The organism is Novacetimonas hansenii JCM 7643, assembly GCF_000964405.1.
GTDB lineage: Bacteria > Pseudomonadota > Alphaproteobacteria > Acetobacterales > Acetobacteraceae > Novacetimonas > Novacetimonas hansenii.
In genome coordinates, this window is record NZ_BANE01000009.1 from 1 (window position 1) to 42206 (window position 42206).

A 42206-nucleotide genomic window follows, 5' to 3' on the forward strand; every position below is an offset into this window, starting at 1 on the left:
CACTTTGGGAATCCTATGATTCAAGCTATTCGCAGTGCGCTCTAAATAGTCTTCAAGAAAATTTCGATGAAATGGTGCGTTCTGATATGGTGGCATCAGCAGGCGCGCGCAGGGTAGGGATAACCACCATAAATATCTTGCTTGCGAGCAGGAAGGGAAAGAAACCTTCTGGTATTATTCTATTTCTTGCAGGATATTAAAGGGTATATTTTTCTCTGTTTGGTAACTGTCAGCACAAAACAGCTTGTACAGATTTCACCATATATCCTGATATTGTCATATGGCATGAGTATCCAGCGTATCTTGATGGCATGATTTTAAAAAATATACGCATGGGACAAAGAATTATAGGAAATGTAGCGCATTGTCAGGTTGCCCATTCCAGCACATATATAAAAATACTGGAATGGGATCGTAATGAAATGAAGGGTATTCTTCACGCCGCCCATATCAGAAGACGGTCCTGGCTTATGTGAAATATTTTGTTGGCAGGAATATAAGGTAAATTTCAGAATTCCATCCTGACTCCTCCACGATATGTGCGGCCCAGAAGGTTGCTGTAGGTGGTATCCGCCGCAAGTCCGCTTTCTGGAACTAGAAGTGGATGGGAATTCGCCAGGTTTGTGACGTTAAGGAACAATTGTACCTTTGCTGAGTTCTGGACTGGAAGTGTGTATGTGCCATTGAGATCAAAGTAAAAAAGACCAGCGACATGATTGTTGTTGATAGACGGATAGTCGGCATTATATGCGCCGCAGGATGTCGTGCATGTCACATAGCTGTTGGAGTAATGTCCTGAACTGATACCATGCGCGACTGCGGTAATGCTGTAGCGTGATGTAGTATAGGATGCTGAAAAGCGATAGATCCACCGTGGTGGCCCAGATGAAATGTCCCCCGACGTATCGACAGCATAACCCAGCCCGGAGGCAGAGACATATTTCAGATAGTTGGTGGCCTGCCCATGAATGACGAAATACCCGTTTGCATTCTTCAGGATACGGCGCAAAGGAAACCGGTAGGAGGCATCAATATCAATTCCGCTGGTTTCAAGTTTTGCAAAGTTGAAGGGTGACGCAGACATGAGAAGGTCGCGTGTTCCGGTCGGGTCCGGTTTGATCGCAGCGCAGAACTGGGTATAGCCTGAATAGCATTCGTCAATAATGGTCTGCGGATAGAACTGCTCGATCGCATCCTTGATCTTGGTATGAAACCAGTCAACAGAAATGGAAAGTCCCGGCGTATAACGTGGTGTAATCACGGCCCCGATTGTTGTTGTATTCGCCTTTTCAGGCTTTAATTTCGTGTTTCCTGTTGTTCTTGACAGTACGGTTTCTGTTGCACCGGTCACCGGGTTCAGAACGGATGTTGTCTGGGATGTTCCGGCGTTATACAATTCATCAATATTTGGCGCACGAATATCATGTGATTCCGTTGCGCGGAACAGGATATCCTGGATTGGTTGCCAGGTGCCGCCAATTTTCCATGTCGTGACATAACCCGATGTCGAATAATCGGTTGCGCGCACGGCGGCATTGACCGACAGGCCCTTTGCAAGGGGTACTGCACCTTCGACATAGGCTTCCTTGACATCATAATGACCAAATGTCGGCAGAAAATTACCTACGGACCAGCCGGATTGATACTGGGTTGGAACGTATCCGGACGCACGTTCATCACGATACTCTCCGCCAACGGCGATATTGGCGTCACCAGCCCAGGTCGCAAACGGAATCATCGACAGGTTTACGCCGGATACGATTTCCTGAAATCTTTCCTCACGCCATGGGTTGCCCAGAACATAATCCTTTGCCGCAGTCGATATGACGCCGGTGCCCAACCAGTCGATGGGCGAACATCCGTTCGATGGATCAGTCAGCGACGAGGCACAGACAATCTGCCCTGTTGACGAGCGCACGGCATTGGTTGCATTCGCAATTTTTGCCGTATTCATGACGTTGTAAATCTGTTCCTTTGAATGCATGACCCCATATTGGGCATAGGCATTCCACGATGCAGGTTTGCCAAACAGCGTAAAATTACCTTCGCCACCAAATGTGTAACGCTGTACCGATCGCCGGTTGTCAGTACGGCGATATGGCAGGTCGAGTGCCGTTGTCCCCAACGTTACGGACGAAACATTTTGCAATGCAGATGATCCCAGCGCATCAACAAGATACGGATTGGATCCACTTAGCTTGATGGCGCTCAGATATTGTGGCCCGGCGTTATAGATATATTCGCTCTGGTTGTATGAACCTTCACCATACAGCGTCATCCAGGGCGCGACGTCATAACTCAGGCGTCCATAAATATTCTTTCGATCGCTCATCGGTTCGAGGCCAATGTCCTTGCCATCATTGGCAAGTGCATGATCGCCTCCGACCGTAACGCTTGAGGTCGAAAGAGAACCGTAATTATAGTGGTTTACGCTGCCGCCCTGACCGAAATAGATGCCACGGAGCGAATTCGTCACGCCACCGGTCGAAGAATTGATGATCCCGCCCGGAAGGGCATAGTTCGTGCCTGCATTGCCAACCCTGATATAATACGGTTGCCCATTACCGCTTGCATATTCCGGGTTCGCAATAATGCGCTGGCCATTAAAATTCCAGGGGCGGTCAACGCTGTAGATGCCGTCCTGATGAGCGTAATCACCGCTCAGCAGGACATGGCCCTTGCCATGTGCAAAACCAAATCCGCCCGTCACCGCAGTATGGTAATTTATGCCGTCACCATAGTCTGAAATGCCTGAATCCCCGTCAATTTTCAGCCCTGTATAGGTCTTGTCGAGTACAAAATTGGTAACGCCCGCAACCGCGTCCGAACCATATTGTGCGGATGCGCCACCCGTCACGACATCAACACGTTTTACCAATTGCTGGGGGATCGTGTTGATATCGACAATGCCCGTAATGGCTGAAGGCGTTATACGTCGCCCATCAAGCAGCACGAGCGAGCGTTCCGCCCCAAGATTTCGCAGATTCAGGGCATTGATCCCGGCAAGTCCGCTACTCAGCGACAGTCTTGAATTCTGTGGTGTCGTGCTGCCGGCAAATTGCGGCATTTGGTTGACGAGATCAGCAAGGTTGTTGCTGGGGGCCTGGTTCTGGATTTCGCTCTGGCTCAGGGAACTGATGGGTGTTGGTGACTTGATGCGTGAATTGGCAATATGGGTTCCCGTCACCATGATAACTTCGCTGTTTGAAGGGATCTTTTCCTTCTTCTGTAAGTGTGAACCCTTGGCGGAAGCAGGGGGTGTTTGAGCAGAGATAGGCTGTCTTCTGCCTGTATCTGGCGTAACAGGTGGGGGCGATGCCGCATGACCCTGTTCCATGAAAAAGATCACTGCCCCAGAGGATATGACTGTAAAGGGCAATAAATGGATTTTTAAGCGCTTTCTTATCGTCATTGTCCTGCCACTCCTGAATACGAGCGTGAGCATATCCCTATGTTACGATTCCGAACTGAAGTGTGCGTTCTGATAAAGAAAAACGTCCATTTCGAAATTAAGCGTGGTAAATAGCTTTTGGTTATGTGGTGAGCACAGTAAGTGCGGATGGTGTGAAGTGGTGAAAAATTTCTATATATTTTAATGTGTTATATTGTTTGTTGTAAATTTCTAAAATAATCATCAAAAATTCGTTTGAAGTGCTGTATCTTACTGATGGATCAGATGAATAATGTACATTGGTTAGATCATATCCACGATTTTCGATGAGGTCATATCCGAAATATGAAGCGTGCGGGACAGAAGAACGCGCCATACGGTGTGTGAACGTTCAACGGATTGTGTTGCGTGGACCGTTACGCCCGTTATCGTGTCCGGTGACGCATGAAGATGCAATGAAACGAACCTGTCCTGTGTCTGGGTTGAAGAAAATCCATATCTTGGAATTGATTTCTGGAACTCTGGCGCGATTTCAGGTTGGGTTCATTAATAGTGACTTTTATTATCAAGAACTGAATTCAATCGTTATTGTATAATAAGAATTATTTTCGTTTATGAAATGGCTTGAGCATGATGGCTACTTTGCTGCATACAGTAACGCATGCGAAAGTTCTCGACATTGACGGATCAGGAAATCCTTGCCCTTGCCATTTCAAACGAGGAAGAGGATGGCCGCATCTATTCTGATTTTGCCTATGCCATGCGGGAGAAATTTCCCGACACCTCGAAAATTTTCACTGACATGGCGACAGAGGAGGATCAGCACCGCCGTGACCTGATCGACCTGTATGCCAGCCGCTTCGGCCAGCATATTCCCTTGATCCGGCGGCAGGATATCGCAGGTTTCCTGATCCGTAAGCCTGCATGGCAGATCCAGGGGCAGGGGATTGATGCGGTGCGTCGCCATGCCCGCCAGATGGAACTTGATGCGGCGCGGTTTTATCGTCAGGCGGCGACACGCACGACGGATATCGCAACGCGCAAGCTGCTGGGGGATCTGGCCCTGGCCGAAGACCGGCATGAACAGGCGGCAGGCGCCATCGAACTCGATCGCCTTCCTGCCTCCAAGCGCGAGGACGAGGACGAGGACGCCCGCCGCCGCTTTGTCCTGCAGATCATACAGCCCGGTCTTGTGGGGTTGATGGATGGCTCCGTCTCCACGCTTGCGCCGGTTTTTGCGGCCGCGTTTGCGACGCACCTGCCGTGGAATGCGTTTCTGGTGGGAATGGCTGCCTCTGTCGGGGCAGGGATTTCCATGGGCTTTGCAGAGGCATTGTCCGATGATGGCAAGCTGTCCGGCCGTGGTGCGCCGCTTTTGCGCGGATTGATCTGCGGGCTGATGACAACGGCGGGAGGAATCGGGCATACGCTGCCGTTCCTGATCGATAATTTCACCACGGCCCTGATGGCTGCCATCGCTGTGGTGGTGGTCGAACTGTTCGTCATTTCATGGATACGCTGGCGGTATCAGGATACGCCGTTTGGATCGGCAATCGTGCAGATTGTCATTGGTGGGGCGCTGGTATTTGCCGCAGGTGTTCTGATTGGCAGTACGGGCTGATCCGGTCGGGCCTGCCGTTTTGAGACTGTTTGAAAAGTCTGGATCGATAACGTGCTGAAATTATGAAGGTTTTTGGTGAAGGTTTTTTTAAACCTTCAGAAGACGCCGCCTTTTTCCCAAATAAGGCGGTACCCAAAAACTTTTCTTTTTTATCAATGATCTGTTTTCAAATACTCTCTTTGCCTTGATCTTGACGAAGTGATCGGGCAGGCACGTGCATGCGCTTTTCCTGGTTGGATCATTGCCCGATGAAACATCGTGACCGTTCTTCTCTGTTGCGCCTGCGCTGCATGCGCCCGTTCATGCTGGTGATGCCCTTGGTGCTTGGGCTTGGGGCCTATGCCCAGCCAGCATCGGCACAGGCGCAGATGGTCGTAGGCGCCTCGGATCAGGACCATGCCCTCATCAATCGAATCGAGGAACACCTTAACACCATCACGCTGCTGACCGCGCAGTTTCATCAGGTAGCATCGGATGGAAAGCAGTCCACCGGCACTGCGTGGCTGGACCGCAGGAATCGTCGCATGCGTTTCCAGTACGATCCACCCAGCCCGCTTCTGCTGGTTGCCAACCATGATCAGGTTGTCTTTAACGACAGCGAACTGGGTCAGACCACGACGATGCCAATGGACAAGACGCCGATCGGCCTCCTGCTGCGTCCGCATCTTGAACTGTCAGGCGATGTGCGGGTGACAGCCCTGATGCATGAGGGGCCGGAGATCGAAATTACATTGGTCCGTGCTGATTCGCCCGGCGATGGCAGCCTGACGCTCTTGTTCCAAGAGGATAAGGGGCTGCGCCTGCGGGGATGGATCGTTCAGGATGCGCAAGGGGAAAGCACGCGGGTGGACCTGCTGCATGCCACCGTGGGGGGGGCGGAACCGCCAGATCGCCTGTTCAACACGGATATTGGCGACAAATAGGGAAATATAATTTCCACACGCCTGGAAAACGCAAAGAGTTTGGAAAAGTCTTTTCCCAAAAGCATCATGGGGGCGATGCAATCTCGAAAAAAGATACCCCCAGGATGCATGATTCCCTGTCACTGTGCGTCGCGTGTCAGTTCCAGCGCACGGGCATAAACGGTGCGTCGGGGCAGGTTGACGATGCCTGCCACCAGTGACGCCGCATCCTTGAGCGAAAGCGATTTCAGGGCTTCGCGCAGATGGGTGTCCAGATTCTGTGGTCCCGTATCATCCGCCGGTGGCGGCCCAAGGATGACCGTGATTTCCCCCCGGGCCGCATGGTCCTGATAATAGTGTGCCAGTTCGCCTACCGGCCCACGCCTGACTTCCTCAAATCTTTTGGTCAGTTCGCGTGCGACGGCGGCCGGGCGATCCGGGCCAAACACCGCTGCAAGCGATGCCAGCATTTCCGCCAGGCGATGCGGTGCTTCGTGCCAGACCAGTGTTGCCGAAAGTCCCGCCTGTTCCGCCGCGCGCAGGACCGACAGGTTTTCACGGCGTGCGGCATCGCGTGGTGGCAGAAAACCGGAAAACATGAAGGGATGGGGGGGCAATCCCGACAGGGTCAGCGCCATGACGGCGGCATTGGCCCCCGGCACCGCCGTGACATGCCCGCCACCTGCGATAACGGCGCGCACCAGACGATATCCCGGGTCCGACATCAGGGGGGTGCCGGCATCGGAAATAACGGCGATCTTGCGCCCCTGCTGCAATTGTTCCAGCAGGCCGGGGATGCGGTCCTGCTCGTTATGGTCATGCAGGGGGCGTGTGCGTGTCTTGATGCCGTGCGCCTGCAGAAGCTTCGCACTGGTGCGCGTATCTTCGCACAGGATCAGGTCAGCTTCGTTCAGGCATTGAACGGCGCGTGCGGAAATATCGCCCATATTACCGATCGGCGTTGCCACCAGCGTCAATATGCCTGCATCATGCGACGATATGACATGCATATCCTCCATCCCCGCATGACGTGGCTTCGCATCTCCGCTATGGATCGTCGCGGATCGAGATTGCAAAGGCGAAAGAAATGAGTCGTCAGACATTGGTAACCCGCAAGCTTGGACAGGATACTGTTTCTGCCACTCAGGGATTTCCTTGCAAGGCCTTATTGCTGGCCGGGGTCGTTATGTCCACGCTCGCGGCATGCGCCGGTGGGGGAGAGGGGACGAAGACCCCTCATGCCGGGCGGAATGTTGGCGTGCTTCTGCCGCTGACGGGTAATAATGCGCGGCTGGGGCAGGAAATGCTCAGTGCCGCGCGTATGGCCATGAATACGCCAACGGCCCCCAAACTCGATATCCACGACACGGCCGCCCCCGGTGGTGCCACCGCTGCGGCACAGGCTGCGGTGCAGGCGGGCGACGGGATCATTCTTGGTCCGTTGACGGCAGGGGACGCAACACAGGCGGCGGCTGTCACGACGCAGGCAGAGCTGCCCATGCTGTCCTTTACATCCGATGTGTCGGTCGCACGTTCCGATGTCTGGATACTGGGTATCGCCCCCGAACAGCAGGTCCGTCGTATGGTCGGGGCCGCCATCCGTGAAAACCGGCAGCATTTCGCGGCCTTCCTGCCCAATACGGCGCTGGGGCACGCCATGGGCGATGCCCTTTTGCAAAGCTGTAGCGAACATGGCCTGCAATCGCCCCAGATCATGTATCATGGGACAACACCGGCTGAAATTACCGCACAGATAAAGACACTCTCTGCCTATGACAGTCGCGCCGCGAGTGCGGCGACACAGGCGGCGGCGGCTGCCCCGGTTGAGGCCCCACCCGCCGGTGTCGATCCCGCCAACCCTGAATCAACACCGGCAGACGCCGTACCGGCGCCCACATCACAGCCGGCAGATGCATCCACCCTGCCGCCACCGCCATTCGATGCGCTGCTGCTGGCGGATACGGGGCTGCAACTTGGCCATGTGATCGAAGGGCTACGGGTGGCGCAGGTTTCCCCATCCCAGATACGGATCATGGGACCGGGCCTGTGGGGGGCGTTCGCTGGCAAGCTGGCACAGTTGCATAATGCCTGGTACGCTGCGCCGGACCCGGCAAGCAGACAGCATTTCGTGCAGTTGTTTATGGCGCAGTACCACCATATGCCAACCCCGCTGGCGGATCTGTCCTATGACGCGGCGGCCCTGGTCAAGGCGCTGGATCAGGTGCCACCAGCCAGCGGCGCGCGGAATGGGTATTCGCTACCGGCACTGACCCGTAATGAAGGGTTTTCCGGGGTGGATGGCGTCTTTGGCTTTACAGCCAATGGCCGGACGCGCCGTGATCTGGCAATTTTCCAGATACTGCCCGAAGGAGGGAGCCAGATGGTCCAGGCCCCTTCGGGACGGCTGCAGAACGGCACGAACTAAGCATAAAAAGCACGGGCGGGAACTTTCCCCGCCCTATGGCGTCAGGCCTGTCAGGCTGCGGCGCTCATGCCGCAGCGGTCGCACCACAGGACAGCACGGGACGGATGGCGTAAAGCGCGGCTTCAAAGCTGCGATAGGACGACAGGCGGCGTTCGCGCAACTGGTCGATCAGGACCCAGCGCATGCCTTCGGGCTGGATCATGTAGGCCGGGTCAGCGTTTTCACGGACCCAGACAAGCACATGCTCGATGCCTTCGCCATCTTCGGCCGAAGCGACATCAACATCACACAGTCCCATGCAGGTGCCCGCTTCCAGCCAACGCATCAGATATTCGTAATGGCGGGGCAGGAACCCCTGTCGAAGCGGAATAACATTGGAGGCAGGAAACTGATGATTCATCATGCTCATGATGTCGGCCCTCTGACATATCCTATGCGTTAACAGCACGTCTCGACCGTAAGTCTTGCATGAGTGCTTGCCAAACTGAATCTGTCGCAGGAAGCCGAAGAATGAGGCAGAAATTGCCAAGCGTGACAAAAAAGCAATGCTTTGTTGCGCTTTAGAGTCGTTAATTGACCATTAATTGTTCAATTGCCTATTCCATCGGCGGTGCAGCCATAACCAGCTGCCCGGATGTTGGCGTATTTTTTGTTCAATGTAATCGTTGACCTGCTGCGTCAGTAGCAACTGATCCTGCTTGCGATCGCCCGTATCGGGCAGCGGCAGTGGCGGGGAAACATGAATGCGCAGGCGGGCCGGGCCTAGTCGTTCCACATATCCCGCAATGACCGGGCATTCCTGTCGCAGCGCCATTGCCGCCATCGCGCTGGCTGTCATTGCGGGCCTGCCAAAGAATCGGGCCTCGATTCCATCATTCATCTTCTGATCGACCAGCATCCCCAGATGGCCACCACGGATCAGGTGCGCCAGTGCCTGTCGCGCGCCGCGCGCACCCTTGGCAAACAGGGGTACGGCCTGTCCCATCGCCTCGTTACGCAGATCGCATAGCATCCGGTCCACATAGGGGTTGTTCGGCGCACGGTAGAAGGAAGAGAATACCAGCCCATAGCGTGCCACAGCAGGAGGCAGCATTTCCCAGTTGCCGATATGCCCCGATACGAACATGACCGGTTTGCCTGTATCGGCCTGTGCGCGCAGATGTTCGGCGCCAACAACGTCCCATCCGGGGCCGGATGCCGGATTTTGTGGAAGCTGTGCAATGTGGGGAAGTTCGCCGGCATTACGACCGATATTTTCCCACATGTCGCGGATGATTCGCGCCCGTGAACGACGGCCCAGATGTGGCATGACATAGCGCAGGTTGGCATCAGCCACTTTTGAAACCGGCAGCCACGGGCCAAGCATGCGGCAGGTCCGGCCCGCCACGTTGGATGCCTGTTCCGGCCGCATGCGCCGCAATATGGCAAGCAGGCCAGACAGTAGCGCCGCCTCTATCTTCATATGGCGCGGTGGCGGCCTGTCATGCGCCGGGGTCACTGCCCGGCCTTTCGCAACCAGGTATCCAGCAGGCGTTCGGGCACCTGTGGGTCGGTCCAGCAAAGTGAAACCCCGATGGCTGTGACCTTTGCCTGAAAATCGGGGGGCAGGCGGACAAAATCCTTGGGCGTCGTAACCAGTCGGGCGTTCATCGCGTGTGCGGTTTTCAATAATTGTGCCAGTTCGGCAGGGTGATAGGGGTGGTGGTCGGCAAAGGCGACGCTCTGTCGCATATCAAGGCCCAGGCGGCGTATCCCGTCGAAGAATTTGGAAGGCCGTCCGATTCCCGCGAATGCCACGACATGGCAGCCCGCAGGCAGATTGCTTCTTTCCTGCTGCAATGTCGCATGATGGCACGGCAGGTGGGGGGCAAGGTTGCCGAGCACGCCGGTCCGGTCCTCACCGATCAGCAGCACAGCCTGCGCGCGTGACAGGCCGGACGATACGGGTTCACGCAATGGTCCGGCCGGAAGCACGCGTCCATTGCCGAATCCCTGATGGCCATCCACCACCACGATGGAAAAATCACGCCGCAGGCCGGGATTTTGCAGCCCGTCATCCATAATCAGGCAATCAGCCCCGTCCGCGATCGCAAGGCGTGCGGTCTGTGTCCTGTCCGCCCCGACATAGCACGGGGCCACCTGTGCCAGCAGCATGGCTTCGTCGCCCACATCGCGTGCCGTATGCATCCCGGCCTGTACCCGCACGGAATGGCGTATGTCGCCCCCATATCCCCGTGTCAGGAATGCAACCCGGCGATGACGGGTAACAAGTCGGCGGCCAAGGTCCAGTGCCACTGTCGTCTTGCCGGTTCCCCCTACCGTCAGGTTGCCGCAACACAGGACGGGCACCGGTGCGCACCATGGGCGGCGGCGCTGACGCAGGGTGCCAATGGCGGCATAGAGCCATGACGCAGGGGAAAGCAGCCCTGCCGGAAAATCATGCCCCCCGGCCCGCCAGTCCCAAAAGCGTGGAGCGCGCATCAGTGATACACCGCCTTTATGATCCCTGTGGCGACACGTCGGGCGACCTGCGTATCATTGGCTGCCACGCACCGGCTTGCCCTGATGGCGTCGCGCAACCTGTCCTGGTGGGAAAGCATGTCCACCACCCAATGCGCCAGTTCATGCGCATTGGTCACATATGTCACGGCCGCGCCCAGCGTCATGAACGCCTGCCGGAAATTGGCGATCGACGGGCCACTTGCCAATGCGTTGCCAAGGCGTGCTGGCTCCATCGGGTTGTGGCCACCCCCCTGTGGGGCAGGCAGCAGGCTGTTCCCCATCAGGACCGGGCAATGCAGTGCGTAAAACAGGCCCATCTCCCCCATGGTGTCGCATATCCATATGCTGTCCTGTTCGCCGGGAACCTGCCCCAGGGCGCGACGCGGGATGTCTTGCCGCACCATTTGCATCACGGCTGCCCCGCGTTCGGGATGGCGTGGTATCAGGATCGTCAGCAGGTTTGTAACATGCTCGCGCGCCAGGGAGGCTGCATGCAGGATGATTTCCTCTTCACCTGGATGCGTGGAGGCCGCGATCCAGACGGGACGCTGGCCAATCTGGCGTCGCAGCAGTGCAAGGTCCGTGTCTGCCTGTGGGGGAGGGGCTGCGTCCTTGAGGTCGCCAAGCACCGTGATGGTGTCGCGTCCCAAGATATGGAAACGTTGTGCATCCTCTGCCGAACGGGCGCATGCCCATGTCAGCCTGCGTAACATGGCGCCGATCAGGCAGGGCAGGCGTCGCCACATGGCGAAGGATCGATCGGACATGCGCCCGTTTATCAGGAGTACGGGGACATGGTCATGCAGGCAGGCTGCTGTCATGTTCGGCCATAACTCGCTTTCCGTAAGTATTGCGGCATCGGGGTGCCAATGGCGTACGAACCGACGCATCCACGCGGGTACGTCCAGCGGTACGAACTGATGGATGACCCGTCCCCCATGGGGCAGTCCGCGCATGCGTTGGGACAGCAGGGCTGCTGACGTGGTGGTGGCCGTGGTGACAAGGAAATGCAGGTCCGGCCGGTCATGGTGCAATGCAGCGATGACGGGGAGTATGGAGAGGGTTTCACCCACGCTGACAGCATGCAGCCATAATAACGGCCCGTCAGGGCGCGGGAGGGTTGCGATCCCCTGCCGTTCGCCCACGCGCGCGGCGATTTCCTTGCCCCTGCGAACGCGCCGCGCAAGATGGATACGCAATATGGGGGCAAGCATCGTCGCCACCCCCGCCCACGCGGCGGATGACAGGTGGCCGCATATCCTGTCGCGGAATGTCAGGCTGCACGGTTGCGGTACATGCGTTTGCATGTTCTTGCGGTAGCATGGGGGATGCCGGGGCGAAAGTGCAAGCTGGTGTGCCCTTTACCCCGGCATTCCTTCAGGCATCAAGAAAGCGGCGCAGGCCAAATCCCTGTGACTTTTCGTTCAGGACGGAAGGCTGATACGCCACGGTGAAGCGTGTATGCGCCTTTTCCCATACGGAGGGGTCGGCATTTTCAGCGATTTCGACCGTAGTGATGCCACAGCGCAGCATAAATTCGTACTGGTCAGGCAGGGCATGCCCCGTTGCGCGGATTTCTTTGGTGAAGTGCAGATGCTCACGCAGGGCGCGGGCCTGGGTAAAGGCGCGTCCATCGCGAAAGCCCGGAAAGTCAACATTGACCAGCCCAAGGCGCGGCAGCACGGTGTTCAGGGTCACCACATCCGTGTCGGGATTCAGGCGTACGCCCACTGGTGCGGCACCTGGGCGCGCCAGTGCTTCTTCCACCCGGGCGAATGATACGATGACCGCCCGGTCGGTAGGACAGGGGGCATCATCAGGGACATGTACCCAGTCATCCGCGACGATCCGGCCATTTTCAAGCAGGGGCATAGACAGCATCCTTGAAGACGGCAGCGCCAAGCCGCCGATAGGTATCAACAAACCGTTCGCCGTCGTGTCGATGCACCAGATACGCATCAATCAGCGCCGCGATGGCGTCCACGGTTTCGTCCTCTGGCAGGGCCGGGCCGATGATCTGGCCAATGGCGGCATCATTTTCACCCGACCCGCCCAGCGTAAGCTGGAAATATTCCTCCCCGCGCTTGTCCACGCCAAGGATGCCGATATGGCCCGCATGGTGATGCCCGCAGGCATTGATGCAGCCGGAGATATTGATGCGCAATGCGCCGATGCGTTCCTGCAGGCCGGGATCGGCAAAGCGTGCGCTAAGCTTTTGCGCGATGGGAATGGAGCGCGCATTCGCCAGGGAGCAGTAATCCAGTCCCGGGCAGGCGATGATGTCCCCCACAAGGCCGATGTTCGGCGTTGCCAGTCCCGCCGATGCGAGTTCCTGCCACAGCGCCTGTAACTGGTCCTGCCGCACATGGCCCAGCACGACATTTTGCATGTGGGTAATGCGGATTTCGCCAAAGCTGTAACGTTCGGCAAGCCCGGCGATGATATCCATCTGATCCGCCGTGGCGTCACCGGGAATTCCGCCATCGGGTTTGAGCGAAATGACCGCAGAGATGAAACCGGCGACCCTGTGCGGATGCGTGTTGGTGCGCACCCAGCGGTCAAAGGCGGGAGTACTGGCACGACTGGCCTGCAATTTCTGTGCCGCATCGGCGGGGGCATGCAGGTCGGGCACGGCGAAACGTGCGCGAATGCCCGTGACAATGGCGGGGTCCAGCCGATAGCGCGCCCGGTCCATCCGTGCGAATTCGGCTTCGACCTCTTCACGAAAACGCTCGATCCCAAGGGCCTGTACAAGGATCTTTATGCGGGCCTTGTACATGTTATCCCGACGCCCGTGCGCGTTATAGACACGCACGATCGCCTCCAGCCATGCAAGGAGATCCTCTTCCGGCAGGCCATCATGCAGCAGGACGCCAATGACCGGCGTGCGTCCCAGCCCGCCACCGACATATACATCGAACACCGCGCGACCGTCATCGCCGGGGCGGGCGATCAGGCCGACATCGTGGAAACGTGCCGCCACCCGGTCATGGGGGCTGCCGGTGATGGCGAATTTGAACTTACGCGGCAGGAAGGAAAATTCCGGGTGCAGGGTGGACCACTGGCGCAGGATTTCCGCATGGATGCGCGGGTCCAGAACCTCGTCCGCCGCAGCCCCCGCGAATTCGTCGCATGTCACGTTACGGATGCAGTTGCCGCTGGTCTGGATGGCATGCATGTCCACAGCCGCCAGTCGGGCAAGGATATCGGGGGTATCCTCCAGACGTATCCAGTTGAACTGCAGGTTCTGCCGGGTGGTGAAATGCCCGTAATCCCGGTCATAGGTGCGCGCAATCTGCGCCAGTTCACGCATCTGCGCCGCACCAAGCATGCCATAAGGGATAGCCACACGCAGCATATAGGCGTGCAGTTGCAGGTACAGGCCGTTCATCAACCGCAATGGCTTGAACTGGTCCTCGGTCAGGTCGCCAGCGATACGGCGCGCCACCTGGTCGCGGAACTGCTCCACCCGTTCACGCAGGAACGTACGGTCCACCTGGTCATAGGCATAACGGCCAACGGCTGGGGCCAGGGCTGTGTCAGGCATGGGGGGTATCCTCATGTGAGGGGACGAAGTGTGGATGCACGGTGGGGCCAAAGGCGCGAATGCGTTCCCGCACCGTAAGCGGGGTGATCCCCGCCGCCTGATCCGCAAGCTGTACGCCGTAAACGCCCACGACGCCCTGATCCTGCTGGTGGCGGGCGGTATCGGCGATCACGGTTTCAATCCGGTCGTTCGGCCATGTCGCGGCGCAGGCAATATCCACGGACCATGTTCCCTGATCCGTCAGCCAGACGATCCGCCCATCAAGCAGGCGATTGGCCGTGATGACGCTTGAGCCTGCTGTTGTGCGGCGGTTGTTCCTGACATCCACTTCTGGTCAATCCCTTTCAGGCGAGGCAGGCGGCATATTCCACCCTTATGGATGGAGGCATGCTTAATTCATACAGTTATGTGTGTATATTTTATATTTACGCATAAATCCAGATATATCGACCGGCATGACCATGGTGACGGACCATCCCGCAAAGGGGCGGGCAGGGCGGTGGAAGGTGCCCATCCGCCCCGTCCGCCGCATCCCTCAGGCGTTGCCGGAAGTGGGCTGCGTCAGCGCGGTCGTCTGGGTGATGAACGTGACAAGGTCACGTGCGCTCTCGGACGGGTCGCGCTTTTCTGTCACCAGACGCAGTGCCGGTTTATCGGGGGCCTCATACGGGGCATCAATCCCGGTAAAGCCGGTAATCTTTCCCGCGCGGGCCGCTGCGTAAAGTCCCTTCGGATCACGTGTTTCACAGGTTTCCCGTGGGGTGTCGATGAACACCTCATGGAACCCGTCCCCCACGATCTGGCGTGCGCATTCGCGATCCGCAAGGGTGGGGGAGATCAGGGCAACCAGCACGACCTGCCCACTGTCGGCCAGGATACGCGCCACGGCCGCCGCGCGACGGACATTCTCGCGCCGGTCCGCTTCGCTGAAGCCAAGGTCCGAACACAGGCCCGCGCGCAGCGTATCCCCATCCAGAACCGAAACATCGACCCCGCGTGAGAAAAGCTGCATTTCCGCCGCACGGGCGATCGTGCTCTTGCCCGCACCAGGCAGGCCGGTCATCCAGAACACGCCACCACGATGCCCCTTGGCCTGGGCGCGATCCCATGTCGATACCGTGCTGCCGGTCGGGTGGATTGCCCTTGTCCCGGCGGCGATGTCCGCAACACCGATCAGCGGCACACCACCGACGATCTGCTGGTTGCGGTCCACCAGTACGCCACGCCCGTCCGCCGTTCCCGGCACGAAGGGATCGAACTGCATCGTTTCGGACACCGCCAGCGTGATTTCGGCAAAGCCTTCGGGCGGGACGATATCGGCAGGATGTTCGGTCAGGTCCTCCAGCCGCACGACGGAATCAATGGATGCGACCGTTACCTGATGTTCCGCCGTCGCCAGGCGCAGGCGGAAGCTTTCCCCCACACGCAACGGTTCCTGACGCAGCCAGAACAGGCGCGCACGCACGCGCGCGCTGCTCAACGGGGCTTCGTCAGGCGGGAACAGGAGGTCGCCGCGATCGGGGATCACATCGGGTTCCAGCGTGATGGCCACCGACTGTCCCGCGATGGCAGTGGTCTGTGGCGCGGTATGCCAGCTTTCGATGGTGGCAACGCGGGCCACCGTGCCATGGCGTCCGATCACCACGCTGTCACCGATATGGATGCTGCCGCGTTCAATACGGCCAACAACAACGCGTTGCGTATCAAAGCGGTAGACGTCCTGCACCGGCAGGCGCAGCGGCAGGTCTGCACGTGACGAAGGCGACGGGACAAGGGCCAGGGCCTCGGTCAGGGTGGGGCCTTTGTACCAGGCCATCCGTTCCGAACGCGATGCGATATTGTCGCCTTCGCGCGCGGAGGCCGGCACGAACAGGGTCGGTTCAATCTCCAACTGCTTGAGCAGGGCGGCCACGCTCTTTTCCGAGGCGGTGATTTTCGCTTCGTCATAATCCAGCAGATCGACCTTGTTCATCAGGACGATCACGTGGCGGATGCCGATCAGGCGCAGCAGCATCGCATGGCGGCGGGTCTGTTCCTGTGCGCCTTCGGCGGCGTCAATCACCAGCACGGCCGCTTCGGCATCGGCGGCGCCCGTGATCATGTTGCGCAGGAACTGCCGGTGGCCCGGTGCGTCCACAATGACGAACTGCCTGTGTCCCAGACGGAAGGGAATGCGCGTGGAATCGACTGTCACACCCTGGTCACGCTCGATCTGCAGGCTGTCGAGCAGGAAGCTCCATTCAACCGCCAGGCCACGCTTGGTGCTGGATTCAATGATCTGCGCCACACGTCCGTCAGGCAGGCTGTCGGTGTCGTAAAGCAGCCGTCCGATCAGGGTGGATTTGCCATGATCCACATGCCCGACGATGACGATCGGTGTCGCTGCCTCCTGCGAGGCGGGAGGGGAAATCGTATTCATGTCCTTGATACTCCGCTCGGCCCGACGTTCACAGATAACCGGCAACGCGAAGACGCTCGAACGCATCTTCGGATTCATGGTCCATTGCGCGGCCCGCCCGTTCCGACGTGCGCGAGGTTTCCAGTTCGGCAATCACTTCGGCCACGGTGCTGGCATTGCTTTCCACCGGGCTGGTGATGTCCTGATCCCCAAGGGAGCGATAACGCTTGCCGTCCTTGGCGAAATACAGGTCAACCAGCGGAATGCCCTCGCGCTCGATATAACGCCAGATGTCGATCTCACGCCATGACAGCAGGGGATGGACACGGATATGCATGCCCGCTTCATGCGGGGTTGCATACTGGTCCCAGAATTCGGGGGGCTGGTTGCGCACATCCCATTTGTGGCCTGCGCCACGGGGGCTGAAGACGCGTTCTTTCGCTCGGGTGGCCTGTTCATCGCGGCGGATACCTGCGATGACGCCTGCAAGCTTGTGCTTTTCGATCATCGCGGCAAGGCCGGCCGTCTTGCGCGCGGCGGACCGTGCGGCAGGCGGCAGGGTCGGGTCGATCTCTTCCACGGCCGGGCAGTCGCCAAGCAGCAGGTCGAGGTTCCACTTCTTGGTATATTCGTCGCGGAACTGGTACATTTCGGGAAATTTCTTGCCGGTATCGACATGCATGACCGGAAACGGCACGCGACCAAGGAAAGCCTTGCGCGCAAGCCATACCATCACGTTGGAATCCTTGCCCAGCGACCAGAGCATCGCCAGTGGCTTGAGCTTGCGATAGGCCTCGCGGAGGATGAAAATGCTCTGCGCTTCGAGCTGATCGAGATCGTCCATGGACTTACAGACCTTCCTTTCCGGGGAAGAAGGAGTGGCGGGATGATAAGGTTAAAGACAGGTTTACCATAAAAGCGGGTGCCCTTGCCGTAAGGGTCAGGAGGCCTTGCGGACGTGGATGCCGCATTCGGTCTTGTTCTGACCCGCCCAGCGCCCGGAACGCGGGTCCGCATCCGCACCCACGGGCAGGGTGCATGGCGCGCAGCCGATCGAGGGATAACCGCGCAGGCTGAGCGGATGGCGCGGCAGGTTCCTGCGCGTCATTTCCGCATCCAGTTCCCGCGGTGTCCAGCGGGCCAGCGGATTGATCTTGATACGACCGTCATCGGCGTTTTCCACCAGTGGCAGGTTGGCGCGTGTGCTGGCCTGTGTGCGTTTGCGCCCGGTAATCCATCCGTCAAACGGGATAAGGGCTTCGTCAAGGGGTTCGACCTTGCGCAGGGCGCAGCACGCATCGGGGTCAAAAGCCCATAATTGCCCTTCGGGGTCGCGGTTCTGGATCTGGGTGGGGGCGGGGTGGATATCGCGCACATTGGTCAGGCCAAGAAAGCGTGCAAGATCCTGCCGGTATTCCAGCGTTTCGGGAAAATGCTGCCCGGTCTGCAGGAACAGGACGGGGACCGCCGGATCAATTTCGGCGGCGAGGGCCAGCAGGACGGCGGATTCCGCACCAAAGGAGGACACCAGCCCGATACGTCCACGCAGCGTACCCGTCAGGGCAATCCGCATGACATCATGTGCGGTATTCCCCTCGGCCTGCAGGGATCGTATAATTGACGGATCAACCTGCACCTTGCGATCTCCCTCCGCAGTTCACGATATTTAATCGTTAATTGGGGAGGAGTTAATCACTAATCCCCATGCATGCAAGGGGAATGATATATATTCTTCATTGTCTGCATGGCAAGCATCCTGCTCTTGAGTGCCTTATTGCACTATTTTTAACTGTGCATTAACGGCTCATGAAAACGGATAGTTTCCCGTTTTCCAGCACATGGCGTGTCACACCGCCAAGGATCATCTGGCGCAGGCGGGAGTGTGAGTAGGCCCCCATGACCATCATATCCGCATTGAAATCGTGGCATGCCTCCAGCAGGGCGGCGCCCACGCCGCGGCCATCTGCGTGGAATTCATGCATGGTCGTATCCACGCCATGGATGTCCAGGTAATGTTTGACGTGCCGCGCCTCCGGGCCAAGCCTTTGGTAGCTGCGGCTATACAGGATGCGCACTTCCTCTGCTTCCACAATCCACGGCAGGGCATGACGCAGGGCGGTTGCGGCCTCTGTCGTGCCATTCCATGCGATGCAGATGCGTCGCCCCACGCTGACGGGGCGTTCGATGGGGGCGACGACAACGCAGCGCCCGCTGTCGAACAGGGTGGCATGCAGGGCGTCAGAGGAGGAGACCTGTCCGCTAGCCCCGGTGTTGCGCACGATGACGATATCTGACATCCGCGCCTGATGTGCGACAACGGTGTACATGTTGCCCGCCATGGCTGTGAAGCTGGCGCTTGGCCTGTCCATCGGAATGGTCGAAAGCGCGGAGCGCGGCGCAACAATCGGCAGGCCAGCCCCCTCGATAAAGGTATGAAATGCCTGGCGGACCTCTTTCAGGTGCCCCGCGCTTTCATGCAGGGCGGCTGCGATCATTTCCTGCACCATGGCGCCCGACAGGCCTTCGCCTGCCATGGGGCTGACTTCCTGCCAGTCGCTGCCGACATGCAGTCCGGCGATATGGGCGTTGAAACGCTGGGCGAACATCACCCCGATTGCAAGGGCGCTCCCGGCATTTTCCGCGCCGGACAAAGGCAGCAATATCTTGCGGATGTGCATGGACGCCCCTTTCGTATCCGTTCCTGTTTTTCGTGTCGTATAAAACTCACTCTTTCAGGAAACGGATAAGAACGCCGCAAGTTCAGGGATAAAGACGCTGCCGGGTCCAGTCTGTCCCGGCCGTACGGGTCCATGTTGCGCGGTCATGCAGGCGATGGGGACGGTCCTGCCAGAATTCGAAGCTGTCCGGCACCAGGCGAAAGCCGCTCCAGTTGGCGGGACGCGGGATCTGGGTATCCTCGGTGGGATAACGGTCTTCCAGATTCCGCAGCCGTGCTTCGAACACGGCCCGGTCCGGCAGGGGGTGTGACTGTTCTGACGCAATGGCGCCCAGGCGGGATATCCGGCTGCGGCTTGCGAAATAAGCATCAGCCTCTGCCGGGGTGACGGGTTCGACGGGGCCTTCGATACGGATCTGGCGGCGGATGCTTTTCCAATGGAACAGCAGGGCCGCATGGGGGTTGGCCTTCAGCTCGGCCGCCTTGCGGCTGTTGAGGTTGGTGTAGAAAACGAACCCCCGCCGGTCCGCACCCTTGAGCAGGATCATCCGCACCGACGGCAGTCCCTGCGGTGTGGCCGTGGCCAGCGCCATGGCGTTAGGGTCATTGGGTTCATGCGCCACTGCGTCGCGCATCCAGGCATCGAACAGGGCGAAAGGGTCCGCATCAAGGTCAATCAGCTTGGTGGTCATGTGTGTTTATCCGGTCTGGGGACCACGTTATGACAGGCAGGGCATGGTCCGGTACGAAACATATCGAAATATAAGGTAAATTACGACGGCGGGATTAATCGCTACAATTCCACGCACCGGACCTTGTCCGATGCTTCGGCTTGTGCGACCACCATGCCGAAATTTCATACGCCATTCACCACCAAGGGTAGTAGCATGTCAGACGGCGCGGCCAAAATCTCCGCTACAGGTTCTTTGATGAAAGGCAAGCGCGGACTTGTCATGGGCGTCGCGAACGACCGCTCCATCGCGTGGGGTATCGCCCGCGCCGTGGCGGAGCAGGGCGGCGAACTGGCCTTCACCTATCAGGGGGAGGCATTGGGCAAGCGGGTGCGGCCGCTGGCTGAATCTGTGGGATCAAGCCTTGTCCTGCCGTGTGATGTCAGCGATGACGCGGCCATCGACGCCACCTTCGCCGCGATCGAGAAGGAATGGGGGCAGATTGATTTCGTGGTGCATGCGATCGGCTGGGCCGACAAGCAGTTCCTGCGGGGCCGGTATGTCGACACCCCGCGTGAGGCATTCCTCAAGGCGCTCGACATTTCATGCTATTCCTTTACCGCGGTGGCGCGTCGTGCCGCACGCCTGATGAAGTCTGGTGGTTCGCTGCTGACCCTGACCTATCTGGGGGCGGAGCGTGTCATGCCGCATTACAACGTGATGGGCGTGGCCAAGGCCGCGCTGGAGGCTTCGGTCCGTTACATGGCGGTGGACCTTGGCGCCGATGGCATCCGTGTCAACGGCATCTCGGCAGGGCCGGTCATGACGCTGGCGGCCAATGGCATCGGGGACTTCCGCTATATCCTGAAATGGAACCAGTACAACTCCCCGCTGGAACGTAATGTTTCGCTGGAGGAAGTGGGTGGTGCGGGCCTTTACATGCTGTCCGACCTGTCGGGGGGGGTGACGGGGGAAATCCACCACGTCGATTCGGGATATCATATCGTGGGCATGAAAAATCCCACGGCCCCTGACATGACCGTCGCGGGAAGCTGAAACCACCAGCACGGCAGGGCATAGCACGATGTCGTACAATACCTTCGGACACATGTTCCGTGTCACGACCTGGGGTGAAAGCCACGGGCCGGCGATTGGCTGCGTGGTTGATGGATGCCCGCCGCGCCTGTCGCTGAGCGAGGCGGACATCCAGCCCTGGCTGGACCGCCGCAGGCCGGGGCAGTCGAAATTCACGACACAGCGGCAGGAAGCGGACAGGGTGGAGATCCTGTCCGGTGTGTTCGAGGGGCAGACAACAGGGACGCCGATTTCCCTGGTGATCCATAATACCGATCAGCGGTCGCGTGATTATGGCGATATTGCTGGACGGTACCGCCCCGGCCATGCCGATGTTACCTATGACCGCAAATACGGCATCCGTGATTATCGTGGCGGGGGGCGTTCGTCCGCACGGGAAACGGCGATGCGTGTTGCCGCTGGCGCCGTGGCGCGCAAGGTGCTGGGACAGGGGATCCGTATCCGCGCGGCCCTGGTGCAGGTCGGCGCGCACAAGGTGGAGCGCGCGCGCTGGGACTGGGACCTTGTGTCGCGCAACCCGCTGTTCTGCCCTGATCCGGTTGCCCTGGTGCAATGGGAAGACCTGCTGGCGGATGTGCGTAAGGCCGGTTCTTCCATCGGTGCGGTGATCGAGGTTGTGGCCGAAGGTGTGCCCCCGGGGCTTGGCGCACCGATCTATGGCAAGCTGGATTCCGATCTTGCCATGGCGTTGATGAGCATCAATGCCGTCAAGGGGGTTGAAATCGGCGAAGGTTTTGCCGCGGCTGCCCTGACGGGGGAAGAAAATGCCGATCCGATGCGCATGCGCGACGATATGCTGGAGTTCGCCTCCAACCATGCGGGCGGCATACTGGGCGGGATTTCCACGGGGCAGCCTGTCGTCGCGCGTTTCGCCGTCAAGCCGACAAGTTCGATCCTGACCCCCGTACCGTCAGTCACGCGATCGGGCGAAAACGTGGATGTCATGACAAAGGGGCGCCATGACCCGTGTGTCGGTATCCGCGCCGTGCCGGTGGGCGAGGCGATGATGGCCTGTGTACTGGCCGATCACCTGCTGCGGCACAGGGGACAGGTGGGAAGCTGAACTCTAGAGGGCGTTTATGAGGCCTGATAAGGGGGATCAGGGGATGTCGCCTTATCTGGGGATAAAGGCGACCCTTGGCGTCTTGGTGAATTACTGTTCCAGCACGATTTCAAGCGTGATGGGGGCGTTCAGCAGTTTGGAGATCGGGCACCCGGCCTTGGCCGTATTGGCCAGTTCGCTGAATGCGGCGAAGTCGATGTCCTGCACCGTTGCATGCAGGTCCAGATGCACGGCAGTCACCGCAAACCCGTCATCCTTCTTTTCCAGCGTTACGGTGGATTTGGTTTCCAGCAGATCCGCCGTGATGTTCTTGCTGCCCAGAACGCCGGAAAGCGCCATGGCGAAGCATGCCGCATGCGCCGCACCGATCAGTTCTTCGGGGTTGGTGCCGGGTGTGGCCTCAAAGCGGGTGTTGAAGCCATAGGGTTGCTTGGACAGGGCACCGCTTTCGGTCGAGACGTTTCCCTTCCCATCCTTCAGGCCCCCGGTCCACTGTGCCGTGCCGTATTTCTTGATTGCCATGATGTCATGCTCCGTCTGCTGGGGAAGGCTACGGCCGTGGGAGGTCGGTCGTAGCAAGGACATCGCGTTATAACGGTCATATGTCATGAAGGTTGAGAGTGCCGGTGTCACGCTGCTGTGATGGGCAAATGCGACTGCCTGTCGGGCGGGGGCATTCCTGATATGGAAATCTTGCGCATGTTGCGTGCAGATGCCATACCGCTGCACCCTGAGTTCGCAGGGGATCGGGGCATGGCGACCTGTCCATGTCACGTGTTGACGGGATGCCGGCTTGACCATGGACCAGACCGTTTCCGCATCGTACCTTTCGCATCAGCATGTGGCGTTTCCCGATGGCCTGATGCTTGAATGCGGCTTCCACCTTGCCCCCGTAGAGGTGGCCTATCGCACTTATGGCACGCTTTCGCCCCGCCGTGATAATGCGATCCTCATCTGCCATGCCCTGACGGGGGATCAGTATGTGGCCGAACCACATCCCCTGACGGGAAAGCCGGGATGGTGGAGCCGCCTTGTCGGGCCGGGCCTGCCGATTGATACGGATCGCTTCTTCGTCATCTGCATCAATGTTCTTGGTGGGTGCATGGGGAGTACCGGGCCGCGTTCCCCGCGACCATGTCCTGATGGCCGGTGTGAACCGTGGGGCACGGATTTTCCGCCTATCACGATTCGCGACATGGTGCAGGCGCAAAAGCTGCTGATCGACCATATGGGCATTACCCGACTGTTCGCGGTGCTTGGTGGTTCCATGGGGGGAATGCAGGTGCTGGAATGGGCGGCTGCTTTTCCAGAAATGGTGTTCGCCGCGATCCCGATTGCGACAGCGCCCTTTCATTCCGCACAGAATATCGCCTTTAACGAGGTCAGCCGACAGGCGATCTTCGCCGATCCGCAATGGTATGGTGGCCGGTACTGGGAACATGACGCGATCCCGGCACGCGGGTTGGCGGTTGCGCGGATGATGGCGCACATCACCTACCTGTCCGAAGAGGCGCTGAACCGTAAATTCGGGCGACGCGTCCGCAGCGCCCCACAGGGCACCGAGGCCAATCCAGGTTCCCTGTTCGGGGAGATGTTCGAGGTCGAAAGCTACCTGCGGCATCAGGGGTCCACTTTTGTCCGCCGTTTTGACGCCAATTCGTATCTGACCATTACCCGGGCCATGGATTACTTTGACATCGGGGCGGAGTATGAAGGCGACCTGTCGCGACCGTTCCGGGGAACGCATACGCGCTTTTGCATTGTCTCGTTTTCTTCAGACTGGTTGTTTCCCACGTCACAGGCACGGCTGCTGGCGCGTGCGCTGAACCGGGTCGCGGCCAATGTTTCCTTTGTCGAGATCGACAGCGACAAGGGGCATGATGCTTTCTTGCTTGATGAACCTGATCTTGACCGCACCATCCGGGGATTTGTGGCCGGGGCGGCAGAATATGCGCGGATTGCCTGACCATGCGTCTTGACCAGAAACTGATCGCCGGGATGATCCGGCCGGGGACGAGGGTGCTGGATATCGGCAGTGGTGACGGACTGCTGTTGGATTACCTGTTCCGCGTCAGTGGATGCGATGCGCGCGGGATCGAGATCGACATGCAGGAGGTCACGCGTTCGGTCGCGCACGGGTTGCCGGTCATGCATGGGGATGCCGATCATGACCTGGAACACTATCCCGATGATGCGTTTGATTATGTGGTGCTTCAGCGTACGTTGCAGGCCGTCGAACGCCCTCGTGAGGTATTGCGCCAGATGCTGCGGATCGGGCGTCATGCCATCGTGTCGTTCCCGAATTTCGGTCACTGGCAGCTTCGCTTCAAGCTGTTGCTAAGCGGACGCATGCCGATGACGGCGGTGTGGGATACGCCATGGTATGAAACCCCCAATATCCATCCCTGCACGATTCTGGATTTTTTGACCTTGTGTCGTGACGAAGGCTACGTTGTGCAGGAATGGATGGCCGTGGATGAGGATGGGGAACGTGCGCCATGGCGGCGTTCCATCCGGTTGGCCAACCTGTTCGGGGAACAGGCACTGTTCCTGCTGCGTCGCGGGGATACGCATCGCGGCGCATCGGGAACAACGTGACGTCCCGGACATAAATCAGGACAGAAGGGAACAAGGTCATGGATACATTCGAGGCAATCCGCACGCGTCGCGCAATAAGGGCATATGATCCTACCTATCGCCTTGAGGAGACCGAACTCACGACGCTGCTGCATGCGGCCAGGCATGCGCCCAGTGCCTTCAACATTCAGCATTGCCGGTACGTCGTGGTGAAGGACCCGGCCCTGCGCGCGGAACTGCGCAAGGTGGCGTGGGACCAGGCACAGGTCACAGATGCGTCCGTGCTGGTGGTCGTATGTGCCGACATGGCGGCATGGAAAAAGGACCCGGCCCGTTATTTCAACGGCGCCCCCACGGAGGTGCAGGCCCAGATGGCGGGCATGATCCGTGATTATTACCTGGGGCGTGAACAGGTGCAGCGTGATGAAACCATGCGCAGCGCGGGCCTTGCGGCACAGACGCTGATGCTGGCGGCGACGGCACGCGGATACCAGACCTGTCCCATGGATGGATTTGACTATGACGCCGTGGGAAAGCTGATCAACCTGCCGCACGACCATGTAGTGGCGATGTTCGTCGTGATCGGCCGTGCCACGCAGGACGCACTGCCACGCGTGGGCGCCCTGCCTGATGCCGAAGTCATCCTTACCGATCGTTTCCCATCCTGAATTCCATCCCCATCACCGCGCCCGACAGGGTGGGGTGGTGGAAAAAACTTGCGGGCATGGACACAAACCGATAGAAGCCGCGCCAAGGGACGGACCGCGCCTGTCCCGGTTGCTGGTATGTAGGCGCGTGTCCTTGACGCGGGGGACACGACAGAAGCGACAGGACCAGTTACATCCCGACACCTGATACTTTGCGACGACAGACGGCCGCCCCGCGCGAACCGGCAGGGGCAGGTCTTGTGTTCCTTCATCAGGTTTTTCCGGACGCGCATGCTGTCGTGACGTTTCCGGCCATATTTCCTTGCGCCAGGAGGCGCTTTTCATGACAACGTTCGCCGATCTTCATCTTGCGGAGCCGCTGCTGCGTGCCCTCAACGAGGAAGGCTATACCACGCCCACCCCGATTCAGGCTGGTGCAATCCCCTATCTGCTTCAGGGGCGTGACCTGCTCGGGCTGGCGCAGACCGGCACTGGCAAGACGGCGGCCTTCGCGCTGCCGATCCTCAATCACCTGCTGACCAGCAAGGGCCGCGCCCACCCCAAGGGGGCGCGTGCGCTGGTGCTTGCGCCGACGCGCGAACTGGCGTCACAGATCGCGGACAGCTTTGCTTCGTATGCGCGGCACATGAAGTTCACCCATGCCGTGGTCTTCGGTGGCGTGGGGCAGGGACGACAGATCGAGGCCCTGCGTCGCGGCGTTGATGTGCTGGTTGCAGCCCCGGGCCGTCTGCTTGACCTGATGGGGCAGGGGCATGTCGATCTTGCCGGGCTTGAGATCCTTGTCCTTGACGAGGCTGACCGGATGCTCGACATGGGCTTTGTCCGCGATATTCGCAAGATTGTCGCCACCCTGCCGACCGATCGCCAGACCCTGCTGTTTTCCGCGACGATGCCCAAGAGCATCTCCGAACTGGCGCATGGCCTGTTGCGTGATCCCGCCACGGTACAGGTGACACCGCCGTCCAGCACGGTGGACCGTATCCGTCAGGCTGTCATGTATGTGGACACGGGCAACAAGCGCGAGGCGCTGAAGCTGCTGGTGGACTCGCCCAAGGTTGAACGCGCTGTCGTATTCACCCTGATGAAGCATGAGGCCAACAAGGTTGCCGCGTTCCTGAATGAACATGGCATCACGGCGGAAGCCATCCACGGCAACAAGTCGCAGGGTGCGCGTGAACGTGCGATGTCGGGTTTCCGTTCCGGCGCGGTGAAGGTGCTGGTTGCCACCGATATCGCCGCACGTGGCATTGATGTCGATGACGTAACGCATGTCTTTAATTATGACCTGCCGAATGTTCCCGAAAGCTATGTGCACCGCATTGGTCGCACCGCGCGTGCGGGGCGTGATGGCTGGGCCGTTTCGCTGTGCGATGCAGAACAGCGTGCATGGTTGCGCGATATTGAAAAGACGATCGGCAAGAAGATTCCGGTCGTGTTGGAACATCCCTATCATTCCGAGGCGGCGGCTAATTCCACGATGCGTCCTCCGGTGCTGGGCGGTGGTGGTCGCGGGCGTGGCGGTCGCTCGGGCGGTGGCGGCGGCAATGGTCGCGGCGGTCGTCCCGGTGGTCATGGTGGTCATGGTGGTCCACGCAGCGGGGGGCGTCGCGTCGCCTGATGCGATAACGCGTATGCTATGACGCAAAAGCCCGCATCCATCCCGGATGCGGGCTTTTTGTATTTAAACCTTCCCATGATGTATGGAAAAGTAAGAGAGAAAGTAAGTATATCCGTCCGTCAATAGGTTTTCTGGTGCGTTCAGTGGCTTATGTCAGTAAAAACATCATGAATACAGATTGTATATAAAATTATTATTGTATTGGGGAGTTGTGCGGAAATATAAGGCAGATATTGCTTATATGGCAGCATCTCTTGGTCCGGTATTCCGGTTCACATATCGTCGATGTTTTGTGAAATAAAAACTTGGCCGTGCAGAACGGCGCATGGCGGAGAGGGTGGGATTCGAACCCACGGTACGCTCACACGCACGGCGGTTTTCAAGACCGCTGCCTTCAACCGCTCGGCCACCTCTCCATAGACGCTTGTTTAGCTAGGTATTCCGCTGCCGTCTAGGGGTGGGGCGTACAAAAACCGCTGTCTTCATGGGGCTTCTGTGCCTGCTTTTGTGCCGACATGCAGCACGGGGTCCAACTCATCTGCTGTCAGGACAAACAGGTAGATCTCGGTCGTCGTGACCGAGATGTGCCCCCGATGGCGATTCAGCCGGTAGATGTCCCCACCGGCCTTGAACCACCGGATGACGAAGGTCACGGATGCGGAAGTGGGAAAACGGCATGCCCCTGGCTGCATACCATGCGGCGACGCAGCGCATGGTGTGTCCGTAATTCGAGGTCGCATTGCGATAGGCGACGATATCGCGGTTGGGGAACCCCTGACGATATGGACCGCCTGATCGTGTTGATGCGCATGGACCAGACGCCTCTTGCAGATCTGATGCTTGCGGAGAGGCTGAATGGCGTGCAGAACACAGGCCTTGCACCGCGCGATATCGCCAACCGTGACAGCCAGTATATTGCGGCCGACATGTCTCACAGCCGCCTTGGTATCCTTGCGATTGGTGACAGTCCGATCGGATGGCGCAGGCCCTACCAGAATGCAGTCGCCCCCGGCCAAGGACCAGGCGATGGAGAGACCGAATTATGAAACATATTGCGCTGGCGCTTTCCCTGCTGGTTCCCATCAGCGCGCAGGCGCGTTCCCCGGTGCCTCCATCCCAATGGACGCAGAACTATATCCCGTCGCTTGCGGATTGGAAGTCTGCGCTGCTCTATAACGGAGTGCCGCTTGGGCAGGCGTTGGAAAATGAAATCCTGCGCGCCAGCGATGGGGAAGCGCTCAAGCTGAACAGGAATGATGACACTTCCATTAACCAGATCCTGACAACGCCAACAATCCATGGTGGCGCCGCAATGGGGCAGAGCCTGACGACACCGACCATCAATGGCGGCATCGCGACAGGGCAAGTGCTAAGCAGACCTACGATTACGAACGGCACGGCAGTCGGGATGAATATCGGTGCATCCACCTCCACTCCGCTCAATGCTCCTGATGCACGCCTGGTGTCCGACAAGTTCGGGGAAGCCCTGTCTGTTCTGGATTTCGGGGCGAAATGTGATGGCATGACCGATGATACGGTGGCCTTCAATGCGGCGACTGCTGCGGTTGCAGATACAAAAACCGGATCTGGTGGCAGTGTCCTGCATCACGTCCTTATCCCTGGTAAAGCCTGTGTCATTACCGGAACCGTCAATCTGCCGCGTGGGGTCTGGCTGTCGGGAACCGGTATGTCAGGATCAGAACTGATCTTTGGTGATAATTCCCAGATTCTTTTTACAGGGAATAACGTCACGAACTCATGGGTCGGAAGCCGATTGTCTGATCTGTATATTAACGTCAGCGGTGTAACATCGGCACAGAAATACCCGATTGATGCGGCCACCAATGCGCCTGTTTCATCCCAGATCGACCATCTTCAGATCGAGGGCGGTACATATTACGGGATCGACATGTCTGGGAACAATGTCACGGTCGATACCGTCTTCATTCAGGGTGTGAAAGCAGTCGGCATCCGTGTCGGGCATGGATCGACAGGGGGGAATAATACGGACCCGAGGATCATCAATACCACGGTAAGTGGTGATTATTTCGCGGGCGCTACTAATGCGTCATCTGCCATTCTTACCGAAATACTGGATGCTGGTGGCCTGACGTTACAGAACAACGACATGGTTGGCGGAAAGATCGGGACCCTTATTAACCCGCAGGCAAAGCAGACCGTTTTTCATATGTTTGCATCCAATACGGTCCTTTCGGATTCCGCGCAGCAATATGGGATGGAAATTGATACGGGGGCCGCGACTTCCACGGCATCAGACATGAAATTCGATGGGTCATGGACCGCTAACGCGCAGAGCATGAATGTCGCCATCAATAATAATGGCGGGGGCAACGTCAATGGGTACATGTTCGTGGGGCATCGCTTCTACCTGGCGAATGGTGACGCATTCCATGCCGGGACGGGTGTGCAAAATGTTACTATAACAGGCAGCCAGTTCTGCGGTAACAGTTCTTCTGGAACAGGCGTTTTTATATCGAAGGGCGTTTCAGGGTTCATTATCACGAACAACCGCATGCCCTAATCCTGTGGGGGCGAGGGGACAGGCAATTCTGCCATAGGGGTTTCAGCAGCAGGCGCAAACGATCATACGGTCATTGTCGGCAACGACATGAACGGCATCGCGTATCCGATCAGTTTCACCGTCAGCGATGCGGACGTGGTGGCGGCAGAAATCGCGCATAACATCGGCCCGGACAGAACAATGTCCATTATCGCAGCATCGACCACATCTACACTTCCTGCGAATATCGCGGATTATGCCGAGTTTAATACGTCAGACGGGGCGACTGTGGAAACCTTGGTCGGCGGATGGTTTGGACGCCATGTATTCCTGCATAATCAGACAAGTGGTTCCATCACTTTCGGTACCAATGCAAATATCTGCAATCGCTATATCCTTGCGAAATATGCATATGTAGAGGCGATTTATACGCCGCGATCGTGCTGGTACCTGCACTGATGACGCGCATTCCATCTGGCCCGAATGCCGCCATCTCCTATCGTCCGGCTTTTGCTGCGGGCATGATCTCGCTCATGCTGCGCTTCTGATCGGATATGGAAAAGTAGCAGACGGGAGCGTGTGAACTCACCAACTTCTTCGTGCATGTGCAATGTGGTGCCAGTAACCGGGCAGGTACACAACATATCGGTGTGGTGAAGGATGCGGCCAATCTGCTGCGTCTGGTGTCTTGCATCTACAACAACACACAGTTCGATGCGCTGGAGATGGGAAACGGATATATACGCTCCATCTCTGATGGCGCGTATCTGACCAATGCTGACGGCAGTATGTATGAGCTCACCGAAACGGGACAGGGCGGTGTAATGGACGGGCGCTGATTATGTGCTCGGCTGGGGCTGGGGGCGATGCCTGCGCTGCATGGTGAAGGGTGGTCGGTCTGCTCAATAAACGAAACATTTCCCAGTGCAATCATCGTGGGCAACAGTATCGTCCTCGGTCCGGTACCCGCAGATGGGGTGGCACGACAGTAACCTAAGAGAGTGTTTGAAAACAAGTGCTTGATAAAAAACAAGAAAAGTTTTTGGGTGCTGCCTTTTTTTTAAAAGGCAGCGTCTTCTGAAGCTTTTTAGAAAAAGCTTTACCAAAAACCTTTATAATTTCAGGGTGTTATCGAGCCTGACTTTTCAAACAGTCTATAAAGCCCGGAAGAAAGACCCTGCCATCTATGTAGTAGCAGGCGATACCAATGCGACCTTGGTATGCATGCCCGTGTCCGTGTTCGGGGAGATGGGGCAGAAGATATGTGTCTTGCCCTTGGTGGGGGGCGCATTACCCTGTGTGCAAATATGGTACCGGTTTTGGCACGTACGAAATTAAGGAAGTAATGCATGATGTTTTACAGGACCGGGGTGTCTGGGCAGGGGGGCTTCGGTCCATGGTTCTGGTGGCAGGTGAACCGGGGCCTGCACGCAGGGGGCCGGGCATGAGCGAACACGACCCCGGCGCTCATCGCACTCCTGCTACAGTTCTTGCGCCCCAAGGCTGGTCGCCTGCGGTGATCCTGCTTCTTGGCGTGGCGGGGATGCTCGATTTCATAGATCGTTTTGTCTTCTCTGCCGCAAATGATGCGATCAAGCATGATCTTCACCTTTCTGATGCCACGGTGGGGCTGTTGGGCGGGACTGCTTTCGCCCTGCTTTATGGTGTGATGATCGTGCCTTTCGCCCTGATTTCCGATCGGGGATTTGCCGCACGGATGGCATCTTTTGGTATCGCGATGTGGAGTGTCGCCACAGCCCTGATGGGATGTGCGCACATGATCGCCACCATGGCGGCAACCCGTATTTGCGTGGGGCTTGGGCAGGCCGCGTTTTCGCCTTCGTCCTCCGCGTTGAATGCAGCCTATTCCATACCGGAGAAGCGCAGCACGTCCTTTGCGGTTTCCTATGGCATCTCCTATCTCGGCTATGTCATCGGATTGGCGGGAGGAGGGTATCTGGTTGAGCATATTGGCTGGCGTGCGACATTTGCGGCTGTCGGCCTGGCGGGCATCCCGGTGGCGATCGCGATGCACCTGTTCATCCCCGAACCCCCGATGCCGCACGTGGTGCGCAATGGGGAAAGCTGGCGGGCATTGCTGGCCAACCGGCCATTACGCGCCCTGCTCTTTTACGGGATGACGAGTCAGGTCGTAAGCTATGGGATCACCTTGTGGGGTGTTTCTTTTTATATGCGCTCTTTTGGCCTGTCATCGGGTGCCGCCGGTGCGTGGTTCGGCATCGGGATTGGTATCGCCAGCGTGGTGGGTACTTTCATCGGCGGACCGATTGCCGATCGTGTGGCGGTACGCTTCGGCTTTTCCGGTGCGATGCGTTTTGCCTTCTGGGCCTATCTTGTTGCCCAACCGTTCCAGATATTGCAGGTAATGACGCACTCGCTTGGTCTCTCGCTGGTGATGCTGGTGCTGACGACGGTGATCTCGGCCCTTTGTACAGGGCCGATCTATGGCGCGATCCCCACTGTGGTGCCTGTGCATCGCCGCGCCGCCGCGACGGGGTTGTACGCGCTGCTTGCCAACGCTATCGGCATTGGCCTTGGGCCCCCGCTCTTTGGGTGGATCAGCGATCTGCTGACGCCGCATTTTGGCGCTGATGCCCTGCGCATGTCGCTGCTGGTGGCGGCTGTTCTGGGGTTCTGGCCTGCGATACACCTTTTTCAGTTACAACGTCGCCTCCGGCAATAGGTGCTGGCATTCGGTTCTTTTCATCTATTCGGCCTGTTCATGAAAACCTGATGGGCGGCCGTATGAAAATGTGGAATAGGGGGCGGGGAATTTTTGATGGATATGGCCCGATCTCCACATGGCCCGACCCGCCCCAACATCTGGAAACATTATGCCCGACAGTGCCCGCATCCCTTGTCCCGCAGGTTCCTCATGGATGAAAAAACCTGTCGTGTGGGGGATGTATGCATTCCCGCTTTTGCTGTGCTATGCGCTGGCGCCAGCCGAAATCCTTATCTGCCTGATCGTCGGCGCCTTTGTCGTTCACAGCGCCATATGTCGCGACTGGTCATGGGTGCGCCAGCCATGGTTCGTGCTGTCGGTCGTGCTGGGGGCGGATATCGCCCTTGCATCCGCCGCCACTGGGTCAGTGCATGCCGTCGTGCAATCCGTTCTGCTGTTGCGATACCCGGTGTTTGTCGCTGCCATGGCGTTTTGGATACTGAGCGATTCTAAAGACAGGCATCATCTTGCCAGGGCCTATGCGTGGGTGGCGATGTGGATGGTCGTCGGAAGCTGGCAGCAATATCTGTGGGGACGTAACATCATGGGGTATGGCCGGTGGGAAGACGGAGCCCTGCTGGGGCCGTTGTGGGCCCCGCGGGCGGGGCAGGCGTTGTTCATGACGGCGTTCCCGGGCCTGATGCCGGTCATCATTTCCCTTACGCAGCGGCGCACCCGTGGGGGGCTGCTGTGCGCGGGGGGGCTTCTTGTCCTTTTGATCCTGACTTTCCTATTGATTTCGCAGCGGATGCCGACACTGTTATTCCTGTTCGGCACCCTGTGCCTGGCCTTGATGGTGCGCCCCTTACGGCTGCCCTTTATCCTTGCCTGCGTGATTGGGATGGGCGGGATCGCGGTTTCGCCCGTTGTGGCGCCCCAGGCCTATAACAAGCTGGTCATCAGTTTCGAACACCAGATGCATGGTTTTGCTGACAGTCCGTACGGCATGCTGTTCATCCGCGCGGGGGTCATGGTGTCGGACCATCCATGGGTGGGAATGGGATATGACGGGTTTCGCATCAACTGTCCCAATCCGATCTATTTCCGGGGGCTGCCGGCCCTTGGCATTCCTGACGGCCCCCACGGCGGGGCGCCAGGCTGCAACCTGCATCCGCACAATTATTATATACAGGTTGCGACCATGGCGGGATGGCCGGGGGCGATCCTGTTCTGTCTGGTGGTCATCGCCATGCTGTATCCCATGGCAAGGGGATTGCGCGCCCATAGGGGGGCGGAACAGATGGTGATGTGCGTTCTGGCGTTTGTCATCATATGGCCGTTGCAGTCCACAAGTTCATTTACCACGCAGCCGACGGCCGGATGGGTGTTCATCGCGCTTGGCTGGGCGCTGGCGGCAACGCGCAAGGGATGCGACAGCGGCCACACCGGAGCGGACATACCGGACAAGGGGCACATGGGGCAGGGGACGTGAAAACGGTGGGGGTAGTCTTACCGCCGGGAGCGTTTTACACTATGTCGCGATGGATAGCATTGCCTCTGGCCCGACCACGACGCACCTTGTGGACGTTCCCCGCCGTGACCGGCGGCAAGAGACGGAAACAAGCGTGATCATTTCCTTACCTGCCCGCATGCCGCCGACATACTCACCTGGCAAAGCGCCACATGGAACCTCCCATCGTGGTTGAGGAAACCGCCGCGCTCAAGCGCATCTTCGGCAACACGGGCTTTCTTGTCGCGGGACGTGCGACCAATGCCGTGTGCAGTTTCCTTTACATGGCATGGTCCGTGCGTGCGCTTGGTCTGTCGCAGTTCGGTGTGCTGATGCTGGTGACGACGTTCGGCTCCGCCATTTCGTCGGCAACCCACCTGCCATCATGGCAACCTCTGCTGCATTACGGGACGGACCCGTTCGTCAAGGGCGATCTGCCACGTTTCGGTCGTCTCCTGTCATTTTGCATGCGCGCGGACCTGCTGAGTGGGGCGACAGGCGCGCTTGTCGGGATGCTGGGGGTGGGATTGTTTGGTACCTCGATGGGGTGGCCGCAAACGGATCAGGTGGGCGCAATGGTTTACATGCTGACCATTTGCGTCATGAACACGGGGTGGTCCACTGGTGTCTTCCGGCTGTGCAATGCTTTCTGGCTCAGCAGTGTATGCGACCTGTCGGGTGTTGTCGTGCGCATGGTCGGCACGGGGCTGGGCCTGTGGCTGCATATGGGGCTGTATTATTTCATGCTGGTCTGGAGCATGACGCAGCTTGCCCTGTTCATCACCAACAGCGCCATGGGATGGTGGCTGCTGCGTAGCGGGGGGAAAGTCGGGCGTTTCCAGTTTTTCCAACAGCTTGAGGCAGGTGACGCGGTTGGGATCTGGCGGTTTACCCTGTCCACCAGTGGCAATCATGTGCTTGGCACGATCTTCAACCAGTTCGGCACCCTTCTGGTCGGCGGGCTGCTTGGACCGGCGGATGCCGCCGTCTATCGCGTTTCACGACAGATCGGTGACGGTATTGCAAAGCCCGCGCAGTTGATGATGCCCGCGTTGTATCCCGAATTCATCCGTCTGCGTGAAAAACGCGACTGGTATGGGCTGAAACATGTAACGTTGCGGCTGTTCATGTTGATCGGGGGGTTTTCGCTCCTGTTGATGCTGTTTGCCATGGTGGCTGGCAATACGTTGCTGACATGGATGCTGCGTGTGCATTGGCCGGGGGGCAACCTGATGATCATGCTGATGCTGGGGAATGCCATCATGGGGTTGGGCATCGTGCCGCTGGAACCGCTGCTGACTGTCGTGGGGCAGGTATCGCGGGTTCTTCTGGCCCGCATCGTCGTGACGATCGCCTATCTGCCGCTGGTATATTTCATGGCGTGGCGCTGGCACCTTGAGGGGGCGGCAAGTGCCTCTGTTCTGGCATCGCTGCTGATGCTGCTGATCTGCATGAAACCGGTCATGACATGGTTCGGCAAGGTTGCCCCCGGACGTCGTCCGCATGGCGTGGCGGAGTGATATAGGGGGCGGGGGACATCCGCGCGGGAACATGCGTTCAAAAATGCCTGTTGTCCGGGAGGGTGCCACTTGCAATCCGTCCCGAAAGTCGTCATATGACGCCGTGCCATGGCTGTTTTTACCATGGCAATTCGCACGTGAAGCATGAGCCTCTGGTGTCCCGACGGGACCGGCGCTTCACGGAGGACAAACCAGAAGACAAGGATTGAGCCAAGATGGCTATGCCTGAATTTACAATGCGCCAGCTTCTTGAATCCGGTGTGCATTTCGGTCATCACACCCGCCGCTGGAACCCGCGTATGGCGCCGTTCCTGTTCGGTGTGCGCAACCAGGTTCACATCATCGACCTGCAGCAGACCGTCCCCATGCTGGACCGTGCGCTCAAGGCGATCCGTGATACCGTTGCAGGTGGTGGCCGCGTGCTGTTCGTCGGCACGAAGCGCGCCGCGGCCGACCAGATCGCCGAAGCGGCCAAGCGCTGCGGCCAGTATTACGTCAACCATCGCTGGCTGGGCGGTATGCTGACGAACTGGAAGACGATCACCGGTTCGATCAAGCGCCTGCGTGGCATTGACGAGATGCTGGAAAATGGCACTCAGGGCCTGACCAAGAAGGAAGTTCTGGACATCACGCGTGACCGCGAGAAGCTGGAGCGGTCGCTGGGCGGGATCAAGGAAATGGGCGGCCTGCCGGACATCCTGTTCGTGATCGACACGAACAAGGAAAAGCTGGCGGTTGAAGAAGCGAACAAGCTGGGCATTCCGGTCGTTGCGGTCCTCGACAGCAACTCCGACCCGCGTGGCGTGACCTATCCCATCCCGGGTAACGACGACGCCATCCGCGCGATCGCACTGTATTGCGAACTGGTGTCTGGCGCGGTGCTGGATGGTATTTCGGCTGAACTCGGCGCTTCGGGCGAAGATTTTGGCGCGGCTGAAGAACTGCCCGTCGATCCCGCGATCGAAGTGGCCGCCACCGAAGCCACGGCAGAGGCGCCTGCCGCTACCCCTGCGGTCTGAGTGACCAACCGGCATGTGGTCCCATGGGGCCGCGTGCCGGACGGGTCGATATACGACCCGGCCTATACCGGATACAAGGACGCGCCCTGCCGACGGCAGGGCGCATGCCTGTCGTAAGGAGATACAGATAATGGCGGCAATTACCGCAGCTCTGGTCAAGGATCTTCGCGAGAAGACCGGCGCCGGCATGATGGATTGCAAAAAGGCGCTGACCGAGGCGCAGGGCGATATCGAAGGCGCGATCGACTGGCTGCGCAAAAAAGGTCTTTCGGCTGCGGCCAAAAAGTCCGGCCGTGTTACTGCGGAAGGTCTTGTTGGTGTTGCATCGGCCCCGAATGTCGCCGCCATGGTCGAAGTGAACGCGGAAACCGATTTTGTCGCGCGTAACGAACACTTCCAGGGCTTTGTGGCCGAAGTGGCCGAAGCGGCGTTGAAGGTTGGTGAAGACCTTGAAAAGCTCAAGGGCGCTGTTCTGAAGAGCGGCCGTACGGTTGCTGACGAACTGACGCACCTGATCGCCACCATTGGCGAGAATATGTCCATCCGTCGCGCGCGTGTCCTGAAGGTGCCGTCGGGTGTGGTTGCGACCTACATCCATTCCGCCGTCAGCCCCGGCCTGGGCAAGATCGGCGTGCTGGCAGCGGTTGAAGCCCCCAGCGCCAGCGAAGCGCTTGAAACGCTTGGCCGCCAGATCGGCATGCATGTTGCGGCAACCCGCCCGGCGTCGCTGGATATCGACGGCGTCGATCCGCAGTCGCTGGAACGCGAGCGCGCGGTGCTGGTGGAACAGGCAAAGGCATCGGGCAAGCCTGATGCGATCATCAACAAGATGGTCGATGGCCGTATCCGCAAGTTCTATGAGGAAGTGGTCCTGCTGGAACAGGTGTGGGTGCATGACGGCGAAACCCGTGTTCGTGCCATTGTTGAAAAGGCTGGTGCGAAGCTGATCGGTTTCGAACGCTTCCAGCTTGGTGAAGGCATCGAAAAAGAAGACAACGACTTTGCCGCCGAAGTGGCAAAGGCCGCTGGTCACTGATTTTCTGCCGGATTTTTGCGGCATGACTGAATGGGCGGGAGCTTCCTGATGGAATGGGAGGCTCCCGCCCTTGTGCTTTCTGCGGTGCCTTACGGCGAAAGCAGTATGATCGCCCATGTCCTGACGGGGGAACATGGTCTTTATCACGGCATGGTCCGTGGCGGAGGGGCGCGGCAGGGCCGACCGGTCTGGCAGGCTGGAAACCTCATTACCGCCCGATGGAATGCACGCCTGCCAGAGCAGCTTGGCAGCCTGCGTGGCGAACTGGTTCATGCTTCTGCCGCGCGGGTGCTGGAATACGCGCACCCCCTGGCCATGCTTGCATCCCTGTGTGCGCTGGCCGATAGCAGCCTGCCGGAACGGGAGCCTCATCTTGCGGTTTTTGAGGAGCTGACACGGCTTCTGGCCCGTATCAGCCTTGAGCCGGCAGAAGCCGAACGGTCGGGCATGGCGGCCCTGATACGTTGGGAAATGCTTTTGCTTTCCGATCTTGGCTTCGGGTTGGACCTTTCATGCTGCGCTGTCAGTGGGCAGGCCGATGATCTGGCGTGGGTCTCCCCACGCAGTGGACGTGCCGTCAGTGATGGGCATGCGGGGCAATGGCGCGATCGCCTGTTGATGTTGCCACCCTTCCTGCTGGATCCGACGCAGGATGGCACCCCTGAACAGTGGTTGGCTGGGTTGCGGTTGACGGGGCATTTCCTGGCGCGTGACGCCTTTGGTCAACGCCATCGCCCGTTGCCTGCCGCGCGTATCCGGTTGCTGGATATGGTGGGCAGGATGGTTGAAAAGAGTGATATATCCCACCAGCCGGAGCCGGGGATTTAGTTTTACTGAATTGAGGCATTGGACAATGCCGCCGTTTTCGCTATCTGTTCTTCCGGTGCTGGAGGAATTTTCATGTCTGTCGATGTCACGCGTGGTCATGTTGAGAATACAAAACTCGTTGACGCGCTGAGCGAACGCTATCTGGCTTATGCGATGTCCACCATTATGTCGCGTTCCCTGCCGGACGTGCGCGATGGGATGAAGCCGGTCCATCGACGCATGATTTTTGCCATGCAGCAGTTGCGCCTTGATCCGACATCGGGGTTCAAGAAATGCGCCCGCGTGGTCGGCGATGTCATCGGTAAATACCATCCCCATGGTGATGCTTCGGTTTACGAAGCCCTTGTGCGGCTGGCGCAGGATTTCGCAGTCCGCTATCCGCTGGTGGAGGGGCAGGGGAATTTTGGTTCCGTGGATGGCGATAACGCCGCCGCCATGCGGTATACCGAGGCACGGCTGACAGAAGTTGCCAAGGCGCTGCTGGAGGGCATCAACGACGACAGCGTTGATTTCCGTCCCACTTATGATGGCGAGGAGCATGAGCCCGTCGTCCTGCCTGCGGCATTCCCGAATCTTCTGGCCAATGGTGCGGCAGGAATCGCGGTGGGCATGGCCACCAGCATTCCCCCCCATAATGTGGGGGAAATCTGCGCTGCCGCCATGTTGCTGATCCGCGACCCGGATGTGACGGTTGCGAAATTGCTGGAGGTCATGCCAGGTCCGGATTTTCCCACAGGCTGCATGATTGTGGAAGATCGCGATGCTATTGCCCGCGCCTATGAAACGGGGCGTGGCAGCTTCCGCATACGTGCGCGTTGGGAGGTGGAGCAGGGGCGTTTTGGCACATGGCAGATCGTAGTGACCGAAATCCCGTATCAGGTGCAGAAATCACGCCTGATCGAACAGGTCGCGGACCTGATGGAGCAGAAGAAGCTGCCTTTGCTGGGCGATATTCGTGATGAAAGTTCTGCTGATATCCGGCTGGTGCTGGAACCCAAGTCACGTGGTATCGAACCCGAGGTCCTGATGGAGACCATGTTCCGGGCAACGCAGTTGGAAAGCCGGTTCGGCCTGAACATGAACGTGCTGGGCGCAGATCAGGTCCCTGGCGTGCGCAGCCTTAAGGAAGTGCTGCAGGCGTGGCTGGACCATCGTCATGACGTGCTGGTGCGGCGCACGCGCCATCGGTTGGATGCGGTGGACCGGCGGTTGGAAATCCTTGACGGGTTTCTTGCAGTCTACCTCAACCTTGATGAGGTTATTCGCATCATCCGGGAGGAAGATGACGCGCGCGCATCCCTGATGGCGGCTTTTGACCTGAGTGAGCTTCAGGCGGAATCGGTGCTGAACATGCGCCTGCGCAGCCTGCGCAGGCTGGAGGAAACCGAGATCCGCAAGGAACATGCTGCCCTGACGGAGGAGCGTGCGGGCCTGCTGGCGCTGATGGAAAAGGAAAGCCTGCGCTGGAAGCATATTACGTCCGAGATCAAGGGGATACAGAAGAAATTCGGGGGCGGAACGCTTGGCGCGCGCCGTAGCACGCTGGCGGCGCCACCAGCAGAAGTCGATATTTCCGCGGCCCTGCCGGTCGAGCGTGAGCCACTGAGTGTTATTCTGTCACAAAAAGGGTGGATCAGGACTGTGCGCGGGCATGGTGTTGATCCCGAAGCCCAAAAGTTCAAGGAAGGTGACGGGCTGCGCCTGATCGTGGAATGTCAGAGTTCCGACCGGTTGTGTTGTTTTGCCACCGATGGCCGTGCCTTTACGCTACGTGCCGCTGATCTGCCGCGCGGGCGCGGGGATGGTCAACCGCTGCGCCTGATGATCGAACTGTCGAACGAGGAGGATATTATCACGATCTTCCCGGTGACACAGGATGCGCGTCGTCTTCTCGCCTCAAGTGCAGGGCGTGGCATGATTGTGCGTGAAGAGGACATGGTCGCGGAAAAGCGAACTGGAAAGCAGGTATTGAATCTCAAGGAAGGTGAGAGCGCGCAGGTCTGTGCTCTGGCACAGGGGGATCATGTTCTGGTTATCGGCAGCAACAAGCGCATGCTTGTCTTCGCATTGACGCAGTTGCCCGAAATGACCCGGGGCCTTGGGGTGGCCTTGCAGAAATATAAGGAAGGGCACCTGCGTGATGCCGTGGTGTTTGCAGGGGATGCGGGGGTGGCATGGCCCGATCCGCAGCGCGTACGGACCCTGTCTGACATGAAGGAACAGATGGGAAAACGCGGTGACATGGGACGCCCGGCTCCAGCATGGGCTATGCGCAAGCCGCGCAAACCCGACTGAGGTCAGGCATTAGGAAGAGCGGATTTGAAACACCCCATTAATAGGGAGTTGTAAAAATTCAGGTGTTAGCTTGTTTTTTTAATGCTGTGTCTTTTCAGCTTTAAAAAAGCTTCGCCTGAAACTTTGAGGCTTCCAGTGGGGTGCTGATCCTAATTTTTCAAACACCCTCTTGCTCATTTTAACATGGGGGGCATGAGATAGGGCAGTGATGAGGGGCTCTGGTGGCAGCCTCGTGCGCTGGGCAGCGACAAACGCACCTGATGGGATCATGAGCAGAGCATACTGATCGCAAATGGCGTGGTAATATCAGGTCATCTTCGTGCCAGAAGCGGTTATAATCGGAATAATGGGGTATTCGACCTAGGTGGCAGTGTAGACCACTGCTATCCGAACCAGAGCAGGCCACGCGACTGAAGTCAGCGATATGACGGAGTTTCAGGTAGAGTCGCTGGGTCGTGGCATATGTTTTTGACAGCCGCCATGCTCGGTATCCTGCCAAAGCATAAATGACTCATTTCTGTCAGTTAGAGACTGTTTGAAAAGTCAGGATCTATAACATCCTGACATTATAAATATTTTTCTGAATCTTTTCCTGCAAAACTTCAGAAGCCACCGTCTTTTTGAAAAAAAGAGGGCACCCAGAAACTTTTCTTATTTTTATTGATGATTTGTTTTCAAGTAATCTTTTATGGATGCGTTAAAAATCGTCCTCCACAATGCTGCCTTTGCTGCACAAGACTGCATCTGGAAATTTTTATGCTTGATCAGGCATCCTTGCGCGCTGCGATCAGGAATTCGCGGTTGCCTTCTGGTCCGGTAATGGGGCTGGGTTCAATTCCAAGGACTGACCAACCCGGCAGGGAATGCCACCAGTCATGGATCATTGTGCATACGGCGTCATGGATGGCAGGGTCACGTACCACTCCCTTCGGGCCAATGGCCTCGCGACCGGCTTCGAACTGAGGCTTTATTAACGCAATTGCCCAGGCCCCCTGTGCGCACAGGTCGATGGCCGCAGGCAGGACAGTCCGCAAGCCGATGAAACTCGCGTCGCAGACCAGTGCACCTATATGATCCGGGATTACTTCGGCATTCAGGTGTCGTGCGTTGCATTTTTCCAACACGACAACCCGTTGGTCATTGCGCAGCTTCCACGCAATCTGTCCATGTCCCACATCAACGGCATAAACTCTGTCTGCACCATGGGTCAGCAGCACGTCTGTAAATCCGCCCGTGGAGGCACCTACGTCAAGGCAGGTCAACCCCCGGGGTGAAAAGCCGAAATGTTCCAGCCCATGCGCCAGCTTGATGCCACCACGTGATACCCAGGGATGATCCTGCCCCTTGACCGTCAGGGGGACGTCCTCGGCTAACTGGTCCCCCGGCTTGTCGATACGGCGGTTGGGCGTAAAGACCAGACCGGCCATGATGAGGGCCTGTGCACGCGTGCGCGTTTCAACCAGCCCCCGGTCAACCAGCATCTGGTCTACGCGCCGTTTTGCCATCTTGCCCTCCGTTACCTGATCCGGGTTGCCCGATCAGGCCATCTGCTGCGATGGGGAACGTCCCAGCGCACCAAGGGCCGTATCCACGATCGCCTGCGCATCGAGGCCGGCCTCGTGATATTGGGCGGTCT

Annotated in this window: 38 protein-coding genes and 1 tRNA gene; 21 read left to right on the forward strand and 18 right to left on the reverse strand. The window is 58.4% G+C overall.

All coding sequences use genetic code 11. From position 1 onward, the window contains the following. Nucleotides 1-200: hypothetical protein (locus tag B7G66_RS18315; protein ID WP_206778176.1), on the forward strand; the 200-nt coding region annotated here is incomplete at its 5' end. A 308-nt stretch (nucleotides 201-508) separates the two neighbouring features. On the opposite strand, the gene B7G66_RS00525 is transcribed toward B7G66_RS18315, so the two are convergent. Then, entirely contained in the window at nucleotides 509-3412 is a 2904-nt protein-coding gene (locus B7G66_RS00525) for a TonB-dependent receptor domain-containing protein (protein WP_139312966.1), read from the reverse strand. 640 nt (nucleotides 3413-4052) lie between these two features. Here B7G66_RS00525 and mbfA point away from each other — a divergent pair. Continuing rightward, a complete protein-coding gene (gene mbfA / locus B7G66_RS00530; protein WP_003620304.1) occupies nucleotides 4053-5012 on the forward strand; it encodes an iron exporter MbfA in 960 nt (319 codons plus the stop codon). 248 nt (nucleotides 5013-5260) lie between these two features. Continuing rightward, nucleotides 5261-5935 (forward strand): LolA family protein, encoded by a 675-nt coding sequence (locus tag B7G66_RS00535; RefSeq protein ID WP_231106193.1) that lies wholly within the window; start codon nucleotides 5261-5263, stop codon nucleotides 5933-5935. Nucleotides 5936-6054: 119 nt separating this feature from the next. Here the strand turns inward: B7G66_RS00535 and rsmI are convergent, their stop codons facing one another. Beyond that, a complete protein-coding gene (gene rsmI, locus B7G66_RS00540; protein WP_003620301.1) occupies nucleotides 6055-6933 on the reverse strand; it encodes a 16S rRNA (cytidine(1402)-2'-O)-methyltransferase in 879 nt (292 codons plus the stop codon). A 167-nt stretch (nucleotides 6934-7100) separates the two neighbouring features. On the opposite strand from rsmI, the gene B7G66_RS00545 reads away from it, so the two are divergent. Then, nucleotides 7101-8339: a penicillin-binding protein activator gene (locus B7G66_RS00545; RefSeq protein WP_231106192.1), complete on the forward strand. Its 1239-nt coding sequence runs from the start codon at nucleotides 7101-7103 to the stop codon at nucleotides 8337-8339. Nucleotides 8340-8403: 64 nt separating this feature from the next. Here B7G66_RS00545 and B7G66_RS00550 read toward each other — a convergent pair whose 3' ends face one another. The 12 genes from B7G66_RS00550 to pdxH form a co-directional block, all read right to left on the reverse strand. Next, nucleotides 8404-8742 (reverse strand): hypothetical protein, encoded by a 339-nt coding sequence (locus tag B7G66_RS00550; protein ID WP_003620298.1) that lies wholly within the window; start codon nucleotides 8740-8742, stop codon nucleotides 8404-8406. 177 nt (nucleotides 8743-8919) lie between these two features. Continuing rightward, a complete protein-coding gene (locus tag B7G66_RS00555; protein ID WP_003620297.1) occupies nucleotides 8920-9801 on the reverse strand; it encodes an LpxL/LpxP family acyltransferase in 882 nt (293 codons plus the stop codon). 32 nt (nucleotides 9802-9833) lie between these two features. Further along, nucleotides 9834-10820, reverse strand: a complete 987-nt coding sequence (gene lpxK / locus B7G66_RS00560) for a tetraacyldisaccharide 4'-kinase (RefSeq protein WP_003620295.1) — start codon at nucleotides 10818-10820, stop codon at nucleotides 9834-9836. Continuing rightward, nucleotides 10820-12148 carry a 3-deoxy-D-manno-octulosonic acid transferase gene (locus B7G66_RS00565; RefSeq protein WP_003620294.1) on the reverse strand — a complete coding sequence of 443 codons (1329 nt, stop codon included), beginning with the start codon at nucleotides 12146-12148 and terminating at the stop codon, nucleotides 10820-10822. The genes lpxK and B7G66_RS00565 overlap by 1 nt, the downstream gene beginning before the upstream one ends. Nucleotides 12149-12218: 70 nt before the next feature. Beyond that, nucleotides 12219-12713: a DUF934 domain-containing protein gene (locus B7G66_RS00570; RefSeq protein WP_003620291.1), complete on the reverse strand. Its 495-nt coding sequence runs from the start codon at nucleotides 12711-12713 to the stop codon at nucleotides 12219-12221. Next, entirely contained in the window at nucleotides 12700-14388 is a 1689-nt protein-coding gene (locus B7G66_RS00575) for a nitrite/sulfite reductase (RefSeq protein WP_003620289.1), read from the reverse strand. The genes B7G66_RS00570 and B7G66_RS00575 overlap by 14 nt, the downstream gene beginning before the upstream one ends. After that, nucleotides 14381-14716: a DUF2849 domain-containing protein gene (locus B7G66_RS00580; protein WP_003620288.1), complete on the reverse strand. Its 336-nt coding sequence runs from the start codon at nucleotides 14714-14716 to the stop codon at nucleotides 14381-14383. Before B7G66_RS00580 ends, B7G66_RS00575 begins: the two co-directional genes overlap by 8 nt. Before the next feature lie 207 nt (nucleotides 14717-14923). Beyond that, nucleotides 14924-16807, reverse strand: a complete 1884-nt coding sequence (cysC, locus tag B7G66_RS00585) for an adenylyl-sulfate kinase (RefSeq protein ID WP_040510829.1) — start codon at nucleotides 16805-16807, stop codon at nucleotides 14924-14926. 28 nt (nucleotides 16808-16835) lie between these two features. Next, nucleotides 16836-17630 carry a sulfate adenylyltransferase subunit CysD gene (gene cysD, locus B7G66_RS00590; RefSeq protein ID WP_003620283.1) on the reverse strand — a complete coding sequence of 265 codons (795 nt, stop codon included), beginning with the start codon at nucleotides 17628-17630 and terminating at the stop codon, nucleotides 16836-16838. A gap of 96 nt (nucleotides 17631-17726) precedes the next feature. Continuing rightward, nucleotides 17727-18422 (reverse strand): phosphoadenylyl-sulfate reductase, encoded by a 696-nt coding sequence (locus B7G66_RS00595; RefSeq protein ID WP_003620281.1) that lies wholly within the window; start codon nucleotides 18420-18422, stop codon nucleotides 17727-17729. A 160-nt stretch (nucleotides 18423-18582) separates the two neighbouring features. Then, the gene (locus tag B7G66_RS00600) at nucleotides 18583-19464 is read right to left on the reverse strand and encodes a universal stress protein (protein WP_003620280.1); all 882 of its coding nucleotides are present in this window, start codon (nucleotides 19462-19464) and stop codon (nucleotides 18583-18585) included. Nucleotides 19465-19546: 82 nt separating this feature from the next. After that, nucleotides 19547-20155 (reverse strand): pyridoxamine 5'-phosphate oxidase, encoded by a 609-nt coding sequence (gene pdxH, locus B7G66_RS00605; protein ID WP_003620279.1) that lies wholly within the window; start codon nucleotides 20153-20155, stop codon nucleotides 19547-19549. Nucleotides 20156-20350: 195 nt separating this feature from the next. Here pdxH and fabI point away from each other — a divergent pair, with 195 nt between their 5' ends. Both fabI and aroC read left to right on the forward strand, forming a co-directional pair. Then, nucleotides 20351-21190 (forward strand): enoyl-ACP reductase FabI, encoded by an 840-nt coding sequence (gene fabI, locus B7G66_RS00610; RefSeq protein ID WP_040511991.1) that lies wholly within the window; start codon nucleotides 20351-20353, stop codon nucleotides 21188-21190. Between the two features lie 28 nt (nucleotides 21191-21218). Further along, the gene (gene aroC / locus B7G66_RS00615) at nucleotides 21219-22292 is read left to right on the forward strand and encodes a chorismate synthase (RefSeq protein ID WP_003620277.1); all 1074 of its coding nucleotides are present in this window, start codon (nucleotides 21219-21221) and stop codon (nucleotides 22290-22292) included. A gap of 90 nt (nucleotides 22293-22382) precedes the next feature. On the opposite strand, the gene B7G66_RS00620 is transcribed toward aroC, so the two are convergent. Continuing rightward, nucleotides 22383-22814, reverse strand: coding sequence for an OsmC family peroxiredoxin (locus B7G66_RS00620; protein ID WP_040511989.1), 432 nt, complete (start codon nucleotides 22812-22814; stop codon nucleotides 22383-22385). Nucleotides 22815-23091: 277 nt separating this feature from the next. On the opposite strand from B7G66_RS00620, the gene metX reads away from it, so the two are divergent. The 4 genes from metX to B7G66_RS00640 all read left to right on the forward strand — a co-directional run bounded on the left by metX (nucleotide 23092) and on the right by B7G66_RS00640 (nucleotide 27155). Next, complete coding sequence (gene metX / locus B7G66_RS00625) at nucleotides 23092-24258, forward strand: homoserine O-acetyltransferase MetX (protein ID WP_003620275.1); 1167 nt, start codon at nucleotides 23092-23094, stop codon at nucleotides 24256-24258. Nucleotides 24259-24260: 2 nt separating this feature from the next. Continuing rightward, on the forward strand, nucleotides 24261-24890 hold the full coding sequence (metW, locus tag B7G66_RS00630) for a methionine biosynthesis protein MetW (protein WP_003620274.1): 630 nt from the start codon (nucleotides 24261-24263) through the stop codon (nucleotides 24888-24890). A gap of 38 nt (nucleotides 24891-24928) precedes the next feature. Next, the gene (locus tag B7G66_RS00635) at nucleotides 24929-25537 is read left to right on the forward strand and encodes a nitroreductase family protein (protein WP_003620272.1); all 609 of its coding nucleotides are present in this window, start codon (nucleotides 24929-24931) and stop codon (nucleotides 25535-25537) included. A gap of 322 nt (nucleotides 25538-25859) precedes the next feature. After that, complete coding sequence (locus B7G66_RS00640; protein WP_003620269.1) at nucleotides 25860-27155, forward strand: DEAD/DEAH box helicase; 1296 nt, start codon at nucleotides 25860-25862, stop codon at nucleotides 27153-27155. 326 nt (nucleotides 27156-27481) lie between these two features. Here B7G66_RS00640 and B7G66_RS00645 read toward each other — a convergent pair. Together B7G66_RS00645 and B7G66_RS18105 are read right to left on the reverse strand one after the other, a co-directional pair. Further along, nucleotides 27482-27571, reverse strand: a tRNA-Ser gene (locus tag B7G66_RS00645). Between the two features lie 66 nt (nucleotides 27572-27637). Further along, nucleotides 27638-27808 carry an integrase gene (locus B7G66_RS18105; RefSeq protein WP_174805768.1) on the reverse strand — a complete coding sequence of 57 codons (171 nt, stop codon included), beginning with the start codon at nucleotides 27806-27808 and terminating at the stop codon, nucleotides 27638-27640. Nucleotides 27809-27937: 129 nt separating this feature from the next. On the opposite strand from B7G66_RS18105, the gene B7G66_RS00655 reads away from it, so the two are divergent. From B7G66_RS00655 to parC, 11 genes are all read left to right on the forward strand, one after another. After that, entirely contained in the window at nucleotides 27938-28201 is a 264-nt protein-coding gene (locus B7G66_RS00655; protein WP_003620264.1) for a hypothetical protein, read from the forward strand. Next, nucleotides 28198-29697 carry a hypothetical protein gene (locus B7G66_RS00660; protein ID WP_003620262.1) on the forward strand — a complete coding sequence of 500 codons (1500 nt, stop codon included), beginning with the start codon at nucleotides 28198-28200 and terminating at the stop codon, nucleotides 29695-29697. Before B7G66_RS00655 ends, B7G66_RS00660 begins: the two co-directional genes overlap by 4 nt. A gap of 87 nt (nucleotides 29698-29784) precedes the next feature. Further along, the gene (locus B7G66_RS00665) at nucleotides 29785-30135 is read left to right on the forward strand and encodes a hypothetical protein (RefSeq protein WP_003620260.1); all 351 of its coding nucleotides are present in this window, start codon (nucleotides 29785-29787) and stop codon (nucleotides 30133-30135) included. 140 nt (nucleotides 30136-30275) lie between these two features. Next, entirely contained in the window at nucleotides 30276-30515 is a 240-nt protein-coding gene (locus B7G66_RS00670; RefSeq protein WP_155116149.1) for a hypothetical protein, read from the forward strand. 605 nt (nucleotides 30516-31120) lie between these two features. Beyond that, nucleotides 31121-32380 (forward strand): MFS transporter, encoded by a 1260-nt coding sequence (locus B7G66_RS00675; protein ID WP_231106191.1) that lies wholly within the window; start codon nucleotides 31121-31123, stop codon nucleotides 32378-32380. A 196-nt stretch (nucleotides 32381-32576) separates the two neighbouring features. Then, nucleotides 32577-33854, forward strand: a complete 1278-nt coding sequence (locus B7G66_RS00680; RefSeq protein WP_141312953.1) for an O-antigen ligase family protein — start codon at nucleotides 32577-32579, stop codon at nucleotides 33852-33854. Between the two features lie 191 nt (nucleotides 33855-34045). Continuing rightward, on the forward strand, nucleotides 34046-35392 hold the full coding sequence (locus B7G66_RS00685; protein WP_003620253.1) for a lipopolysaccharide biosynthesis protein: 1347 nt from the start codon (nucleotides 34046-34048) through the stop codon (nucleotides 35390-35392). Between the two features lie 215 nt (nucleotides 35393-35607). After that, complete coding sequence (gene rpsB / locus B7G66_RS00690) at nucleotides 35608-36411, forward strand: 30S ribosomal protein S2 (protein ID WP_040510824.1); 804 nt, start codon at nucleotides 35608-35610, stop codon at nucleotides 36409-36411. A gap of 130 nt (nucleotides 36412-36541) precedes the next feature. Then, entirely contained in the window at nucleotides 36542-37447 is a 906-nt protein-coding gene (tsf, locus tag B7G66_RS00695; RefSeq protein WP_003620248.1) for a translation elongation factor Ts, read from the forward strand. A 48-nt stretch (nucleotides 37448-37495) separates the two neighbouring features. Next, the gene (gene recO / locus B7G66_RS00700) at nucleotides 37496-38275 is read left to right on the forward strand and encodes a DNA repair protein RecO (protein WP_040511983.1); all 780 of its coding nucleotides are present in this window, start codon (nucleotides 37496-37498) and stop codon (nucleotides 38273-38275) included. 72 nt (nucleotides 38276-38347) lie between these two features. After that, a complete protein-coding gene (gene parC / locus B7G66_RS00705) occupies nucleotides 38348-40570 on the forward strand; it encodes a DNA topoisomerase IV subunit A (RefSeq protein WP_003620243.1) in 2223 nt (740 codons plus the stop codon). Nucleotides 40571-41334: 764 nt separating this feature from the next. Here the strand turns inward: parC and B7G66_RS00710 are convergent. Next, entirely contained in the window at nucleotides 41335-42075 is a 741-nt protein-coding gene (locus B7G66_RS00710; RefSeq protein WP_003620241.1) for a TlyA family RNA methyltransferase, read from the reverse strand. Between the last annotated feature and the right edge of the window lie 131 nt (nucleotides 42076-42206).

Bases quoted from the DNA above. Each gene is read 5' to 3' on its own strand.
- B7G66_RS00660 (WP_003620262.1), top strand. From the start codon at position 28,198: ATGAAACATATTGCGCTGGCGCTTTCCCTGCTGGTTCCCATCAGCGCG.
- parC (WP_003620243.1), top strand. From the start codon at position 38,348: ATGTCTGTCGATGTCACGCGTGGTCATGTTGAGAATACAAAACTCGTT.
- recO (WP_040511983.1), top strand. From the start codon at position 37,496: ATGGAATGGGAGGCTCCCGCCCTTGTGCTTTCTGCGGTGCCTTACGGC.
- B7G66_RS00525 (WP_139312966.1), bottom strand. From the start codon at position 3,412: ATGACGATAAGAAAGCGCTTAAAAATCCATTTATTGCCCTTTACAGTC.
- B7G66_RS00680 (WP_141312953.1), top strand. From the start codon at position 32,577: ATGAAAAAACCTGTCGTGTGGGGGATGTATGCATTCCCGCTTTTGCTG.
- B7G66_RS00665 (WP_003620260.1), top strand. From the start codon at position 29,785: ATGAACGGCATCGCGTATCCGATCAGTTTCACCGTCAGCGATGCGGAC.
- pdxH (WP_003620279.1), bottom strand. From the start codon at position 20,155: ATGACCACCAAGCTGATTGACCTTGATGCGGACCCTTTCGCCCTGTTC.
- lpxK (WP_003620295.1), bottom strand. From the start codon at position 10,820: ATGCGCGCTCCACGCTTTTGGGACTGGCGGGCCGGGGGGCATGATTTT.
- B7G66_RS00535 (WP_231106193.1), top strand. From the start codon at position 5,261: ATGAAACATCGTGACCGTTCTTCTCTGTTGCGCCTGCGCTGCATGCGC.
- B7G66_RS00620 (WP_040511989.1), bottom strand. From the start codon at position 22,814: ATGGCAATCAAGAAATACGGCACGGCACAGTGGACCGGGGGCCTGAAG.
- B7G66_RS00600 (WP_003620280.1), bottom strand. From the start codon at position 19,464: ATGCACATCCGCAAGATATTGCTGCCTTTGTCCGGCGCGGAAAATGCC.
- B7G66_RS00570 (WP_003620291.1), bottom strand. From the start codon at position 12,713: ATGCCCCTGCTTGAAAATGGCCGGATCGTCGCGGATGACTGGGTACAT.
- fabI (WP_040511991.1), top strand. From the start codon at position 20,351: ATGTCAGACGGCGCGGCCAAAATCTCCGCTACAGGTTCTTTGATGAAA.
- B7G66_RS00545 (WP_231106192.1), top strand. From the start codon at position 7,101: ATGTCCACGCTCGCGGCATGCGCCGGTGGGGGAGAGGGGACGAAGACC.
- B7G66_RS00675 (WP_231106191.1), top strand. From the start codon at position 31,121: ATGAGCGAACACGACCCCGGCGCTCATCGCACTCCTGCTACAGTTCTT.
- aroC (WP_003620277.1), top strand. From the start codon at position 21,219: ATGTCGTACAATACCTTCGGACACATGTTCCGTGTCACGACCTGGGGT.
- B7G66_RS00550 (WP_003620298.1), bottom strand. From the start codon at position 8,742: ATGATGAATCATCAGTTTCCTGCCTCCAATGTTATTCCGCTTCGACAG.
- B7G66_RS00555 (WP_003620297.1), bottom strand. From the start codon at position 9,801: ATGAAGATAGAGGCGGCGCTACTGTCTGGCCTGCTTGCCATATTGCGG.
- B7G66_RS00685 (WP_003620253.1), top strand. From the start codon at position 34,046: ATGGAACCTCCCATCGTGGTTGAGGAAACCGCCGCGCTCAAGCGCATC.
- metW (WP_003620274.1), top strand. From the start codon at position 24,261: ATGCGTCTTGACCAGAAACTGATCGCCGGGATGATCCGGCCGGGGACG.
- B7G66_RS00710 (WP_003620241.1), bottom strand. From the start codon at position 42,075: ATGGCAAAACGGCGCGTAGACCAGATGCTGGTTGACCGGGGGCTGGTT.
- B7G66_RS00655 (WP_003620264.1), top strand. From the start codon at position 27,938: ATGGACCGCCTGATCGTGTTGATGCGCATGGACCAGACGCCTCTTGCA.
- cysD (WP_003620283.1), bottom strand. From the start codon at position 17,630: ATGGACGATCTCGATCAGCTCGAAGCGCAGAGCATTTTCATCCTCCGC.
- B7G66_RS00640 (WP_003620269.1), top strand. From the start codon at position 25,860: ATGACAACGTTCGCCGATCTTCATCTTGCGGAGCCGCTGCTGCGTGCC.
- metX (WP_003620275.1), top strand. From the start codon at position 23,092: ATGGACCAGACCGTTTCCGCATCGTACCTTTCGCATCAGCATGTGGCG.
- rpsB (WP_040510824.1), top strand. From the start codon at position 35,608: ATGGCTATGCCTGAATTTACAATGCGCCAGCTTCTTGAATCCGGTGTG.
- B7G66_RS00635 (WP_003620272.1), top strand. From the start codon at position 24,929: ATGGATACATTCGAGGCAATCCGCACGCGTCGCGCAATAAGGGCATAT.
- rsmI (WP_003620301.1), bottom strand. From the start codon at position 6,933: ATGGAGGATATGCATGTCATATCGTCGCATGATGCAGGCATATTGACG.
- tsf (WP_003620248.1), top strand. From the start codon at position 36,542: ATGGCGGCAATTACCGCAGCTCTGGTCAAGGATCTTCGCGAGAAGACC.
- B7G66_RS00565 (WP_003620294.1), bottom strand. From the start codon at position 12,148: ATGCAAACGCATGTACCGCAACCGTGCAGCCTGACATTCCGCGACAGG.
- mbfA (WP_003620304.1), top strand. From the start codon at position 4,053: ATGCGAAAGTTCTCGACATTGACGGATCAGGAAATCCTTGCCCTTGCC.
- B7G66_RS00575 (WP_003620289.1), bottom strand. From the start codon at position 14,388: ATGCCTGACACAGCCCTGGCCCCAGCCGTTGGCCGTTATGCCTATGAC.
- cysC (WP_040510829.1), bottom strand. From the start codon at position 16,807: ATGAATACGATTTCCCCTCCCGCCTCGCAGGAGGCAGCGACACCGATC.